The organism is Dyella nitratireducens, assembly GCF_014642835.1.
Taxonomy (GTDB): Bacteria; Pseudomonadota; Gammaproteobacteria; order Xanthomonadales; family Rhodanobacteraceae; genus Dyella_B; species Dyella_B nitratireducens.
The window spans coordinates 112,943-170,613 of record NZ_BMJA01000005.1 but is presented as its reverse complement, the minus strand read 5'-3'; the positions used below and the strand labels follow the sequence as shown (position 1 = coordinate 170,613).

46 protein-coding genes (2 of these 46 running past the window's edge) are annotated in these 57,671 nt (G+C 60.5%); 13 read left to right on the top strand and 33 right to left on the bottom strand.

The annotated features are described in order from the left end of the window. From dinG to folE, 8 genes are all read right to left on the bottom strand, one after another. Positions 1 to 1,610: the 5' portion of an ATP-dependent DNA helicase DinG gene (gene dinG / locus IEX75_RS21095; RefSeq protein ID WP_188797472.1), read on the bottom strand. Its footprint begins 493 nt before the window's first position; only the first 1,610 of its 2,103 coding nucleotides appear in the window; its start codon is at positions 1,608 to 1,610; its stop codon lies off the left edge, out of view. After that, positions 1,600 to 3,249: an NAD(P)/FAD-dependent oxidoreductase gene (locus IEX75_RS21090; RefSeq protein ID WP_188797469.1), complete on the bottom strand. Its 1,650-nt coding sequence runs from the start codon at positions 3,247 to 3,249 to the stop codon at positions 1,600 to 1,602. Before IEX75_RS21090 ends, dinG begins: the two co-directional genes overlap by 11 nt. 212 nt (positions 3,250 to 3,461) lie before the next feature. Then, positions 3,462 to 4,115, bottom strand: coding sequence for a DsbA family oxidoreductase (locus tag IEX75_RS21085; RefSeq protein WP_188797467.1), 654 nt, complete (start codon positions 4,113 to 4,115; stop codon positions 3,462 to 3,464). A gap of 152 nt (positions 4,116 to 4,267) precedes the next feature. Continuing rightward, a complete protein-coding gene (locus tag IEX75_RS21080; protein ID WP_188797465.1) occupies positions 4,268 to 7,162 on the bottom strand; it encodes a TonB-dependent receptor plug domain-containing protein in 2,895 nt (964 codons plus the stop codon). 304 nt (positions 7,163 to 7,466) lie between these two features. Next, positions 7,467 to 7,973, bottom strand: coding sequence for a DUF1993 domain-containing protein (locus IEX75_RS21075; protein WP_188797463.1), 507 nt, complete (start codon positions 7,971 to 7,973; stop codon positions 7,467 to 7,469). Further along, positions 7,970 to 9,319 carry a TCR/Tet family MFS transporter gene (locus IEX75_RS21070; RefSeq protein WP_188797461.1) on the bottom strand — a complete coding sequence of 450 codons (1,350 nt, stop codon included), beginning with the start codon at positions 9,317 to 9,319 and terminating at the stop codon, positions 7,970 to 7,972. The genes IEX75_RS21075 and IEX75_RS21070 overlap by 4 nt, the downstream gene beginning before the upstream one ends. Before the next feature lie 257 nt (positions 9,320 to 9,576). Next, positions 9,577 to 9,903 carry an EF-hand domain-containing protein gene (locus IEX75_RS21065; RefSeq protein WP_188797459.1) on the bottom strand — a complete coding sequence of 109 codons (327 nt, stop codon included), beginning with the start codon at positions 9,901 to 9,903 and terminating at the stop codon, positions 9,577 to 9,579. Then, positions 9,903 to 10,502: a GTP cyclohydrolase I FolE gene (gene folE, locus IEX75_RS21060; RefSeq protein WP_188797457.1), complete on the bottom strand. Its 600-nt coding sequence runs from the start codon at positions 10,500 to 10,502 to the stop codon at positions 9,903 to 9,905. Before folE ends, IEX75_RS21065 begins: the two co-directional genes overlap by 1 nt. Positions 10,503 to 10,867: 365 nt before the next feature. On the opposite strand from folE, the gene IEX75_RS21055 reads away from it, so the two are divergent. After that, positions 10,868 to 11,683 (top strand): shikimate 5-dehydrogenase, encoded by an 816-nt coding sequence (locus tag IEX75_RS21055; RefSeq protein ID WP_188797455.1) that lies wholly within the window; start codon positions 10,868 to 10,870, stop codon positions 11,681 to 11,683. Between the two features lie 158 nt (positions 11,684 to 11,841). On the opposite strand, the gene IEX75_RS21050 is transcribed toward IEX75_RS21055, so the two are convergent. Beyond that, on the bottom strand, positions 11,842 to 13,200 hold the full coding sequence (locus tag IEX75_RS21050) for a DNA recombination protein RmuC (protein ID WP_188797454.1): 1,359 nt from the start codon (positions 13,198 to 13,200) through the stop codon (positions 11,842 to 11,844). Between the two features lie 110 nt (positions 13,201 to 13,310). Between IEX75_RS21050 and IEX75_RS21045 the strand changes: the two genes are divergently transcribed. Then, complete coding sequence (locus tag IEX75_RS21045; RefSeq protein ID WP_188797452.1) at positions 13,311 to 13,946, top strand: Pr6Pr family membrane protein; 636 nt, start codon at positions 13,311 to 13,313, stop codon at positions 13,944 to 13,946. Positions 13,947 to 14,024: 78 nt separating this feature from the next. Here the strand turns inward: IEX75_RS21045 and IEX75_RS21040 are convergent, their stop codons facing one another. The 4 genes from IEX75_RS21040 to IEX75_RS21025 all read right to left on the bottom strand — a co-directional run bounded on the left by IEX75_RS21040 (position 14,025) and on the right by IEX75_RS21025 (position 17,192). Next, complete coding sequence (locus tag IEX75_RS21040; protein WP_188797450.1) at positions 14,025 to 15,197, bottom strand: class I SAM-dependent rRNA methyltransferase; 1,173 nt, start codon at positions 15,195 to 15,197, stop codon at positions 14,025 to 14,027. A gap of 134 nt (positions 15,198 to 15,331) precedes the next feature. Continuing rightward, on the bottom strand, positions 15,332 to 15,763 hold the full coding sequence (locus IEX75_RS21035) for a hypothetical protein (RefSeq protein WP_188797449.1): 432 nt from the start codon (positions 15,761 to 15,763) through the stop codon (positions 15,332 to 15,334). Between the two features lie 23 nt (positions 15,764 to 15,786). Beyond that, positions 15,787 to 16,734: a serine/threonine protein kinase gene (locus IEX75_RS21030; RefSeq protein ID WP_188797780.1), complete on the bottom strand. Its 948-nt coding sequence runs from the start codon at positions 16,732 to 16,734 to the stop codon at positions 15,787 to 15,789. 2 nt (positions 16,735 to 16,736) lie between these two features. Beyond that, positions 16,737 to 17,192, bottom strand: a complete 456-nt coding sequence (locus IEX75_RS21025) for a hotdog fold thioesterase (protein WP_188797447.1) — start codon at positions 17,190 to 17,192, stop codon at positions 16,737 to 16,739. Positions 17,193 to 17,251: 59 nt separating this feature from the next. Between IEX75_RS21025 and IEX75_RS21020 the strand changes: the two genes are divergently transcribed. Next, entirely contained in the window at positions 17,252 to 18,313 is a 1,062-nt protein-coding gene (locus tag IEX75_RS21020; RefSeq protein WP_188797445.1) for a 2Fe-2S iron-sulfur cluster-binding protein, read from the top strand. A 78-nt stretch (positions 18,314 to 18,391) separates the two neighbouring features. Here IEX75_RS21020 and IEX75_RS21015 read toward each other — a convergent pair whose 3' ends face one another. The 3 genes from IEX75_RS21015 to IEX75_RS21005 form a co-directional block, all read right to left on the bottom strand. Beyond that, positions 18,392 to 18,835 (bottom strand): rhodanese-like domain-containing protein, encoded by a 444-nt coding sequence (locus IEX75_RS21015; protein ID WP_188797443.1) that lies wholly within the window; start codon positions 18,833 to 18,835, stop codon positions 18,392 to 18,394. Positions 18,836 to 18,925: 90 nt separating this feature from the next. After that, positions 18,926 to 19,336: a hypothetical protein gene (locus IEX75_RS21010; protein ID WP_188797441.1), complete on the bottom strand. Its 411-nt coding sequence runs from the start codon at positions 19,334 to 19,336 to the stop codon at positions 18,926 to 18,928. Between the two features lie 23 nt (positions 19,337 to 19,359). Next, positions 19,360 to 19,845, bottom strand: a complete 486-nt coding sequence (locus IEX75_RS21005; protein WP_188797439.1) for a YiiD C-terminal domain-containing protein — start codon at positions 19,843 to 19,845, stop codon at positions 19,360 to 19,362. Between the two features lie 74 nt (positions 19,846 to 19,919). On the opposite strand from IEX75_RS21005, the gene IEX75_RS21000 reads away from it, so the two are divergent. Genes IEX75_RS21000 through IEX75_RS20990 form a run of 3 tightly spaced genes read left to right on the top strand, consistent with a single transcriptional unit; the run spans position 19,920 to position 23,197 of the window. Further along, positions 19,920 to 20,819 carry a uroporphyrinogen-III synthase gene (locus IEX75_RS21000; protein WP_188797437.1) on the top strand — a complete coding sequence of 300 codons (900 nt, stop codon included), beginning with the start codon at positions 19,920 to 19,922 and terminating at the stop codon, positions 20,817 to 20,819. 9 nt (positions 20,820 to 20,828) lie between these two features. Further along, complete coding sequence (locus tag IEX75_RS20995; protein WP_188797435.1) at positions 20,829 to 21,941, top strand: uroporphyrinogen-III C-methyltransferase; 1,113 nt, start codon at positions 20,829 to 20,831, stop codon at positions 21,939 to 21,941. Further along, the gene (locus IEX75_RS20990; RefSeq protein ID WP_188797433.1) at positions 21,938 to 23,197 is read left to right on the top strand and encodes a heme biosynthesis HemY N-terminal domain-containing protein; all 1,260 of its coding nucleotides are present in this window, start codon (positions 21,938 to 21,940) and stop codon (positions 23,195 to 23,197) included. The genes IEX75_RS20995 and IEX75_RS20990 overlap by 4 nt, the downstream gene beginning before the upstream one ends. Positions 23,198 to 23,401: 204 nt before the next feature. Here the strand turns inward: IEX75_RS20990 and IEX75_RS20985 are convergent, their stop codons facing one another. From IEX75_RS20985 to kdpF, 8 genes are all read right to left on the bottom strand, one after another. After that, complete coding sequence (locus tag IEX75_RS20985) at positions 23,402 to 24,100, bottom strand: response regulator (protein ID WP_188797431.1); 699 nt, start codon at positions 24,098 to 24,100, stop codon at positions 23,402 to 23,404. Continuing rightward, positions 24,097 to 26,754, bottom strand: a complete 2,658-nt coding sequence (locus IEX75_RS20980) for a sensor histidine kinase (RefSeq protein ID WP_188797429.1) — start codon at positions 26,752 to 26,754, stop codon at positions 24,097 to 24,099. The genes IEX75_RS20985 and IEX75_RS20980 overlap by 4 nt, the downstream gene beginning before the upstream one ends. Before the next feature lie 142 nt (positions 26,755 to 26,896). Then, complete coding sequence (gene kdpC, locus IEX75_RS20975; RefSeq protein WP_188797427.1) at positions 26,897 to 27,475, bottom strand: potassium-transporting ATPase subunit KdpC; 579 nt, start codon at positions 27,473 to 27,475, stop codon at positions 26,897 to 26,899. 10 nt (positions 27,476 to 27,485) lie between these two features. Next, positions 27,486 to 28,961 carry an outer membrane beta-barrel protein gene (locus tag IEX75_RS20970; protein WP_188797425.1) on the bottom strand — a complete coding sequence of 492 codons (1,476 nt, stop codon included), beginning with the start codon at positions 28,959 to 28,961 and terminating at the stop codon, positions 27,486 to 27,488. 67 nt (positions 28,962 to 29,028) lie between these two features. Then, complete coding sequence (locus IEX75_RS20965) at positions 29,029 to 29,226, bottom strand: hypothetical protein (protein WP_188797423.1); 198 nt, start codon at positions 29,224 to 29,226, stop codon at positions 29,029 to 29,031. A 14-nt stretch (positions 29,227 to 29,240) separates the two neighbouring features. Next, on the bottom strand, positions 29,241 to 31,313 hold the full coding sequence (gene kdpB, locus IEX75_RS20960; RefSeq protein WP_188797421.1) for a potassium-transporting ATPase subunit KdpB: 2,073 nt from the start codon (positions 31,311 to 31,313) through the stop codon (positions 29,241 to 29,243). Positions 31,314 to 31,331: 18 nt separating this feature from the next. Then, the gene (gene kdpA, locus IEX75_RS20955; protein WP_188797419.1) at positions 31,332 to 33,134 is read right to left on the bottom strand and encodes a potassium-transporting ATPase subunit KdpA; all 1,803 of its coding nucleotides are present in this window, start codon (positions 33,132 to 33,134) and stop codon (positions 31,332 to 31,334) included. Next, positions 33,131 to 33,223 carry a K(+)-transporting ATPase subunit F gene (gene kdpF / locus IEX75_RS20950; RefSeq protein ID WP_115496368.1) on the bottom strand — a complete coding sequence of 31 codons (93 nt, stop codon included), beginning with the start codon at positions 33,221 to 33,223 and terminating at the stop codon, positions 33,131 to 33,133. The genes kdpA and kdpF overlap by 4 nt, the downstream gene beginning before the upstream one ends. A gap of 462 nt (positions 33,224 to 33,685) precedes the next feature. On the opposite strand from kdpF, the gene IEX75_RS20945 reads away from it, so the two are divergent. Next, positions 33,686 to 33,979, top strand: a complete 294-nt coding sequence (locus IEX75_RS20945; protein ID WP_188797417.1) for an addiction module antidote protein — start codon at positions 33,686 to 33,688, stop codon at positions 33,977 to 33,979. 150 nt (positions 33,980 to 34,129) lie between these two features. Continuing rightward, positions 34,130 to 35,095 (top strand): trypsin-like serine peptidase, encoded by a 966-nt coding sequence (locus IEX75_RS20940; protein WP_188797415.1) that lies wholly within the window; start codon positions 34,130 to 34,132, stop codon positions 35,093 to 35,095. A gap of 113 nt (positions 35,096 to 35,208) precedes the next feature. Here IEX75_RS20940 and IEX75_RS20935 read toward each other — a convergent pair whose 3' ends face one another. From IEX75_RS20935 to IEX75_RS20895, 9 genes are all read right to left on the bottom strand, one after another. Further along, positions 35,209 to 37,086 (bottom strand): DEAD/DEAH box helicase, encoded by a 1,878-nt coding sequence (locus IEX75_RS20935; RefSeq protein WP_188797413.1) that lies wholly within the window; start codon positions 37,084 to 37,086, stop codon positions 35,209 to 35,211. Between the two features lie 119 nt (positions 37,087 to 37,205). Then, a complete protein-coding gene (locus tag IEX75_RS20930; RefSeq protein WP_188797411.1) occupies positions 37,206 to 37,772 on the bottom strand; it encodes an FUSC family protein in 567 nt (188 codons plus the stop codon). A gap of 13 nt (positions 37,773 to 37,785) precedes the next feature. Next, positions 37,786 to 40,041, bottom strand: coding sequence for a 3'-5' exonuclease (locus IEX75_RS20925; RefSeq protein ID WP_188797409.1), 2,256 nt, complete (start codon positions 40,039 to 40,041; stop codon positions 37,786 to 37,788). Positions 40,042 to 40,179: 138 nt separating this feature from the next. Beyond that, positions 40,180 to 40,398, bottom strand: a complete 219-nt coding sequence (locus IEX75_RS20920) for a hypothetical protein (protein WP_188797407.1) — start codon at positions 40,396 to 40,398, stop codon at positions 40,180 to 40,182. 86 nt (positions 40,399 to 40,484) lie between these two features. Beyond that, entirely contained in the window at positions 40,485 to 41,804 is a 1,320-nt protein-coding gene (locus IEX75_RS20915) for a hypothetical protein (protein WP_188797405.1), read from the bottom strand. 126 nt (positions 41,805 to 41,930) lie between these two features. After that, positions 41,931 to 42,725, bottom strand: a complete 795-nt coding sequence (locus tag IEX75_RS20910; protein WP_188797403.1) for a TOBE domain-containing protein — start codon at positions 42,723 to 42,725, stop codon at positions 41,931 to 41,933. 138 nt (positions 42,726 to 42,863) lie between these two features. Beyond that, the gene (locus IEX75_RS20905) at positions 42,864 to 44,366 is read right to left on the bottom strand and encodes a hypothetical protein (RefSeq protein ID WP_229721005.1); all 1,503 of its coding nucleotides are present in this window, start codon (positions 44,364 to 44,366) and stop codon (positions 42,864 to 42,866) included. Between the two features lie 266 nt (positions 44,367 to 44,632). Beyond that, positions 44,633 to 45,658 (bottom strand): terpene synthase family protein, encoded by a 1,026-nt coding sequence (locus IEX75_RS20900; protein WP_188797399.1) that lies wholly within the window; start codon positions 45,656 to 45,658, stop codon positions 44,633 to 44,635. Positions 45,659 to 46,061: 403 nt separating this feature from the next. Further along, positions 46,062 to 47,678 carry an alpha-glucosidase family protein gene (locus tag IEX75_RS20895; protein WP_188797397.1) on the bottom strand — a complete coding sequence of 539 codons (1,617 nt, stop codon included), beginning with the start codon at positions 47,676 to 47,678 and terminating at the stop codon, positions 46,062 to 46,064. A gap of 574 nt (positions 47,679 to 48,252) precedes the next feature. On the opposite strand from IEX75_RS20895, the gene IEX75_RS20890 reads away from it, so the two are divergent. From IEX75_RS20890 to IEX75_RS20870, 5 genes are all read left to right on the top strand, one after another. Next, positions 48,253 to 51,150, top strand: coding sequence for a TonB-dependent receptor (locus tag IEX75_RS20890; RefSeq protein WP_188797395.1), 2,898 nt, complete (start codon positions 48,253 to 48,255; stop codon positions 51,148 to 51,150). Positions 51,151 to 51,312: 162 nt separating this feature from the next. Next, positions 51,313 to 52,878: an alpha-amylase family glycosyl hydrolase gene (locus IEX75_RS20885; RefSeq protein WP_229721004.1), complete on the top strand. Its 1,566-nt coding sequence runs from the start codon at positions 51,313 to 51,315 to the stop codon at positions 52,876 to 52,878. 255 nt (positions 52,879 to 53,133) lie between these two features. Beyond that, positions 53,134 to 55,482 carry a glycoside hydrolase family 31 protein gene (locus IEX75_RS20880; RefSeq protein WP_188797393.1) on the top strand — a complete coding sequence of 783 codons (2,349 nt, stop codon included), beginning with the start codon at positions 53,134 to 53,136 and terminating at the stop codon, positions 55,480 to 55,482. Positions 55,483 to 55,651: 169 nt separating this feature from the next. Continuing rightward, complete coding sequence (locus IEX75_RS20875) at positions 55,652 to 57,211, top strand: GH39 family glycosyl hydrolase (RefSeq protein ID WP_188797391.1); 1,560 nt, start codon at positions 55,652 to 55,654, stop codon at positions 57,209 to 57,211. A 290-nt stretch (positions 57,212 to 57,501) separates the two neighbouring features. After that, positions 57,502 to 57,671 carry the 5' portion of an alpha-L-rhamnosidase-related protein gene (locus IEX75_RS20870; RefSeq protein ID WP_188797389.1) on the top strand. The gene runs 2,011 nt beyond the window's last position, so the window shows 170 of its 2,181 coding nt (coding positions 1–170); it begins with the start codon at positions 57,502 to 57,504; its stop codon lies beyond the right edge, outside the window.

Sequence of the window (57,671 nt, the reverse complement as noted above, 5' to 3'; positions counted from 1 at the left end):
CCGGCATCCCAATCCAGATTGTCGGCAAGCCAGTCGGTGACTTCCTGCGCGTGCTGCTCGCGTGCATCGGGCATCGCGGATATGGCTGGTATCTCCAGCCGTGCTTGCGCGCCAAGATCGAACGGCGAAGGCAGACTCACCGTTACCGCATCGTCCGGCAAACCTACCGCATCGGCAAAACCGCGGAAGTTGCCGCCGACGCTCAACGTGGCGGAGGTCATCACGGCAGCGCTGGCGTTGTCCCAGAGAATGCTGCGTAACAACGCGCCCGCGGAAACGGCGGAAGCATGGCAAACCAGTTGCTGATCGTTCGATAGCGTCACCCAGCGCGCCAGTGGCGGTGCATGTTCCGGATCATCACTGGACCATGCGCGCCAGGTACGCACCTGGCGATCGATACGTTCCATGGCCATGCCCAATTCGCGCGACAACGCTTCTTGTGTCGGGCCGCCTTCGCTCATCTCGGTGACAGTGCGGCGCACGACGGTGAGCCAGCGCTGCACTTCGCTACTGGCGATGTAGAGCAAGGTGGCGTGATGCACCCAGTTGTCCGGCAGCTGTCCCAGTGAACCGCGATAGACCGGTTCGGTTTCCGCCGGATCGGGTAGCCACGATTGGCGGATTTCCTTTTCCAGTGCTTCCAACGCGTCACTCAACTCCTGCAGTTTTTCGTCGCCGGCATCGAGCGTGAGTTTGCCGATCACCTCTTTGTCGGTCAGCGAATAGGCCGCGTGAACCTGCCGGCCGAGCCGGCTGATCTGGCGTACCGCGAAGTTGAGCGCCACTTCAGAGGCACCGCGATCGATGGTCTTGCCGGGCATGTGATGCGCTTCGTCGAACACGTACAGCGTCTCTTCCGGCTTGGGCAGGAACACGCCGCCCCAGCTCTCTTCGCCGCTGGATAGGGTGAGATCCGAAAGCACCAGATCCTGGTTGGCGACGATGATGTCTGCATCTGCCGCGGCGCGGCGCGCGGCGAAGAACGGGCAGAGCATGAAGTACGCGCAGCGGCGGCCGGTGCAGCCGCCGGTACTGGTGGTGATCATGGCGCGCAGCATGTCGCCGGGTGTGTCGGGCGCGGCATCCATGTCGCCGTTCCACTCATTGCGATCGAAGGCGTCGGTGAGCTTGCGCAGTACCTGCTTGTCACGCTCGGCCGGCGGTTTGCTCCACAAAGCAAGATCGGCATCCAAGCCCAAGCCCATCTGCGCACTTTCGGCCAAACTGCTGCTGGCCATGCGTAAATTGCGCGGGCACAGGTAGCGGCCACGTCCCTTGGCGAGCGCCACTTTCATCTCGCGGCCATTGAGTTTCAGGAACAGCGGAATATCGCGTTCCACCAATTGCTCTTGCAAGGCAACCGTGGCAGTGGCAATCAGCAGCTTCTTCTTCAGCGCCTTTGCCGCTTCCGTGCCAGCGATCAGGTAGGCCATGGATTTACCGGTGCCGGTCGGCGCCTCGATAACCGCCGCACCGCCTGCCTGCGCCAATGCCTTGGCCACTTCGGCGATCATGCGCGTTTGCGCCGCGCGCGCGCGAAAGCCTGGCAGGCCATCCTTCACGCGCGCATAGGCATCGCGAATGCTGTCTTTGATTGCATCAGTAAGCATGGATTTCCTGATGCGTGATGCTCAGCGCCACCGCTTCCGCCACGCGGATGCCGTCGACGCCGGCTGAAAGAATGCCGCCTGCATAACCCGCACCTTCACCGGCGGGAAACAGGCCGCGTGTGTTGAGGCTTTGCAGGTCGTCATCGTTGCGGCGAATACGCACCGGTGACGAAGTGCGTGTTTCCACGCCGGTGAAAAGGGCATCCGGCCGCGCGAATCCCTTGATCTTGCGATCGAAGGCCGGCATGGCCTCGCGAATGGCTTCTATCGCGTAATCCGGCAAGGCTGGCGCCAGATCCGTCAGATGCACGCCTGGCTTATACGAAGGCTGCACCTCTCCGAACGCTGTCGACGGCCTTCCCGCAAGAAAATCGCCGACAAGCTGGCCCGGCGCATCATAGGTGCCGCCGCCCAATTCAAACGCGCGACTTTCCAGATGACGCTGCAGCGCGATGCCGGCAAGCGGACTGCCGCTATCGTCATACGGCGTGAAATCGCCGGGCTCGATGCCTACCACAATGGCCGCATTCGCATTGCGCTCGTTGCGCGAGTACTGGCTCATGCCATTGGTCACCACGCGTCCTGGCTCACTGGTGGCGGCCACCACGGTGCCACCAGGGCACATGCAAAAGCTATACACCGAGCGGCCATTGCGGCAGTGATGCACCAGCTTGTAATCCGCCGCGCCAAGCAAGGGATGGCCTGCCTGCGGGCCGAAGCGGGCGCGATCGATGATCGATTGCGGATGCTCCACGCGAAAGCCGATCGAGAACGGCTTGGCCTCCAGATACACGCCGCGCTTGTGCAACATCTCGACGCTATCGCGTGCGCTGTGGCCTAACGCCAGCACCACGTGATCCGTGCGGATCTGTTCGCCGTTTGCCAGCGTAACGCCGCGAACATGGCGTGCACCTTCTGCATCGGTGTCGACCAGCAAATCATCCACGCGTTGCTGAAAGCGGATTTCACCGCCCAGCGCTTCGATGGTATTGCGCATGTTCTCCACCATCGTCACCAGGCGGAAGGTGCCGATATGTGGCTTGCTTACATAGATGATCTCTTCCGGCGCGCCGGCCTTCACGAATTCCGTGAGCACCTTGCGGCCGTAATGCTTGGGATCGGAAATCTGGCTATACAGCTTGCCGTCGGAGAACGTGCCCGCGCCGCCTTCGCCGAACTGCACGTTCGATTCCGGATGCAGATTGCGCTTGCGCCACAGATCCCAGGTGTCCTTGGTGCGCTCGCGCACGGCCTTGCCGCGCTCCAGGATGATCGGCCTAAAGCCCATCTGCGCCAGCAGCAGTCCGGCAAACAGTCCGCATGGCCCCATGCCAATGACTACCGGCCGGTGCTCCAGCCTGGCAGATGCCTTCGCCACGAAGCGGTACTCCGTATCCGGAGTGGGGCGCACGTGCGGATCATCCGCGAAGCGCGCCAACACCTTGGCTTCGTCAGCCACGTCCACGTCCAGCGTATAGATCAACTGGATTGCCCCGCGTTTGCGGGCGTCATAGCCACGGCGGAAAACGCTATAGCCGCGAACGGCCGAGGCGCCGACATGCAGCTTGGCGCGGATGGCCGCAGCCAGGGCTTCCTCGGGGTGATCCAGGGGGAGCTTGATGTCGGTGAGTCGCAGCATGCGGGGCAGGGTGGATGAAACGGCAGGCTATTGTCGCAAAGCTGGCCGTGCCGCGCCGCTCTTTACGCTTCCATGCGGATCGAGAAGGCTCGCATTATCCACGTCACCCCAGCGAAAGCCGGAGCCCAGTGCCTTGATTGTCCTACAAAGTCGCTGGACCCCGGCTTTCGCCGGGGCCACGTGCCTGAGGTCTGTTTACAAGTTCGGGTGGTTCAACCTTCCGCCGCCACCTGCCGCAGCGTCTGCTCAAACACTTCCGGCGGCTGCCCACCCTGGACCAGATACTTGCCGTTGATGATCACGGAAGGCACCGCCCGGATACCTTGTGACTGAAAGAACTGCTCCTGCTGGCGCACCTCATCCGCATAACGGTTCTGCGCCAGCACCTTGCGTGCTTCCGCGGTGTCCAGCCCAACTTCGCCCGCGACCCGCGCAAGCACCTCATGCGAACTGACGTTCTCGCCCTTGGTGAAATACGCCTCCAGCAAGGCCAACTTCAGCGCCGGTTGCTTGCCTTCCAGCTCAGCCCAATGCAGCAGCCGATGCGCATCGAAGGTGTTGTAGATGCGGCTGCGCTTGTCCATGTCGAACACAAAGCCCAGGCTCGCCCCGCGCTGACGGATGCCTTCCTGGTTCTTCGTCATCTGCTCCGGCGTGCTGCCGTACTTGTGCGCCAGATGCTCGGCCACGTTCTCGCCTTCCGGAACCATCTGCGGATTCAGCTCAAACGGCTGGAAATGCAGCTCGGCCACCACTTCGCCATCCAGCCGCTGAAGCGCTTGCTCCAACGATTTGAGGCCAATGGCGCACCAGGGGCAGACGACGTCGGAGACGAAGTCGATTTTTAAGCGAGTTGGGTTGGTCACGGTGGTAATCCCTTGCAAGCTTTGTTGATTTCCCTTTGTTTGGGGGCGTGGTGCAGTCGATTCAATGCGACATCGTGTGGATGGAATGTGGTTAAACGTGCAAAAAAAAGCCCTGCAAGGGAATGCAGGGCTCAAAAACGAGCAATATGCGTTTACTTGCCGAACGTGTAGTTGGCTTCCAAGAAGAACGTGCGCCCGAATACATTGTAGTTGCTCTGGTTGTACGGCGCGGCCGACGTACCTGGATAGCTGTTGTCCGTGGGCGGCATCGTGTTGAACAGGTTGTCAACGACGAAGGACAGTTTCAGGTTGGAGATCGGGCTATAGGAAACGCTGGCGTTGTAGATAACCCACGACGGCAGCGAACCCTCTCCAGGTTTTTGGTACGGGGTAGCAAGGTCCAGGGTTGACAGATAGTTGGGCGACTTGCCATAGCGGGTTGCGTATAGAGTGGCACTCCAATCATCTAGTTTCCACGTCAGCGAGGCATTCAACTTGGTTTTGAAGTCTGTGCTGTAGTACGGCGAACGCAGCAGGTCAATATAGGGGTCACCTGCGTACATCTGCTGCTTATGCAACAGGATATTGGTATAGGCCACGTTCGTATTCAATTCACCGAAGCGACCAATGCCGAACGAATAATTGAAGCCCGCGCTGATTGCGTCGAGCACTTCGTTCGACACGTTGATTTTGGGGGTGACAATCTGGGTGATGTCACCCGCTGCATTACGCGTGACCTGACTGATGGCGGCTGAGCAGCTGGGCGAATTGATATCAAGTTGTCCAAGTCGACAGGCCGCTTCTTGCAGCAGAATTTGATCGGGATCCTGGACATTGACTTCATCCTTGACGTTCCAGTGATAGAAGTCCATTGACACGGCCATTCGCGACACTGGTGAAAACACCAGGCCAGCGCTCCAGTTACTGGCAGAAATCGGTTTCAAGGCACGATTACCCGATTGCACGGCTACCACAGAGGCTCCGTTGTACTTCGCTGGACACGAAATCGGAGCAACAGCTGTGTCGAAACCCAATTTCGCGCAGTTGTAATAATCGGTGGGTGTTATATAGGCGGTGCTTTCACCCTGGAACTCATCTGCCAGCGTGGGGGCCTTGAAAGACGTGCCATAGCGTGCACGCAGTAGCAGCGTGTCGAACGGGCGATACTCGAGACCTGCGTTGTAAGTAGGCTTGCTCACTGTAGACCCGGCGACATTGAATGCATCGTAGCGAGCCGAGGCGCTCAATGTTAGCTGCGGTAGCAGCGGCAGTCTCCATTCGGTTGCGAGGGCGTAACGGGAGCGATGGCCCGCACCTTGCACGGCCGAAGTACCCCATACATCACTGCTCAAAAGGCGAGGATCAGGTGAGTAGTCCCAACCTTCGTTGCCACCTTCCAGAAGGAAGGCAACACCAGCATCCCCGCCAGGCATCTGGAACAGTGATGGATTGGTCAGAGTGACGCGTCCAATGTTTTGCCAAGTTTTGCTTTGCGTGGAGGTATAGCCGGTGAAGCTCTGGAAGTCGGCGTTGGAAATGGGTGTATAGAATGCTGCGTAATTCGGCGTGAAAGTGCTGAAACCAAAGCCATAGGGATCCGGCCCGAGATCGGAGCCAAGCACGCGGTTGGCGAAAAAGGTTTCCATCGGCTCGGTGAAGCGAGCGAAGTTCATTTCGTTCAGTTTGTCCTCCGTGTGCATGGCAAATGCGTCATATTCCCAGTTGGAGGCGCCGAGCGCACCCTTGGCACCGAGCGTAAACGTGTAGTTGCGTTCGTAGGTCTTGTACATGATGTTCTGAAACCCGCCAGCCTCTTCGGGGCTGAAAGCCTTCTGTAAATTCACGAAGTCGTCGAGGTTCGGGTCGTAGATATAGCCGTACTTCGATGAGGTTCCCCACCAAAGAACCGATGACCCTGGGCTGTATTTCTCGCGATCGAAGTTCAGCATGACATCGCTGTACAGTTGAACGTTATCGTTCACATCAAATGTCGCGTGAGCATAGACATTCGCTGTTTTACTTCCGTTCGATAGCGTGGATTGGCCGGGGGAGTAGAACGAGCCACAGTATTCGCCAAATCGTGCTCGATTGCGTGGACCTTCGGTGCCGTTGAATTGACCGGTGGTCAATGCGCAGTGGTTAGGGTCCATCATCAAATAGTTGTTGCTCGTATCACTGTTGTACACGAGGTAGTCACGGCTCGCCGTTGCGGGGGATGTGCCGTTTTCGAAGAAGTGTGACGTCATCGCGCGGTCCCTGGACCATATCGGCTGTGTATCTTCAAACTGCGCGCCGACCATGAGGTTGAACTTATCGAAACTGAAACCATCGGCGAAGCTGATGTGACGATTTGCGCCGCCACCTTGCTGATCCCAGCCGTAGCGCACGTCAACAATCGGAGCGTCGACCTTCTTCTTCATCACAATGTTGACGACGCCCGCAATGGCGTCCGAGCCATATAAGGTGGATTGACCACCGGGAAGGATGTCGATGTGGTCAACAAGGTCGGTCGGGATGGTATTGAGGTTGGTGAAGACGTCAGTGCTGTTGTAGAGCGCCGAGAAGCTCGACATCGGGCGTCCATCGATCAGGTACTTCACGTAGCCAACCGGAAGGCCAAACAAGCTTAGGGTTTTTGCGCCAGGCGTGAAGGTGTTGGTCGTCTGTGAGTTCTGAATGCTGCCGGTGGAGAACGTCATTTGCTGAAGTGCATCAGCGACCGACGAAAAACCCCTGGATTTGAGTTCCTGAGAGGTGATGGTGGTTGTCGGTGTGAATGTTTCAACTTCAGTCTGCGGGATTAAGGAGCCCGTGACGGTAACGGCTTCAAGTTTCTTTGAGCTGGTGGCATTTGAACCTGTTGAATTGTCTTGAGCACATACGCTCGTGCTTGCCAAAGCGGCGGCACACGCCAACGCCAGCAATGAATAATGAAAAGTATTTCCTGCTTTCAAAATGATCTCTCCCTGGAATCGCCGTCCATCGTTTAGCGGTACAACAAGCGGCAGATGACAAAGTGCGAAGGTCGCCGCCGAGCCATGACGCATGGCTTAGCTGCGACGGTCGCGTGTGTACGGTTCAGCTCCTTGAGGCAAGATGTTCTTTGCGAACCGCAGAGATCAAATTAGCTGACAACGACTTTGTAACAATCGGAAAGCGCTTAATTTGATGTGAGATATGACTTCAAAGCGATGGAAGTCGAGCAATGACGCTGATGCGTGCAATGCAGTACGTACGCGTACGAGAGCGGACTTCGATCAAGGCAGGATCAATCAGCGTGTCGAAAGCGGGGCGACAGCTCGGAGGTATCGAGCAGGGCGAAAGCGTCGCCCTGCTCGCAAAAAGAGGGGATTACGCCTTGCCAATAAAATCCTGCTTCCCAATATTCGTCCCGGCCTCACGCAAGATGGCGTACGCCGTGGTGCAGTGGAAGAACAGATTGGGAATCACGTAGTGCAACAAGTAAGCCTCGCCTTCGAAATGCTGCTCACCGTTGCGCGTCTTCAGCGTGATGGCGCGCGTTTCGCTACCGTCGACCTGCTCCGGCTTGAAGCTCTTGATGTAATCAATCGCGCGCTCGATGCGTGAGTACAGCTCATCGAACGAGGTTTCGTTGTCTTCGAATTTCAGCGGATCGACGCCGGCCAGGCGGGCCGTGCCGTTCTTGGCCATGTCGGTGGCGATCTGCACCTGCTTGACCAGTGGCAGCATGTCGGCGATGAGGCGGGTTTGCAGTATCACCGAACCTTCCACGCTTTTTTCCTTGGCGTGCTTTTCGCCGAGTTTGAGCACGTGGTTCAGGTTGGTCAGTGCGCGCACGAACAGCGGTACGGACGCTTGGTACATCGAGAGACTCATGGGGATGACTCCTGCTGATGATGGGGGAGGTGATCGTGAGTAACCACGTCAGCGATGGGCGAAAGTTCGCCATGCAGTGACGGGGGTGTTTGCTGGTCTGCTGGCTGCGCAAGATGAATATGGCGAATGGCGTAGTCGGCAAGAACGGTGGCTGCCGCGAGTAGCAGTGCTGCCAGCAGGAAGGCGATGCCTGGCAGGTGCACGGGCGCGTGGTCGCTGATGAAGAGCCCAAATAGGTTGGCGAACAGGGCCGGCCCGAAGATGCCGGCCAGGCTGGCCAGGCTGCTTAGCGCGCCTTGCAAGCGTCCTTGTTCGTGTGGGTCCACCTGCTGTGTCATCAATGCTTGTGCAGGCGGTCCTGAGAGACCACCCAGGCACAGGAACGGAATGCCCACCAGGAACATCCATCCCACGGAAGAAAAACCGAAGAACAGATAGCCGACCACGCACAGCGGCAGGCCGATCATGATCATGCGCCGCTCTCCGAGTTTCGGCATCAGGCGACGCACCAGCACCGCCTGCACGATCCCGCTGCAGAGCCCAACGAAGGCGAGTGTGTATCCCACCGCCTGAGTGCCCCAGCCATAGCGGTAATCGGCGTAGAGCACATAGGTGGAGTTGAGCGAGAACTGGGCCAGGTTGATCAGGAAGTACACCGAGGCCAGCGCGAAGACTTGCGGATAGCGACGCAGTAACACCAGCGCACCGAACGGATTGGCATGGCTCCAATCGAAGCGTTTGCTGCGACGCTCAGCTGGCAGCGACTCCGGCAGCACGAAGAAGCCGTAGCAGAAGTTGATCAGCGACAACCCTGCCGCCACCCAGAACGGTAGACGGATGCTGATATGGCCAAGCAGTCCGCCCAGCGCAGGTCCCGTGATGAAGCCGATGGCAAACGCGGCACCGAGCGCGCCGTAAGCGGCGGCGCGCTTTTCCCTCGGCACGATGTCGGCGATATAGGCATTGGCGGTGGAGAAGCTCGCTGCACAGATGCCGGATACCAAGCGCCCCACGAACAGCAGCCACACCGTGGGTGCCAGCGCGATGACGATGAAATCCACGCCCAGGCCGAAGCTGGAAATCAGGATCACCGTGCGGCGGCCGAACCGATCCGACAACGTGCCTTGCACCGGCGAGAAGATGAACTGCATCAGCATGAACATGGTGCTGATCGCGCCCACCCACACGGCTGCCTGCGCCATGCTGCCGCCGATCAATTCCACGATCAGGTGCGGCAGCACCGGAATGATGATGCCGAAGGCCAGCATGTCCAGCATCACCGTCACGAAGATGAAGGCGAAGGCTGCTTTTTGGCGGGAGGAGGGAGCGGGGGATGCAGAGTCCATGCGAGGGGCGCGGATAGCCACGGAATGTATGGGGCCAAAGGCGCAACGATAGCTGATGCCGTGTTGCTTGGCATGGGCTGGAGGTGTGGAGGAAATGTCGCGGGCTGCTCACTTTTCTCCCTCTCACCCTTCGAGGAGAGCGTTGGGGTGAGGGAGAATCCCGTGGAACAGCTGTAGGTTGGGGTGCAAACCCCAACATCCGGGTGTCGCGTTCTAGGGCGATGTTGCGGTTTGCACCCCAACCCACGCAGCGGTCGTCACCGTGGCGGCTGCATCAATTCCTGAGGGCTCAGATACCCATCATGGTTGCGATCCAGCTTATTGAACTCACGACGCAGATTGTCCTGCCATGCCTTGAGTGTCACCGGTTTGCCATGTCCGCCGGGTAGTTCGTCCGGTTCCAGCACGCCATCGTGATTGAGATCCCGGCGGTAGAAGCCCTGGCTCATGTAGGCCACGTATTCGGCTTCGCTGATGCGGCCGTCACCATTGGTGTCCATGGCCTGGAACAGGCCGGTCGCCGTATTTTGCGCAAGCACGGCGAAAGGTAGCGCCAACAAGAGGAGCCACGGGCTCAAGCGCATCAGCGGCGGCCGCCCTGGATGCCGATGAAATCCAGGAATTCCGCACGCGTACGTGCATCGTCACGGAACGAGCCCAGCATCTGGCTGGTGACCATCGATACGCCGCGCTTGTGCACGCCGCGAGTGGTCATGCACTCATGGCTGGCGTCGATCACGACAGCCACGCCCGCCGGGTGGAGATTTTCCTGGATGCAGCGCGCGATTTCGGCGGTCATCTTTTCCTGTACTTGGAAGCGGCGCGCGTAAGCATCCACCACGCGGGCCAGCTTGCTGATGCCCACCACACGATTGGTGGGCAGATAGCCCACATGTGCGCGGCCGATGATGGGCGCCATGTGATGTTCGCAATGGCTTTCGAATTCGATATCGCGCAGCACCACCATCTCGTCGTAACCGGCCACTTCTTCGAAGGTGCGGCGCAAGTACTCGCCCGGATCGACCAGATAACCACTGAACCAGTCACGATAGGCTTTGACGACGCGGCGTGGCGTATCGAGCAGGCCTTCGCGTTGCGGGTCCTCGCCAGCCCAGCGCAGCAGGGTGCGCACCGCTTCTTCGGCTTGTTCACGGGTGACGTCGGTAGGCTCGTGCTCGCTCATGCGGCTTCCTTGGTGCGGACTTGAGCCTCCAAGTGTAACGCTCGCGTCAAGGGATGCTCTGATCCATTCTGTGCAGGCGGCATGATGTCCAGAAGGCCCGCAGGATGTGTTGCGCGGCGCCGGGAAGACTGGCCGTCTTGCCAAGCCGCGCGGCGCAGCATGCGGGCCTTCTGGACATCACCCTTCGGGCCGCTTCTGTCTGTCCACAGGGCTTCGGCCCATCGCCTCGACAGACGGCCAGTCTGCCTTCGCCGATGGTCCTGTGCCCTGTGGACAGACAGGAGCGGTGACGCCTACACAGAATGGATCAGAGCATCCCTATGTTAGGGTTCCGGGCCTCCCTGACTCCCCACCAGGACCCACATATGACTCGATCCATCAATCGCGACACCCAGCTTTGCATGTCCCTGTCCGGCCGCCCGGGCAACTTTGGCACGCGCTTTCAGAATTATCTGTATGAAGCGCTGGACTTGAACTATGTCTACAAGGCATTCACCACGCGCGACCTTCCTGCCGCGATCGGTGGCATTCGCGCTTTGGGCATTCGTGGTTGCGCGGTCTCGATGCCGTTCAAGGAGGCATGTATCCCGTTGGTCGACAGCATTGACGACTCGGCCGCGGCGATCGCTTCGATCAATACCATCGTCAATAACGATGGGCATCTGCGTGCCTACAACACGGATTACATCGCTGTGCGCAAGCTGATCGAGCAGCATGGGCTTGCTACCGACATGTTGCTGGCTTTGCGCGGTAGTGGCGGCATGGCGAAGGCGGTGGCTTGTGCGTTTCGTGATGCCGGCTTCAAGCACGGGCATATCGTGGCGCGTAATGAAGCCACGGGGCGGGCACTGGCCCAGACCAGTGGTTTTGGTTGGGTGCCCGATATGCCGGGCGTGCAAGCGGATCTCTTGATCAACGTGACGCCGATTGGCATGGAAGGGCCTGAGAAAGATCAGCTCGCGTTCGAGCGCAAAGACGTTGAGCGCTCAAAAGCCGTGTTCGACGTGGTGGCGTTGCCGCCGGAAACGCCGGTGATCAAGTTGGCTCGTTCAGTGGGCAAGCGGGTAGTGACAGGTGCTGAGGTGATCGTATTGCAGGCGGTTGAGCAATTTGTGCTGTATACGGGCGTGCGGCCGGATGATGCGTTGATTGAGCGAGCAGCAGAGCATGCGCTGGGCTAGTGCAATGCTTGCCACTGCCTCACCGTCATTCCGGCGAAGGCCGGAATCCAGTTCAAATAATGCGTTCGCAGGACTCGATATTTTTTGTATTGAGTGCTTCGCACAACGTATTCAAACTGGATTCCGGCTTTCGCCGGAATGACGGTGGGGAGTGATTCTTAATCCTCTACGACTTCTTCATCACCACTCAAGGACTCGCCCAGCAACTGCTGCGCCTGATCTCCTGGTAACGTTTCCACGTCACGCAACTTGCGCTCAATCGCGCGCGTACGTGTCGCCGTCTTGTCGATGTGCTTGCTGGCTTCGTCCAGCTTCTTGCGCACCATCGACAGCACCTCGCCAAACTTGCCAAACTCGTTCTTCACCGCGCCGAGCAGCTGCCACACTTCGCTGCTACGCTTCTGTATCGCCAGTGTGCGAAAACCCATTTGCAGGCTATTGAGGATGGCAGCAAGCGTGGTCGGGCCGGCCACGATCACGCGCTGCTCGCGTTGCAAATTATCGAACAACCCGGGGCGGCGGATGATTTCCGCGTACAAGCCTTCCGTGGGCAGGAAGAGGATCGCGAAATCGGTCGTAGCGGGTGGCGCAATGTATTTGGTGCGGATGGTTTTGGCTTCGTCGCGCACGCGGCGTTCCAGCGCCGTGGCGGCGCGCTCCACGGCTTCTACGTCTGCCTGCTGTTGTGCGTCGAGCAGGCGCTCGTAATCTTCGCGCGGGAATTTCGCATCGATGGGTAGCCACACTTGATCATCGCGATCGCCACCTGGCAGGCGAATAGCGAATTCCACGCGCTCGTCCGAGCCCGGTGCCGTCGCAACATTGGCGGCGTATTGCTCAGGCGTGAGCATCTGTTCCAGCAGCGCGGCGAGCTGCATTTCGCCCAGGATGCCGCGGGTTTTCACGTTGCTCAGCACGCGCTTGAGATCACCCACACCGCTGGCCAGCGATTGCATTTCTCCTAGGCCGCGCTGCACGGCTTCCAGTCGCTCGGACACCAGCTTGAACGATTGGCCCAACCGCGTTTCCAGCGTGGATTGCAGCTTTTCGTCCACTGTGGCGCGCATTTGCTCCAGCTTGGCGGCGTTGTCCTGCTGGATCGCGGTGAGCTTGGTTTCCAGTGTGGTGCGCACTTCACCGAGGCGTTTTTCGTTATCGGCGGTGAGTGTGCCAAGTTGCTGCTTTTGCTGATCGCCGAGTTGCCTGAGGGTGGCTGCCAATTCTTCGCGACCGCGTCGTGATTCCTCGATCAGCCGCTGCGAGAGCGTCTGCAGACCGGTATCCGTGCGCTCGGTCAACGCATCCAGGCGCTGACCGAACTGCACCAGCGCCTGGGTCAGCTCGCCACGACCGGCACGTTGCTCCTGGGCCAGGGCTTCGCGCAGATGGCGGACGTCGTCTTTCAGGCTGTCCAGGCGCGCCTGCAGGCCGGCATCGCCGCGTCCGCGCAGCAGCACGATCACCTGCAAAACAAGCAGGACAACAAGCAAGGCTAGTGAAATATCGATCAGTGGCATGGGCGATTCCAAGGCTATCGGCGCACAGTTTACGCGCAGCCGTATCAATCGCTGAGATCAGGCCGGCAAGGTAGTATCCACGCAAGTCTGTTCACGCTTAGGGAGCCTGCATGAGCGCATCGACCGTCAGGGCACGGCCGCTGGCTGCGCTAATCGCCGTTGTCGCCTGGTCTGGTGTCGCCCTGCAGCTGTACCTCTCGCTGCGGCTGACCGATGCGATGGGAATGAGCGCCGTGCAGGGATTGGCGATCTACCTCGGCTATTTCACGGTGCTCACCAATATGCTGGTCGGCGTGGCTATGACCTTGTCGCTGGTGGTGCCTTCTTCAGCGTGGGGGCGTTTCTTCGCGCAACCGGTGGCTGTCGGCTGGATAACGGCCAGCATCGCCTTTGTGGGGATGGCCTATTTCGTGTTGCTGCGGCACGTGTGGAATCCGCAAGGCCTGCAACGGCTGGCGGATGTCGTCATGCATTACGTCGTACCGATGCTGGCCGTGATCTATAGCGTCATTGCATTGAAGCATGTGCCATGGCGTTGGACGGCTCCACTTTGGTGGAGCTTGTACCCGGTGGGCTATTTCGTCTATGTGCTGGTGCGGGGCGTGTTCATGGGACGCTACCCGTATCACTTCATTGACGTGTCGCAGTTAGGCTACGCGCTTGTCTTGCGCAATGCCGTGATGTTGTGGGCTGCGTTTTTGGGCTTGTCGTACGTGTTGATGTTGCTGTGGCGTAGGCTTGGATAACTCGTAGGTTGGGGTGCAAACCCCAACATCGTGCTCTTGATTGGCACGGTAATGTTGGGGTTTGCACCCCAACCTACGTCAATCCACGCGGCAGAACACGGCCTTGAGGTACCGGCTTTCCGGTACATCGGTGCGCACCGGGTGATCTGCGCCAGCGCCACGTACTTCCAGAATCTGGATCTCGCGTCCTGCATTGAGCGCTACGCGGCGCAGCATCTCCAGGAAGTCCGCCTCACTGACTAGGCCGGTGCAAGAACAGGTAAGCAACAAGCCGCCCGGCGGAATCACATCCAGCGCCAGCCGATTCATCGCAAAATATTTCTTCAACGCGTCGATCACCTTGGTGCGATCACGCGTGAGCTTGGCAGGATCGAGAATCACTGCATCGTAACGCTCGCCGCGAGCAACCGCCTGGCGCAGCCATTCGAAGATATCGGCCTGTTCGAAATGAATGGGGAGATCGTTCGCCCCCGCATTGGCACGTGCGATCTCGAGAATGCCCGCATCCATATCCACGCCGACCGCTTCGCTCGCACCGCCGGCCATGGCATGCACGGCAAAACCGCCGGCATTGCAGCACAGATCAAGCACGCGCCGGCCACGCGCCAGCTCGGCAAAGCGGCGGCGGTTTTCGCGCTGATCGGCAAAGAATCCGGTCTTGTGTCCGTAGCCAGGCGCTGCGTGAAAGCGCAGCCCGTGCTCATGCACTTCCACTGGCGCTGGTGCTTCGGTCTGCCGGCAATCGAAGGATTCCTGCTTCTGCACGTGGCTTTCGGAGAACCAATACAGCCGTGCGCCAGGGAACTGGCGCAGAAGTTCGGCATGGATGACGTCGCGGAACTTCCACATGCCGGCGGCGAAATATTCCACCACCAGGATGTCGTCGTAGCGGTCCACGATCAGTCCGGACAGCCCGTCGCCTTCGCTGTGCACCACGCGCCAGGCGTCGGTGACGGTGTCGAGCTGCAGCAATTCACGCCGCAACTGAACGGCACGATTGATGCGCGAGGCGATCCAGCCTGCATCAATCGTTTCGTGTGCATCGCTGGTAAGCAGGCGCAGTGCGATACGTGCATGGCCGTTCCAGAAACCGCGCCCCACAAAGCGATCTTTCGCATCCAGCACATCCACCACGCTGCCCGGCGGAATGCGCGATTCGGGCTTATGGACTTGCGCCGACCATACCCAGGGATGGCCGGGTGTGCGGTCGGATTTCAGGTGGATAACGGGTAGCGTGGCTGGGGTATTCATCCGCTAATGATAGCGGGTTATACCCGGTAACCCACGGACGTTGCGTAGGTTGGGGTGAAAACCCCAACATCACTATGCCTGGGTGGTTGGCCATGTTGGGGTTCGCATCCCAACCTACGAAAGCGGCAAGATCTTCAGCGCAACTTGAGAACCATCCAAGACAACAGCGCCAGCAAATTCACCCCGAAATACGATACCGACGGTCCGCCAAAAGCCAATCGCAATCCTTGGCTGCCGAAATGCCAAGCCAACTCCGGATGCAAGTGGATCGTGGTGTATAGATTGATGTAGCCACCACAGTGCAGGCCGTAGCTGAAGATCGGTGTGCCGAGCAGCGGCAGTTGCAGCAGTTGCGCGATGCTGGATAGATGAATGCCGCGCTCGCTGTTTTCCAGCAGCAGCACGCCGGCCACCAACACGAAGGCGTAGAGCGCGAAAGCGATCAACCCGATCGCGGCGGTACGCAAAGGCCCGAACGCTAGCAGACTTGGCAGTAGCAGCACCATGCCGTAGAAACCGCCGGCCACTTCCAGGATACCGATCAGGCGAAACAGGATTTGACGCATGCAACACCCCAAAGAAAAAACAATTATTCGAATTCGTCGGCCTGCTCATGCAGGTCCGTGATGTGCTGTTCCCACCAGCGTGGTTCGGCGGCGAACGGAAACGCCGCTGGGAACGCCGGATCGTGCCAGCGCGCCGCGATCCAGCCAGCATAATGCACTTGCCGCATGGCTCGCAGCGCAGGAATTAAAGCAAGTTCAGCGTGATCGAAGTCACGCATTGAGGTATAGCCTTCCAGCAGCGCATCCATCGCGCGTTCGTCGTGAGCCAGCATCCATAGATCCTGCACGGCGGGTCCCATGCGCGCATCGTCGAGATCCACGAAATGCGGGCCCTCATCGGTCCACAACACGTTGCCGGGATGGCAGTCGCCATGCAGACGCAGCGTGCGTACTGGGCCAACCGCTTCGAAGCGCATGGCAACCAAGCGATCGATGCGTTCGACGGCCTGGCGATAACGATCGTGCATGCCTGGCGGAAGCAGCGCGCAAGCCAGCACTGCTTGCATCGGTTGCGCGATTGACGTGTCACGATCGATGCGGCCACGGTGCGTGAAACTGTCGTGTGCCCCTACGGTGTGCATGCGCGCAATCAGGCGTCCAAGCCACTCCAGTTGATCGGCCGATTCCAGTGACGGTGCGCGGCCTCCATGTCGCGGCGACAAGGCGTAGCGATAGCCATCGTGATGCAGCAATGTGCGTCCCGCGAATGGCCGTGGTGCGACGACGGGCAATTCGGCATCGGCCAGTTCCTGCGCAAATGTGTGTTCTTCAAGGATGGCTGCATCGCTCCAACGTCCGGGGCGATAGAACTTGGCGATCACCGGCCGCGCCTCTTCCAGCCCGACTTGCCATACGCGGTTTTCATAGCTGTTCAATGCCAGCAGGCGACCGTCCGGCCATAAACCACAGGCGGTGATGGCATCGAGCACCAGGTCGGGGGTGAGGCGCGCGTAAGGTGTTTCGTTGGGCATGCTCAGCGCGAGCCAACCGCCGCTGCCGGCACCACCGCCATCGTCAAGCGCGAGATGCACACCAGCTTGCCGGCCTCATCCTCGATGCGAATCTCCCATACCTGCGTCGACCGCCCGAGATGCAGCGGACGTGCCGTGCCCGTCACGTTGCCGGTGGTGACACCGCGCATATGGTTGGCATTGATGTCCAGCCCGACAGCGCGCTCTTTGTCTGCATCGAGCGTGAGCATCGCGGCGGTGCTGCCGAGCGTCTCGGCCAGGGCGACCGAGGCACCGCCATGCAGCAGTCCATACGGCTGGTGCGTGCGCTGGTCCACCGGCATCGTGCCCTGCAACCAATCATCGCCGACGGCGGTCAGGCGGATGCCGAGCGCTTCCATCAAGGTGTTGCGGCTCCAGCCGTTCAGGCGTTCGAGGCTGGTGTCCCGTTTCCAGATAGGGGTGTCCCAGATGGCCATAAGTGCGTTGATATTCGTTGGGAAGCCCGCATTGTCCGCCGACCACCCCAGCGGCGACAATGCGCCTCGTGTTTACCGTCACTCTCACCAATGGGCGCCGTTTTGGCGTGCAGCCAGGCGAAACTGTGCTGGAGGCTGCGCAGCGCGCCGGCATCGCCTTGCCGTATTCCTGCCGCGCGGGTGTATGCGGCAGTTGCAAGGCCACGTTGATCGAGGGTCGCTGCCACTATCCGCGCAATCCGCCGGCCGCGCTGGACGCGCGCGATCGCGTGCAGCATGCGGTGTTGTTATGCCAGGCCGTTCCGCTCACTGATCTCGTGGTGAAAGCGCGCGAGGTAACTTCGGTGGAAGACATCGCGCGCCGCCAATTGGATGTGCAGGTGAATCGCAAATGGCAGCTCGCGCCGGATGTGATCGGTCTGCATTTGCTGCCTGCGCCGGGCGAGCCGCGTCTGAACTGGTTGCCAGGACAGTATCTGGATGTGCTGCTGGATGAAGGACGCCGCCGTCCGTTTTCCATTGCGAACGGGCCGCAAGCGAATGGCGTGATCGAACTGCACGTGCGTCACGTCGCTGGCGGTGGCTTTACGTCATGGGTCAGTGACGTGCTGAAAGAGGGCGATGCGCTGCGTATCGAAGGGCCGTTGGGCACATTTGTGCCGCGCGAGGATTCGGAGCGGCCGATGATCTTCATGGCTGGCGGCACCGGTTTCGCGCCGGTGAAGGCCATTCTCGAGCACTTTCTTGCCCTGGATACGCGGCGTTCGATGGATTTGTACTGGGGCGCTCGTAGCGCGGCGGACCTCTACCTGCGTGCGCATGCCGAGCAGTGGGCGGCGATGGCGCACGATCTGCGCTTTCACGCGGTGCTGTCCGATCCGGAACAAGCCGATATGGCCGGTTTGCGTGCGGGCCTGGTACACGATGCCGTACTGGAAAATCACCCGGACCTGTCTGGCCACGACGTTTACATGAGCGGGCCGCCTGCGATGATCGATGCTGGGCGCCGGCTGTTCGTGGATGCGGGCTTGCCGGAAGATCGCCTCTATTTCGACTCGTTCGAGTACGCGCCGGATGTGTTGGCACAGATACTCGCCGGCAGAGCGGGAATCACCGCGTAGGTTGGGGTGCAAACCCCAACATGGCGCGATGATTGGCATGGCAATGTCGGGGTTTGCACCCCAACCTTCGATTCACGCCTAGTTCTTGCCTTTCGCCACCGGCAACTGCGCCTGCTGCCAGGCCAGCACGCCGCCGCCAAGCGTGTAGACGCGGGTGAAGCCCGCCTTGATCAGCCGCTGCGCAGCGCCATCCGACGTACGGCCGTCCTTGTCCATCACCACAACGGGCAATTCGCGCGCCTTGACCAGATCCTTGTGCTCCGGATCGAACTGGCTCATCGCCACGTGCTTGGCGCCTGGCACGTGCATCTTTTCGAAATCCGCGATGGCGGACAGATCGATCAGCAGTGGATTGTCGCGATTGATCAACTGGGTAAGGCCCGCCGGCGTCAGTTCCTTGTACTTGCGCAGCAGCACCATGACCTGGGTGACGAGCAGCGCGATCACCAGCGCCACGAACAACAGGGACAGCTCCCAATGGTTGCTCACGAACTGGGGCAGTTTGTGCAGGATGTCGTTCATGGGGCTACCGGGCATCAAGGTCTGAAGGTAAACGGCGGATTATAGGCTAGTTGGTGCGATTACCGTTCCCAGACCTGGTTCACCGTAATGCTACTGATTGAGATTCGGTATCCCCGTCTCCAGCCACCACTTGTCCTTGTCGGGGTCGTAGCGCCATATCTGATGGTCGACGATGGTGCGTACCGCCTGGGTATGCACGTTGGTCAAGCCGATGCGGACGGTCTGGCGGACTTCATTTTCGCCCGAAGGTACCGGGCCGTTGCCATCGTCGTAGTCGTTTACCTGCACCTGGCTGAAACGTTCACGATCAAGATCGGTAATCGGATGAGCTTCGCGCACCTTCGGGTCGACGAACAGCTCGGCCGTTTCAAAGCCATCCCAGCGCACCGCATTGGCGTACGCGATCATGGTATGGGCAAGCGTATCGCTGCGCCGGTCGGTGGCGCAGCCGGACAGCAGCAACATGCTCGACAACAGAATCGGGCCGACGATACGACGCATAGAGCTTCCCCTCCAAAGGTCCCTTATTCTGCCGCAGCCGCCCGACGCTTCGCCACGAACTGTGCCTCAAGCGTGGCCGCCGGTTTGCCGCCCTCACCGGGCACTTGGCACGTTACTGCGATGCGTGCGCGATGGCGGGACGCAAGCGTGGCGAAGAAGGTTTCCCAACTCGCCTCTCCGGCGCTTTGCGCCTTTGCCTGGAAATCGCCCCAGACCGGTTCGAGGTAGCGCACGGTGGATTCGCCCACGTACACGTCGCAGTCTTCGCCACGCTGGCGCAGGGCCAGTTCCACCACGCCCCAGCCAGCCAATGTCATCAGGCTGGTGAGGCTGCCACCGAAGGCGCAGCCTTTATCGTTCACGTTTGGTGCCAGGGGGCAGTTCAATACCAGCTTTTCGCCGTCGTAGCTGCCGAGCTGCAGGCCCATGGTGTCGGTAAGGGGGATGCTGTCGCGGATAAAGGTCACCAGGGCCTGCGCGGCAGCGGTGTGGGGATGGGCTTGGTTCATCGGGGGACTGCGTGGGGTGGGGCGCAACAGTGTAGACGCTACACTCGGCGGCATACCGGGATAAGAATCAGGCAATGACTCGCACCAGCCGTACAGGTCATGGCAAGAGCCGCCCCGCAGCCCAGCCCTTTCCCCGTGGGAAAAGGGCAAAGCAGGAATGCTCGACCAAGAGGGAGGAGGGCGTTGGATCCCGCCAGCTTGCGGGCTGCACGATCATCATCACCCGCCCTGCCGGCACGGGTGCGGCACTCGCCAAAAAAGTCCGTGCGCTGGGCGGTATTCCTTTGTTATTGCCCGGCCTTTCCCTGCGTGGCGCTTCCGATTCGCTGTACGCGCGAACGCAATGGCGGGAATCCCAGCACGATGATGTGCTGATCTTCAGCAGCCCCGCAGCCGTGCGCTACGCGTTGGCTCTCGCACCCTTCAACAGGACCCATGGCACGGTGATCGCCGTAGGCCAGGCCACGGCGCGCGCCCTGCAACGACACGGCATCACTGCGCAGGTGCCGGCCTCGCGCCAGGACAGCGAAGGCGTGCTGGTGCTGCCGCCGCTGCAACAGCCGCGTGGCAAGCGTGTCGCCCTGGTCGGTGCGCCCGGTGGACGCGGCCTGATGCAGCAGCAACTGGCGGAACACGGTGCGGTGCTGCGCGAGGTGCATGTCTACCGGCGCGCGGCGTCGCGGTTGACCAGGCGCCATCAAGAGGCGGTGCAGCAACTATCTGTTTCAGCCTGTGTGTTGCTATCCAGCGCCGAAGCGCTGCAAAACCTCAAGGAGCAATTGCCGGCAGACGCTTGGGCGAAGTTGTCCAACGCCACCGCCATCGTGAGCAGCGAGCGGATCGGGGAGGTGGCCAAAGCTGCCGGATTTTTGCGTATTTATCGGGCAGCATCGGCCAATCAGGCAGATCTGCTGGCTGGAGTTTGTGAAATCTGTTCACACCCGTCCCACGAAGCGGACGCCCCAGACTGCTAGCATGCGCGCATGAGCCAGGACGATCTCACCACCGACGCACGTAGCACGCCCGGCATGGGCACTCCTTCCGACCCCGCCGGCAGCCGCCGGCCCGCGCCACCGGCACGCCCTGGCGGTGGTGCCGTCGCACTGGCCCTGCTGCTGGCCTTGATCGCCATCGTGGGTGTCGGCTACATCGCCTGGCGGCAGTGGCAGTTGCTGCACATCAATGCCCAGGCGCTGCACACCACGGCCACGCTGGAAGAGCGGGTCAATACGCTGGAGCGCCAGCTGTCTGGCACCACCAGCCAAGGCAATCTGCTGCTGCAGCGTCTGAACGATGCCGACCAGGTCAACCGCTCCCTGCGCGAAGAACTGCTCTCGCACGACCAGCGCATGCGCGATCTGGAAGAGGCCGTCGGCAAGCTCTCCGAAAAGACCCTCTCCGGCCAGGACGCCATGCGCCTGGACGAAACCGAATCCCTGCTGCGCATGGGTGCCGCGCGCTACAACCTGTTCCACGATGCGCAAGGCGCAGCGCAGGCCTTCGCACTGGCCAGCCAGACGCTTGCTGCCGTGACTGACGATGCCTTCAAGGGCGTTTTGCAAAGCATCGATGCCGAACACGAAGCCCTGGCAAAGAATCAGTCTTCCGATTCGACGCAACAGCTCGATAGCGTGATGCAGCTGCGCAACGATGTACCCAATCTGCCGCTGAAGCCACTGGATGAACCCAGCGCGCAAGCGAACGAGGGTGCCTGGTCGCGCATCTGGCGTGCCCTGCGCGGCGTGGTGCAGATCCACCGCGATAACGGTGCGCCGGTCGATATCGCCGATGCGCGCATCGCTCGCGAATTGATCTCCCTTGATCTCGCACAGGCGCAGGCTGCCGTGCTGGCCTGGGACAACAATGCCGCGACGGCTTCCTTGCAGCGTGCGGATGCCGGTTTGACGGCACAATTCGATCAGCAATCGCCCGCCGTGCAGCAGGCGCATCAGCGCATCGCCACCTTGCTGGCGCAGCTCCAGCCGGCTGCGCCGGTGAAACTGGGTGCTGCGCTGAGCGAACTGCGCAATCTTCGCGCGGTGCATGCCCTCAAACCGACTGCCGATAGCACACCTGCTAACGGAGCCAAGCCATGAAGTTATGGCGCTGGATCCTGGCGCTGGTGATCGTCGCCGCGCTGGCTGCGTTCTGCTGGCATTGGGTAGCGGCAGATCCGGGTTACGTATTGGTGCGCTTCCATGGTTACACCATGCAGACCAGCCTGCTGGCAGCGGTCGTCATTCTGGTGTTGGCCTGGATGGTGATCGCCGGTCTGTGGCGTGCGGTGCGCTGGCCGTTTGGTGCGTACTCGCGCCGCCATCAACGCACCAGTCGGCAGCGCCTGGCGGAGGGACTCGTTGCCTTGATGGAAGGCCGCTATGGCGACGCCGAGCGCGATCTGCATCGCGCTTCCCGCCTGGATACCTTGCGTGGCCCAGCGTTGTTGGCCGCCGCGGAAGCTGCATCGCGTCGCGGCGAACATGCACGCGCGCTGGAAGCATTGGATCAAGCGTCGCAAGTTGCGCCACGTGCTGCGCGTGTCGTGCGCGCCCGCGTGTTGCGCCGCGACGGCAAGCCTGCCGAAGCGCTTGCCTTGCTTACGCCCGAGGCCGACAGCGGCAATTTGAGTCCTGGCGGCTGGCGCGAACTGGTGCTCGCCGCCGTGGCGGCCGGTGACACACGCCGCGCGCGCCATGCACTGGAACCGTTGCAGAAAAGCGGCGTGATGAGCGTTCGTGCGTACAACTCACTGGAAGCCGTGGTGCTGGTGGCAAGCATTCAAGCCGCCAGCGATGGTGCCGTACTGAACACACTATGGTCGCAGCTGCCCAAAGCGCAGCGCCGTGCCCCGGCCGTGGTCGATGCCTATGCACGCAAGGCAGCAGGTTATGGGCTCTCGTTGCCGGCGATGGATGAAGTGGAATCCGCGCTGCGCCGCGAGTGGTCGCCGCAATTGGTGGAAACCTACGGCGTGCTGGCCGGCGATGATCTCGATGCACGCTTGCGTCGCGCCGAAGGTTGGCTCGATGCGCATCCCAACGATTCAAGCTTGCTGCTTTCCCTGGGGCGCATGTCGGTGCGTCTACAGCTGTGGAGCAAGGCTCGCCAGTACCTGGAGCGGTCGCTGGCGCTCGCGCCGAGTGCGAGTGCATGGGAAGGCCTGGGCGATACCTATACAGGTATGGGTGATGCGGGGCTGGCGCAGCGCTGTTATCGCAATGCGATCGCGATAGTGCGTGGTGATGCCATCGCGCCGCTGCCCGAAGGTGCTGTAGTCGGCGGGAGACTGGATACGCGGCCGATCGCGATTGAAGAGCGCGATGTGCATGGGGTGCCGCGGTTGAAGGAGTGAGCGAAGGCGCTTTTCCTTTAAATGTTTCGCAGTACCTCACCGTCATTCCGGCGAAGGCCGGAATCCAGTCTAAATAGGCGTCCGAAGGACACAACATCTTTTATGTTGGGTGCTTCGCACGACGTATTTGAACTGGATTCCGGCCTTCGCCGGAATGACGATGAGGCAAGATTAGCCTTGGCGGAGGATGGCAAGCGAGAACGCTTATCCATTCCCCGCCAAAAACCGATACCCCACCCCGGGCTCCGTCTTCAGCCACCGCGGCGTCGCCGGATCATCCCCCAGCTTCTGCCGCAACTTGCCCAACACGATGCGCAAGTAATGCGTATCCTGCACATGCGTACCGCCCCATATCTCCCGCAACAACTGCTGCTGGCTCACCACGCGCCCGGCATGACGGACCAGCATCGCAAGCACCGCATATTCCTTGCGCGTCAACGCGAGTGGCTCGCCATCCAGTGTGACTTCGCGCAAACCAAGATCGATGTGCAAGCGATCATCTTCGTAGCGCGGCAGTGCCTCGGCCGAAGTCACGCGATTGCGCATTAGCGCGCGCAAGCGTGCCATCAGTTCCTGGATGCCGAAGGGCTTGGTCATGTAATCGTTGGCGCCGGCATCCAATGCCTTCACCTTCTCCTTTTCGGAATCGCGTACCGAAAGCATCAGCACCGGGACTTGCGTCCACTGGCGCAATTCGGCCAGCACGTCGTGGCCTTCGCGATCAGGAAGGCCGATGTCCAGGATCACCATATCCGGATTGCGTGTCGCCGCCAGCGCCAGGCCTTCGGCCGCATTGGCGGCGAGCAGTACGTCGTAGCCCTCGGCACGCAAGCCAATGTCGAGGAACTTGCGGATCTGCGTCTCATCATCAACGACCAGTACGCATGGATTGGCAGCGCTCATGACGTGGGCGGTGTGGGCAAGGGAAGACTGATGCGAATGGTGGTACCAACGCCGTTGCCCGGCAAGGCTTCCACGCTGCCGCCGTGCGCACCGATCATGCCGCGGCAGATCGCCAGGCCAAGTCCCGTGCCTTGTGGGGCACGATCGCCACGCGCGACGGAATAGAACATGTCGAAGATGCGCGCGCGTTCTTCTTCGGGAATGCCGGGGCCACGATCGACCACGTCGATGAGCAGGCGGTCGCCTGCCACCCGTACGACGACCTGCACCGGTTCGCCGGGTGGGGAAAAACGTGCGGCGTTTTCCAGGATGTTGAACAGCGCCTGTTCGATCAGTGCCGGATGCACAAATAGCAGCACGGTTTCATTCGGCAGCATGGTATCGACGCGCAGTTCGGGGAACAGCTTGCGCATGCGCGTGATGGCCGAGGCGACGATTTCGGCGGAGTCGGTCCAGTCGCGATTGAGCTTGAGCGTACCGTGGCCAAGGCGCGTCATGTCCAGCAGGTTCTGGATATAGCGATCCAGCCGCTGGCCTTCGCCGAGAATCGCATCCAGCAGTTCCTGGCGTTCGCCGGTGGGCAACTGTTCCCAATAATTGGATAGCGTGCCGGCTGAGCCAATCATCGAGGCCAGCGGTGAGCGCAGGTCGTGTGACACGGAAGAGAGCAGGGCGTTGCGCAAGCGTTCGGTTTCGCCTTGCACACGCGCACCTTCCAGTTCGGATGCAAGCCGCGCGCGCTCCAGCGCCTGGCCGATATCCTGCACCATCGCCAGCGCCAGGCTGCGCCGCTCGATATCGGGCGAACCATGGTTCTCGAAGCGCAGCGCCGCGACACCAAGGCGATGGTCTTCGGTGCCTAGCGGCAGCACCCAGCAGCGTGCCGCGTTGAGGGTGTCGGTAAAGCGACCGGCCGGTTCGGCATGCTGTTCGCTCCACTCCGCTGCGGCAAGATCCTGCGTGGTCAGGGTGAGCGTGCGCGAACTGTTGGCAGCGATCTGCAGGCGGTGCTCCACATCACGCGCGAGAATGGCGACTTCGCAACGCAAAGCATGCGCCAGGGCGGCAACACCGACCTCGCGAATGCCATCGGCATCCGTGCTCGTCGACAGCCGTTGTCCGAGCGTAAGCAGCGCATGCGAGTAGTCGTGCGCGGCGCGCAATGATTCCACCTGGCTGGCCAATCGCGTGGCCAGGCGGCTGCAGATCAACGCCGCGGCAAAAAAAAGCGTGACGGCAAGCACGTCGTCGGAACTGGCGATCGCCAGCGTGTAGCGTGGCGGCGCAAAGAAGAAGTTGTAGCCGAGAAAGCACAGCGTCGCGGTATACACCGCCACGATCATGCGTGTGCGCACCGCCACCGCCATCACGCCGGTAAGGAAAATCAGCGCGAGATTAGCCACTGACAGATAGCGATCCGCGATGAACGCCAGTCCAAGGGCGATAACGGTGACGACCGTGGCAAAAATGTATTCGTCGCGGCGCCCATACATGGGCATTAGACGCAGACGTTTGCGCGCCCGCACGCGCTCGACGGGTGTGGCGATGATGGTGAGTTCCAGATGCGCACCGCGTCGCAACAACTGCTGCGTCAGCGAACGTCCGAGCATGCGCGCAAAAAGCCGTTCGCGCGTGCGCCCCAGGATGATCTGGCCGACGCCTTCGCGATCGGCATGCACCAGCAGTTCATCGGCAATCGCGTGTCCGCGCAACACGGAAACATCGCCGCCTAGCCGGCGTGCCAGGCGCATCGCCGTGTCGATGCGTTCGCGCCGCGCTTCATCCAGCGTGGCGCCGGTATCGACGAAGACGACCGTCCATGGTGCGCCACGGCGTTCGGCGATGCGGCGTGCCACGCGTACCAGGTATTCGCTTTGTGCGTGGCCATCGATGGCCGCCATCACGCGGCGGCGCACCGGCATCTTGCCGCCGCGCGCCAGCATGTGTTCGCGCAGATCGCTGTCGACGTGGCCGGCGACCGTATCCACCGCCAGTTCGCGCAAGGCCGCAAGATTGGTCGGCGAGAAGAAGGCATCGAGCGCGGCCGCCGCCGTTTCCGGCACATAGACCTTGCCTTGCCGCAAACGATCGATCAGCTCGCGCGGCGGCAGGTCGACCAGCACGATGTCGCGCGCCCGGTCGAGAAAGGCATCCGGCACCGTTTCGCGCACGGTGATGCTGGTGATGCGGCGCACCTGATCGTTGAGGCTTTCCAGATGTTGCACGTTGAGCGCGGTGTACACCTCGATGCCCGCGTCGAGCAGCTCGGCAATATCCTGCCAGCGACGTTCGTGGCGGCTGCCGGGCACGTTGCGATGAGCAAGTTCGTCGACGAGCAGGATGTCGGGTTTTCGCGCGATGGCTGCATCCACGTCGAACTCGGTGAACTCTCGGCCTTGGTAGTGCAGCGTGAGACGCGGCAACACTTCCAAGCCTTCCAGCAGCGCTGCGGTTTCGGTGCGGCCGTGGGTTTCCACCAGGCCGACGACGACATCCACGCCTTGCCGTTTCAGTTCGCGCGCGGCGGAGAGCATGGCGTAGGTTTTGCCAACGCCGGGCGCGGCGCCGAGAAAGATTTTCAATCGGCGGTTGCTTTCTTCCTGCACGACATCGAGCAGGGCATCGGCGCGGGCGTCGCGGGAGGTGTCGGTCATGAAGGCATCTTATTACGCTCAACCCGAAGCGTTGTACGTGGCCGTAAACGTGAGTCGTAGGTTGGGGTGCAAACCCCAACATTGCCATGCTTCAAAGGATCGCGATGTTGGGGTTTGCACCCCAACCTACAGGGGATATTCACTAATCGTGCTGCATCCCATCCAGCGCCAAATTCAACGTCAGCACATTCACCCGCGGCTCGCCCAGCAAGCCAAGCTGCCGACCTCGCGTGAACTTCGCCACCAGCGCCTGTACCTGCTCAACACCCAGATGGCGCACACGCGCCACGCGTGCCACCTGATACTGCGCCGCCGCCGGACTGATCTCCGGATCAAGCCCGCTACCCGATGCCGTCACCAAATCCGCCGGCACCGGTGCGGTATTGCCCGGATCGGCCTTGCGCAAGGCATCGATGCGCTGCTGCACCTGATCGTGCAAGGAAGGATTGGCCGGGCCCAAGTTGGAGCCGTTCGATGCGGTGCCGTTATACGGCTGCGGCGTCGTGGCCGAAGGACGACCCCAGAAATACTTGGGGTCGTCGAAGTTTTGGCCGATCAGTTCGGAGCCGATCGGCTTGCCGTCCTTTTCGATCAGGCTGCCGTTGGCCTGATGCGGAAACAGCACCTGCGCCACGCCGGTGGCAACCAGCGGGTAGGCGATACCGGTGATGACGGTCATCACCAGCAACATCGATACGGCATTGCGAATCAACCGGCCCATGGCGGTTACCTCAGTAGTGAATGATGGCGTCGAGCAAGGCGGTGAGCTGGTGGTCCTTCTTGCCGCCGTTATAGGCGTTCAAGTCGTACGAACGCTCGTAGCGAATTTCCGGCTGGATCTCCAGATCCTGTGTCACGTAGTGCGTCAGGCCCAGCGTGTGGCTGCTGTAGCGCGTGGCGAAGCCGGTACGGTTGCCCTTTTCGTCGTTATAGAACTCGTTGCGGAACGACAGCATGTTGCTGGGATCCAGCTCGAAGTTCAGGTAGTTCACGGCGCCGAACGCGCCACCTGTGCCTGGCAGTGCCGATGGGGCCTCGCGAGTCCAACCTGGGCCCAGGCCCGGAATATTGCGGCCGTACATCCGGTACGCCTCAGTCAGCATGTTGACGCGCTTGTTGAAGCGGTGGCCCCATGTGGCCACGTACATCTGCACGTTGTTGTAGTTGTAGTCTGACTTGTTCCAGTTGTTGACGCAGGGGTAGAGCATGTCGTTGTTGTCAGCCGATACCCAGCGCACGCAGGTCTGCAGCGACGGACGCGCGGCACCATTCCACGGTGCCGTGTCGTTGCTGGCATTTACGCCGATCTGGAACGTCCACTGCTGGCTGAGCCGTGTGGTGGTCATGATGCCGGTCTGCGTATACGGATCGACCGTGTACAGAATCGAGTGCGTCATCAGGAAGTTCTGCGGCGAGAACTGCGCCTCGATATCCGGCAGCGATAGCCAACGACCAGCGCGAACGATCATGCCCTCCGCCACCCACGGGATATACAGGTCGACGTAGAACAGCATCGGGTCGTCGCCGTAGATCTTGCCGTTGAGCGGCTGGTTTGGCGCCGGGTTGTTCAGCAGCTGGTTGCTGAATACGCCCTTGGTCACGGTGTAGTGATAGTCGTAACCGTAAAGATTGGAGATATCAAAACCCCAGTCGATATGATCGGTCTGAACCGTGTCTTCGACACGCGTGATGTTGGTGACGAACTGATCCAGCTCCACCCGGTTCGGTCGCGTGTTGTACGACAGCGGATAGTTGGTGAAGCTGGAAGTACTGTAGTTCGCGGCCGGCGTCACCCAACCGAAGATCTCGATGCGATTGCGCTGCATCCACTGGCCGAGCTTGGTGCAGCCCAGCGCCTTCTCCAGCGGATAGGTGCTATTGGTATCCGGTACGCCGATCGGCGCAGGTACGCCGCCCATCTGCCATTCGGAGTTTGGGAACGGCGGTGAATCGAATGGCGCATCCATCGCGCGGCGCTTGGGCGCGGCAGCGTTCGGATCGGCCGGCTGCGCGTCTTCACGATAAGCAGCTGCAAAGCGCGACAGGAAGCCGCGGCTGCAATCGCCGCTTTCGGTCGCAACGGGCGATGCCGGCAGGCTGGTGCTTGCAGGCATGTTGCTGACATCGGTGGACTGCGCCATCGCCGGTGTAAACACCGGTGCGGCAGTCAGCAGAATCGCTGCGGCTAGAGCCTTCTTGTAATACATACCTTCCTCTCGAACAGTCGTTGCTGGGCGGCATCGCCCAGTCAGCGACACCGATTTTTTTTGGATGTCAGATGCCGGCGTAGCCGCCGAGTACATATTCGTCTTCCGCCGTCATGGGTGTGTCCGGCGCCCGTGTGACGCTCCCTTTGGCACGCACCGGCAGTTCAATCACCACATCGCAGTCCGCTTCCTCAGAGCAAACGTGAACCTGCATGTTGGGGTGAGTTGCATCCGGGAGTGAAAGGGAGAGCTTTACGGTTTGCATAAGTGCATGCCTCCTCAGGCAAGACCAAACAGGACGAGCAGCATGTCGATGAGCTTGATGCCGATGAACGGCACCACGATGCCGCCAAGGCCATAAATCAAGAGATTCCGCCGCAACAAATGTCCCGCTCCCAGCGGGCGGTACTTTACGCCTTTCAGCGCCAGCGGAATCAGGAAGATGATGATCAGCGCGTTGAAGATCACCGCCGACAAAATCGCGCTCTGCGGCGTAGAGAGCTTCATCACGTTCAGCGTATTGAGCGCGGGATACGTGGTGGCGAACGCCGCCGGAATGATCGCGAAGTACTTGGCCACGTCGTTGGCGATCGAGAACGTGGTGAGCGAGCCGCGCGTGATCAGCATCTGCTTGCCGATCTCCACCACTTCGATCAGCTTGGTGGGATTGGAATCCAGATCCACCATGTTGCCGGCTTCCTTCGCCGCCTGCGTACCGGTGTTCATGGCCACCGCCACGTCGGCCTGTGCCAATGCGGGTGCGTCGTTGGTACCGTCGCCGCACATGGCTACCAGGCGGCTTTCGGCCTGCATGGTGCGGATCAGCTTGAGCTTGGCTTCGGGGGTTGCTTCGGCGAGGAAGTCATCCACGCCGGCTTCGGCTGCAATCGCTGCCGCGGTGAGCGGGTTGTCGCCGGTCACCATCACCGTTTTGATGCCCATGCGGCGCAGTTCGGCAAAACGCTCCTTGATACCGCCTTTCACGATGTCCTTCAGTTCGATCACGCCCAGTGCGCGGTCGCCTTCGGTCACGATCAGCGGCGTGGCGCCGCGGCGTGCGATGTCTTCGGCCATGCGCTTCACGGCCGGCGGCAGATGGCTGCCGAGGCCGTCGAGGTAACGCTCCACCGCATCCAGCGCACCCTTGCGGATGCGGCGCTCGCCCATGTCTACGCCGCTCATGCGCGTTTGCGCGGTGAAGGGCACGAATTCGGCCTGCAGCGATTCGAGTTCACGTTCACGCAGGTTGAAGCGTTCCTTCGCCAGCACGACCACGCTGCGGCCTTCCGGTGTTTCATCAGCGAGCGAAGCAAGCTGTGCAACGTCAGCCAGCGTGCGCTCCTCGATGCCCGGTGCAGCGTGGAACGCGAAGGCCTGGCGATTGCCGAGCGTGATGGTGCCGGTCTTGTCGAGCAACAGCACGTCCACGTCACCCGCAGCTTCTACGGCGCGGCCTGAGGTGGCGATGACGTTGGCGCGAATCATGCGATCCATGCCGGCGATGCCGATGGCCGACAGCAGCGCACCGATGGTGGTGGGAATCAGACATACCAGCAGCGCGATCAGCACCGTCAGCGTGATCGGGTTGCCCTTGCCGGCCACCTGCACGCTGTAGATGGAGTAGGGCAGCAGCGTCGCACAGGCCAGCAGGAAGATCAGCGTGAACTTGGCGAGCAGGATGGTCAGCGCGATCTCGTTCGGTGTCTTGCGGCGCGAGGCGCCTTCCACCATGGCGATCATGCGATCGAGAAAGCTCTCGCCCGGATTCTGCGTGATCTTGATCACCAGCCAGTCCGACAGCACGCGTGTGCCACCGGTGACGGCGCTGCGATCGCCGCCGCCTTCGCGGATGACGGGCGCGGATTCACCGGTGATGGCGCTTTCGTCGACGCTCGCTGCGCCGATCAGCACCTCGCCGTCGCCAGGAATCTGCTCGTTCGCTTCCACCAGCACAAAGTGGCCGGCGCGCAATTCGTTCGACGGCGTGAACACGATGGCGGCATCGCGCTTCGGCTCGGCAAGCTTCTTGGCGATCACGTCCTTGCGTGTGCTGCGCAGTGCAGCCGCTTGCGCCTTGCCGCGGCCTTCGGCCAGCGCTTCGGCGAAGTTGGCGAACAGCAGCGTGAACCACAGCCACACCGTTACCCAAAAGATGAAGGCGGTGGGTGCTTCGCCGTGGCCGGTCAGCGCCTGGATCCATAGCAGCGTAGTGAGCACGCTGCACACGAACACCACGAACATCACCGGGTTGCGGAACTGCAGCCGGGGCGACAGTTTGCGGAACGCGTCCGCAACGGCCTTCCAGATCAATGCACGATCGAACGTGCTTATGGCGTGAGTATGCGAAGTCATGGAATCGATATCCGTCGATCAGTGGGCCGACATCAGGTATTCAGCAATCGGGCCGAGCGCCAGCGCAGGCAGGAAAGTGAGCGCACCCACCACGACCACAACACTGGCGAGCAACGTTACAAACAGCGGCGTGTGTGTCGGCAGCGTGCCGGCAGAAGCAGGTACGTGCTTCTTGGCAGCCACCGAACCGGCCAGTGCGAGCATGGCAATCGCCAGTGTGAAACGCGCCCAGAACATGCACACGCTCAGCATGACGTTCCAGAAGGGGATGTTTGCGGAAAGGCCGCCGAATGCACTGCCGTTATTGTTGGTGGCGGAGGTCACCGTGTAGAGGATTTCGCTGAAGCTATGCGCGCCGGGATTACCCACGGTAGCGACGGCGGCCGGCGTCATCACCGCGATAGCCGTGCAGATCACGACCAGTGCGCAGGGGATCAGCACGGCGAGGCTCGCCATCTTCATTTCGTAGGCTTCGATCTTCTTGCCGAGGTATTCCGGAGTGCGGCCTACCATCAGGCCTGCGATGAACACGGCGACCACCGCGAAGGCGAGCATGCCGTACAAGCCACAACCCACGCCGCCGAAGATCACCTCGCCCAGCTGCATCAACCACATCGGCACCAGGCCGCCGAGCGGGGTGAGTGAATCGTGCATGTTGTTCACGGCACCGCACGAGGCAGCGGTGGTGATGGCGGTGAACAGGCTGCTGGCAGCGATACCGAAGCGTGTTTCCTTGCCTTCCATATTGCCGCCCGACTGCAAGCCGGATGCATGCTGGTCGATCGACAACGTATGCAGGATCGGATTGCCGGCCTGCTCCGCTGCGGTCACACCAATCGCCAGCGGTATGAAGATCACCAGCATGGTGGCCAGAATCGCCCAGCCTTGGCGCTTGTCACCTACCATTTCGCCGAAGGTAAGACACAGGCCACCGGGGATCAGGAAGATCGCCAGCATCTCCAGGAAATTAGAGAACGGCGTCGGGTTCTCATACGGGTGCGCGGAGTTGGCGCCAAAGAAGCCACCGCCATTGGTACCCAGCATCTTGATCGCAATCTGCGACGCGGCAGGGCCCATCGGTAGCGTTTCCGTGGTGAGCTGCGCGGGTTTGGTCACAGGATTGCCGGATGCATCCTTGACCGGGTTGCCAGCTGCATCGGTCACCGGATTGGCATACGTGGTGGTCTGCACCACGGGCACGTCGACATACGGCTTCAGATTCTGGATCACGCCTTGCGACACCAGCAGCATCGCCAGCAGGAACGAGACCGGCATCAACACATAGAGCGTGGTGCGCGTCAGATCCACCCAGAAATTGCCAATACCCTTTGCGGTCTTGCGCACGAAGCCACGAATGACCGCGATCAATACCGCGATGCCGGTGGCGGCAGACATGAAGTTCTGCACCGCCAGTGCCGCCATCTGCGTCAGATAGCTCATGGTCGACTCGCCCGAATACGCCTGCCAATTGGTATTGGTGGCGAAGCTGATGGCGGTATTGATCGACAGGTCTGGACTCAGCGTCGGGAAATGCTGCGGATTCAGTGGCAGATAGCCCTGCAGGCGCTGAAACGCATACACCAGCACCATGCCACACACGTTGAACAACAACATGGCGATGGCATAGTGCTTCCAGCCCATATCTTCATGGGCATCGATACCGCAAATGCGATAGATCAGGCGCTCGAAACCCGCGCCGATACGCGTGAGCCGGTTGGGTTCGTCGGCAAACACGTGCGCCATGTAGCTGCCCATCGGCTTGATGAGCAATAGCAGCACGACAAGAAAGATGCCGATCTGCAGGAAATCGTTGGCAGTCATTCGAACCACTCCGGTTTCAGCAAGGCCACGCACAGATAAACCGTCAAAGCCACCGCGATGACGGCGGCCAGTCCGTAGAAGAAGTTCATGGGATTCGCTCCGTTATGAAATCGCCGCCGCGAATGCGGTCAACGCGGCCCCAGGCGGTCGCAGAGCAGCAGAAAGCCGAGCGTGGCCGCAGCCAACACAAAGCCGAAGAGTAAGTAGACAAAGTCCATGGGTATCGCTCTATGCCTTTCAGCTGCGCACTTTAGGCATCGGCGTATAAGAAGCGGGTAGCGAAAACGGCGCGTTGCATAAAGAACGCGTAAAATTTTTTATCCCGAGGGAACTTGGGATGAGTCTGTGCGGCGTATGGCCTTGTTTTCGCTTGGGTCGATGCGTGTGGCGCGTAAGTTGGGGTGCAAACCCCAACATCGCCATGTCGATCAGGAGAATGATGTTGGGGTTTGCACCCCAACCTACAAACTGCTATGCGGTGGCGATAAAGCTTCACAGCAAGCGGATATCGACTTGGCGCTCACGTTGGCAAAGAACCTATGAGGTGTCCCATGGCTAAAACCAAAACCGCCCCATATGACGTGGCTGACTACCTGACGACGCCGGAAGATTGCGCCGCCTACCTCGATGCCTGTATCGAGGAGAGTGACGGTGATGCTGCTTTCATCGCCAAAGCGCTTGGCGATGTCGCGAGAGCCAAGGGAATGACCAACGTAGCGCGAGATACCGGTCTCTCGCGTGAAAGCCTGTACAAGGCCTTGTCGGGTGATCGTAGCCCCGACTTCGCCACCATCCTGAAAGTGATGCAAGCCTTAGGCATCAAGCTTCACGCGGCAGCAGCCTGAAGCAAGCCGTAGGCGGAGATGGCGTAGCGTAATCCCATGATCGGGAGCTCGAAACCACATCAAGTGTGTAGACGAAGGGGTAACGATCGGCATGCTACGAAGCGCGGGCGTAAAGGGGGATTTTCACGAAACGAAGGAGGCGTCTCGTTAATGCAAAAGCCATTTCTTGCTTTGCTCTTCGCAACAGCTTCAACGGTGATGCTTCATGTAAACGCAGGAGCCATTCCCGCTAATTCGCGCAACCAATCCGTCGTTCCTCTGGAAGTCGTTCCCAGTCCGCCGGCACCGAGCCGTGATGAGGTCATCCGTTTCTGGACGCCCGCGCGGATGGAAGCGGCTTGGCCACCAGGCCCTGGTTTTGATCATCGGTTCCCGATCGAACCTCCACTGGATGCACGTGCCGATCAGTCCGGCTATACCCTTGTGCAAGCCCCCTATGCGAATCGTCCGCTATCGCGCATTACGGGGATCTTGTTTTTCCACGCAAGTAGCGATCCCAATGAAGGACTGCACCACTGCTCGGCTTCAGTGATTCATTCACGCAGCGGGAATCTCATTCTCACCGCGGCGCATTGCATCTACCAGGCGCACGTATGGCATGACATGTTGATGTTTGTTCCCGCGTTTAATGGGATGCAACCCGTTCCCTTTGAAAAGTGGCCGATCCGCGTTGCCTTTATGCCCGGGCAAGGCGCGCCGGGTTCTCCCGAAACAGATATCGCCGTAGGCCGCGTGTACTCGCTGCCTTCTGGCAAGACGCTGGAGGCAGAAGTGGCGGGAAGCTTGCAACCTCACGTGAGCACCACGGAAGTGTTTCCGTTGGTCAGGGACATGGGTTATCCCTCCTATGCGATTCCGGGCGATGGCCCCTACTTATATGCACAGCAGCGTGAGTGCGATAGTCATACGCGCCAAAACGAAGAATTCAGGAGTCTGGTGCTGCTGAATTGCGCCCCTCAGCAAGGCAACAGTGGTGGTCCTATTGTCAGGGTGTATAGCAGCCCCATCGAAGTGGTGGCCGTCTTTGCGAAAATCACTCCTGATAGTGGGCAGCCACGATTGTTGCCGGATACCTTTATTCCTATCTATCGAGCTGCTGATTCGCTCTCGCCATAGTTGGATCGGAACATGGGTGCAAAGTGGGACGAGATGGCAATCCCAACTCCAGCAGGACACAAAAAAGCTGGGATAGGTATCCCAGCCTTGGACAAGATTCGTTGAACACTTGTCTATGCGAGACGCGAAGCGTGCCCGAGTTGTGTCTGGATATCGTTGATCGAGGCGCGGATGCGCGCAGTGAACACCGATTCCTCATGATGAAGCAAGATCAGTTGCTCGGTGGCGCGAGTCATCGCGACATAGAGCAGACGCGCTTCCTGTGCCTCGTCCTGGCCATGTTTGGGCAATGCGCCAAGGCCTGGAATGATCACCACCGGAAATTCCAGGCCCTTGCTGGAGTGCATGCTCACCAGCTTTACGCTGTCTTCACCCGAAAACAGCGAGCTCTTGCCGCCACCGTCCGCATGACGGCTGGCGATGCCGGCATGCTGCAAAGCCTGGTGGATCTTTTCACCTTCCCAATGATTGCGGAACAGCACCGCGACGTCCGAAAGAGTGCGTCCTTGCTGTTGCTCGAGGCGGATGCGTTCCACGATGGCGTGCAGCTCGGCGCTCGCGTTTTCGGTGCGGATCAGGATAGGAATCGCGCCACGACGACCGGCACTTTCGGGCGCGATCAACGGTACGTCGTCGTCGTCGGCAATACGTTCGTCGAACAGCGCTTGCGCAAACCGGCGAGCGACGGAAAGAATTTCCAGCGTGTTGCGGTAATTGATGCGCAGGATGGTGGTGCGCCCCTGTGCCTGCACGCCCACGCTCTTCCAGGTGAACGCCGGCCGGTTGGCTTTGCCGTAGATGTTCTGGGCGTCGTCGTAAAGCACCAGTAATGACTGCGTAGACGGGTCGACCATCTGCACGATCAGACGATACCATTCCGGTTCGAAGTCGTGGCCTTCATCGATCAGCACGGCGCCATATTGAAAGCGCGGGATCTGGTCGCGTTCCACCCCGTGCATCACGCGCTCCACCATGGCTTCGAAAAAGCCATCGCCTTCGGGCGGCAGCGGCACGTGATAGGCCTTCAACATGGCCCGGCACCAGCTGTGAAAGTTGTAGACCTGCACCTTGTCCGCCAGGCCGCGCTCACCCATCAACTGGCCCAGCCGTGCCGCCAGCGTCTTGTTGTAGCAAAGAATGAGAATAGGTTTGGCCAGCGTGCGCGCCAGATGCATGGCGCGATAGCCGAGGATCATCGTTTTGCCGGAGCCGGCCACGCCGTGGATGATGCGGTGTTCGTCGCCGAGGGAGCGCGCCAGTTGCTCCTGTTGCATGTCCATGACGCGGATCAGGTCGGGGATATCGATCGCCGTCGTGCTTGCGCCGTCCTGACCGAAAGCCAGCCCGAATTGCCCTTCGCCCCACTCCACGCGCAGTTCCGGAAACATGTGCCAGCGGATACGGTCGATCTGCGGCAGCGTCAGCGCGCATGGGAAAACCTGGGGAAACATCGCCCAGAGTCGTTCCTGGAAGGCTTCGGCTTCCACGCTTTCATACATGTCATCGCGACAGATCACCAGGTGTCCGGGGATGACCTGTTCCAGCTCGCCATCGGTGAACTGCTTGCGGCTGATGTTGGCTAGCACCACGCCATACGCCCACGGCATGATCAGCTTGCCGGCGTGACGGTGTTGGGTGGGATGGATCAGGGCGGGATCGCGCTCCAGTTCTTCGTTGATGCGCACGGCATAGGCGTGCGCCTGCATCAGCGGATTGGTTTCCTTCACGACGCCGCGCTGAGTGATCAGCGTGAACTGGGTCTTGTCGGCGATGATTCTTTCCGGCGCCCAGTCCTTGACCTCCAGCACCAGCAAGCCGCGGCGGGGATGGAAGATCACGAAATCGGGGCGGCATTGATGCCGGCCGATCGGCACGTCGTACCACAGCAGATAGTCGTCTTCGAGCTTCTGCTCCAGCCGCTCGGAAAGGCGTTTTTCGCCGGACCGCATGCGGCCAAGGCAGCTGTTGCGGGTAGGGATGAGCTTGGCCATCCGTGCCTTCCGGTCTGATTCGGCGTTGCTGCCGATCATAGAGCAGCTACGTAGGTTGGGGTGCAAACCCCAACACCGCCATGCCCGATGCATACGGATGTTGGGGTTTGCACCCCAACCTACGATTTCTCGCCTGGCAAGAGCTTTTCCAGCTTGTGAGCCATGCCGGTCACCAGCAAGGCACTGGCAATACCGATGGTGACTTCGCCCAGGCGGGTGAGCGCAATGGTCCAGAAGGGGCCGTTGTGCGGCACCAGCATCACGATGGTGACGGTGGTGGCACTGAGCTTGCCGGCGCTGCCGATGTTGAAGAGCCAGCACAGTACGATCGATATGGCCATGGTGATGGCGTAGACGATGTAATTGTCCTGCGCCAGATACGAACCGATGATGGCGATGGTGGCGCCGATCGCCGCACCGAGCACCTGGTCGATCGATGATTTGCGCGTGTCGATGTAGCTCTGCTGTGTGACCGCGATGGCGGTGAGCGCACCCCAGAACGCCTGTTGCGTGTGCAGCAGCAAACCCAGTCCGTAGCCGAGGCTGGCCGCGGCGATGGACTGTACGGCCAGGGACAGGCCGTTGATCAGGCGGTGGCTCCAGGGCAGGCGTTGATAAACATCCTGCAACTGCTGGTGGATGTCGCCGAGCTCGCGGCGCAGTTCGCGAATGGGACGTCCGTTCATGGCGACAGCATCCCTAGAGCGGCGTGAGCTTGGCGTAAGCCGCCACCAGCCATTTGCTGCCGGCGCTTTCGAAATTGATTTGCAGGCGTGTGTGGGCGCCGCTGCCTTCGGCGCTGATCACTACGCCTTCGCCGAAGCTGGGATGGCTGACGCGCTGGCCCAGCTTGACCGGCAGATCTTCTTGCAGGGATGGTGCCGGTTCGGCGAAGCGGCCGGCATAGAGCGGTCGGCTTACTTGCACGCGTGGGCGTACTTCATCGAGCAAGGAGGGTGGTATTTCGGCGAGGAAGCGCGATGGGCGCGAAAGCATTTCCGTGCCGTGCATGCGGCGCGATTCGGCATGCGTGATAACCAGGCGCTGGCGCGCGCGCGTGATGCCGACGTAGGCGAGACGGCGTTCTTCTTCCAGTCGTCCTTCGTCCTCGACGGAGCGCTGGCTGGGAAACAGGCCTTCTTCCACGCCGACCAGGAAAACCAGTGGAAACTCCAGGCCCTTGGCCGAATGCAGGGTCATCAGCTGCACGCAGTTGTCCCAGGATTCGCCCTGGCCTTCGCCGGCTTCCAGTGCGGCGTGCGAAAGGAAGGCGGAGAGTTCGCTGAGGCCTGCTTCGATGTCGTCCGGCGTGAGTTCGAAACGGCTGGCGACGTTGACCAATTCATCCAGGTTTTCCACGCGCGATTCGGCGTTGCCGCGGCTGTCTTTTTCGTAGAAGTCGCGCAGCCCGGATTGGGTGATGGCGTGGTCGATTTGTTCGGCGAGAGAAAGTGCCTCGCTGCTTGAAGCCCGCTCCCTTCCGGGCAGAGTTTCAGGCAAGAGCTGCCCCTCGCCCCAGCCCTGGGGAGCGGGGGAAAAGGCGCGCGCCATGTCATCGATCATCGCGAGAAATCCTTTCACCGCGTTCTTCGCACGCCCGGCCAATTCGTTGCTGGTGGCTAGTTCGTTCAACGCGGCCTCCCACATCGACGAACCTTCGCCGCGCGCACGCCGGCGCAACACGTCCAGCGTACGATCGCCGATACCGCGCGGCGGCGTATTCACCGCGCGCTCGAATGCCGCATCGTCATGACGGTTGGCCGTGAGGCGAAGATAGGACAGTGCATCCTTGATTTCCGCGCGTTCGAAGAAGCGCAAGCCACCATAGACGCGATAGGGAACATCGTGCTGGATCAGCTGCTCTTCGAAATTGCGCGATTGCGCGTTGGAGCGGTAGAGGATCGCGCAATCCTTTGCGTCGCCGTGTTCGGCGATGTACTCGCGAATGCGCTCGATCACGAAGCGCGCTTCGTCCTGTTCGTTGTACGCAGCATAGACGGCGATGCGTTCACCTTCCTCGCCGGCCGTCCACAATTGTTTGCCGAGACGGTTGCCGTTGCGTTCGATGACGCTGTTGGCGGCTTTCAGGATGGTAGACGTGGAGCGGTAGTTCTGTTCCAGCTTGATTGTGCGTGCGCCGGGAAAATCGCGCAGGAATTGCTGCACGTTTTCCACCTTCGCCCCGCGCCAGCCGTAGATGGCCTGGTCGTCGTCGCCGACCACGAACACCTGGCCGGTACGACCGGCAAGTACGCGAATCCACGCGTATTGCAGTGCATTGGTGTCCTGGAATTCGTCGATCAGCAGATAGCGCCAGCGTTGCTGGTAATGCTCCAGCACAGCGGGTTGTTTCAGCCAAAGCTCATGGGCGCGCAGCAGCAGCTCGGCAAAGTCCACCAGGCCGGCGCGGCGGCAGCCATCTTCATAGGCTTGGTAGATCTGCACCAGCGTGCGCGTGACTGGATGCTGGTGATGCTCGATGTTCTCCGGGCGCTTGCCTTCATCTTTCCAACTGTTGATCTGCCAGGCGGCCTGGCGTGGCGGAAAGCGTGCTTCGTCCAGCCCGAGGCCGGCTATGACGCGCTTCACCATGCGCTGCTGATCGTCGGCGTCGAGAATCTGAAAACTTTCCGGCAGTTCGGCTTCGCGCCAATGACGGCGCAGCAGGCGGTGCGCGATGCCATGGAAGGTGCCCACCGTGAGGCCTTGGGTACCGCCTGGAATCAGATTGTCCAGGCGCGCACGCATTTCGCCTGCGGCCTTGTTGGTGAAGGTAACGGCGAGAATCGCCCACGGCGGCACGCGATCGACCTGGTTGAGCCAGCCGATGCGGTTAGTCAGCACGCGCGTTTTGCCGGAACCAGCGCCGGCGAGGACCAGGTAGTGGCCGGATGGTGCGCAGACGGCTTCGCGCTGTGCGTCGTTGAGCGAGTCGATCAGGTGGGAGACATCCATCCGCGGGATTGTAGCGGGTGGCGCAATCTGACACAGGGATGGTCTGCGTAGGTTGGGGTGCAAACCCCAACATCGCCATGTTGATCAGGATGGCAAAGTTGGGGTTTGCACCCCAACCTACGAGGGAACGGAGTGCGCTCAGCGCTTCGAGAACAATCCACCCAAGGTCAGCAACGCCCCAACCACGATCCCACTAATACCCAGCCACGGCGGAATCGCCTTGTCATGTGTGGCCGTGAACTTGGCCGAGCCGATCTGCAATAGCGTGTCGGTTTGCGTATAACTGCCGTGGCCGAACACAACCCACAGGCCGCCGACCAGCAACACGAGTCCCAGGATGATCAGAATGGCGCGCATGATTCGCTCCGTGAAAAAGATGAAGCGATCATAGGGGCTTGTCTCCTACAAAAGGAAGGCAGCATCCCTGCCGCCTTCATACACGCTTAAAACTTGTAGTCGATCATCACGCGGTTGTAGACGAAGGTCTTGTTGGTCGGATTGAGGTTGTCGATGCCGCCGTTGGACAGCTCCCAGCGGTCGCGCAGCGTCAAGCCTCTCAGATAGCCGTCCAAATGGTAGATCACGTCGAAATACAGGTCGTGGCTGTTGCCGCGGTAATAGGTGAAGTATTTCGCGTAGGCGGTGGTCAGTTCGAGTTTCTTGTTGAACAGGTCGTAGGTGAACTTGCCTTTCCACGCGCGGCCGGGGCCGGCTTCGACCAGGCCACGGATCATGGAGGTGGTGAACAGCGGATCGGTGCCGTAGTTGGTGGTGTACGGCGAAATCAGCGCGCCGCCGCCGACCGCACCTTCTTCGTGCGCCACCTTGTTGTAGAGGATGTCGAAGCGTCCGTTGGGAATCACCACGCCGAGATCGCCGCCGATGACGCGGCTTTTCACATGGTCGCCGGCGACACCAAACAGCTTGGTGCCGGTTTCGGTAAAGCGATTGTCCGATCCGTCATTCTGCGCCATGTACTGCGTGCCGATGACCGGATTGAAGCCCGTGCCGGTGTCGAACACGTAGCTGCCTACCCCGTAAAAGGTGCGCGCGAAATTCATGAAGTTGTAGTAGCGCAGCTGGGCGTTGAGCCCACCGTTGACGTACGTGGTGCCGCCTTCCCAGGTGCCGGGTGCGGATTGCGCATGCAAGGGCAGCGAGCCGTTGTTGCCGTACATCGAATCACCGTCGTATTTGGACGGGTAATAGAGGTTGTCCGCATACATGCCGCTGGAGGTACGGCTTTTCCAGCTGTATTCACGCACGGCGAAGAGGTTCCAGCCGGTCAACGGCGTGACCTGTACCTTCAATGCGTTGTAAGACGAAGGAACGATGCGCGAATCGTTGTTGCCCATCCAAGGATCGTCGGCAAGGTATTGATAGCCGCCGCGAAACAGAAAGATGCCGTGCTGGTATTGGAGAAATGCCTGGCTGAAGGTGCCGATCGAGTTGTTCGGGCCGGCGAGTGTGGTATCGATCTTCGCCAGTTCGTTCGAATGCGTGCCGAACGAGTTGGTGGTGGCGAATGAAGCGCCTACGCTGAAGCCGGTGAGGAACGTGCCGGTCTGCGCATTGATCAGCGCAGCGACGGAGAAGGCCTCGGCGTTCGGTGTGGTCTTGCTGGCGTAGAGGCGGCTGAAGTTGTAGAGACGCAAATCGCCGTCCACATGGCCGTCGCTGAAGATGTCGCCGTCTGCATGCGCGGCGCCGCTCGCCGCAAGCAATCCCACCATGGCGGCGACGAGCGCCTTTCGCTTCAACATGCCAAATTCCCCGTCCGAAGTGAGCGATTGCCGAGCCCTCTGTCCCCCGTCTCGGCGTTATGTAGACGAGTATATGACGGTTTTCGGCGAAGCCCTATTTACGGTTTGGCATGTCAGCACTGCTGCTTAGCGGGTAGTCCCGAGCATCACGCTGGAGGCTTTCACGACAGCCACCACCGGCACCCCTTCCTTCAGACCCAACTGCGACACGCTTTCCGTCGTGACGACGGCCGCCATCACGCTGCCGCCCGTCAGGCGCACACGTACATCCGCGTTCACCGGACCTTCGACGATTTGCACGATCGTGCCGGGGAATTGATTGCGTGCCGAGAGCCGCATGCCCTCGTCGGGTAGGGCGAGCAGCACCGAGGAAGCCTTGATCAGTGCGATAGCCTCGCTGCCGATTTTCAGGCCCAGGTTTTCCGTGCTCTCGCAGGTAAGCGTGGCGACGACGTGTTCGCCGCCAGGCAATTTCAATTCCACGGTGTCGTTGACGACACCCTTGTGGATCGCCACGACGTGGCCCGACAGCTGATTGCGTGCACTGGTACGGAACATAAGGCTCCTGATCAGCTTGATGTCGTCGGCGGAAGCTTCGGCCAGCGTCTCGAATTGTTCAAGGAAGCGGCGATGCACTTCTTCCAGCGCTGCAAACGTTTCGATCAGCCGCTGTCCGCGTTCGGTCAGGCGCGTGCCGCCACCGCCCTTGCCGCCGGCCGCGCGGGTGACCAGGGGCTCATCCGCCAGGTTGTTCATGGCATCGATCGCATCCCATGCGCCTTTGTAGCTCATGCCCACGGCACGTGCTGCGGCGGTGATGGAACCGGTCTCCTTGATCTTGGCCAGCAGCGCGACGCGATCGGCGCCGCCCAGCGTCTGGTCGCCTGCCTGGAGGGACAGAATGCCTTTGAGCTTGAACATCCCCGCGCTCGTTTATCGATGTGGCTGGCGGAGTCTAGCTAAAGGACGATGCGTTTGTAGGTTGGGGTTTGCACCCCAACCCACGAAGTCCAACAGTGAAGTGTTGCCGGGATCGTGCGGTCCCGGCAGTGGGAGCGATTACTGCGCGAACTCGTAGTAATCCACGCCCAGATCCTGGAACGCCGCTTCGTAAGTGTCACCGGTGCGGGCGATGACGAACTGGTTGACGGGCGGGCAGTCCAGCGCCACATCCTGTCCATCGTGCATGGCTTCGTACTGTTCGCGGGTGAGATCGGTGGACTCGGCCAGGGCGGTGCGGAAGCCGATCTTCGCCGCCGCTTCGCGCCAACCCGGCACCACGCGCAGCGGAATCGCCTCGGACGCATCGCCGCTGCCATAGCCGATGGCATACAGCTTGGCATCCGTCCATTCGACGTTGTTTTCCAGTGCCTGCTCGAAGCCGGCGGCAATCCACGCCGGCAGTGCGGCGGTGTAGAGATTACCCAGCTCCATCGCCCAATCCGTGCCCAGGTTCACGCGCGTCGCCAGCAATTGCTGGAATGCCGGGCTCTTGCGCGCCACGCCCGACAGCTTGGTGGTGAGCGGATGCGCATCTTGCGGGGCTTCAGCGTGGGCGCCCTGGCTCAGGAATTCGCCGAACAGATCCGGTGTGTTGCGGCACTCGGCGATCACGCCTTCCGGCGACACGCCGGCCTGTTCGCACAATGCCTGGAAATCGGCGTTGGGCTGCGGCGCACGCGCGAGTGCGCGGGCATAGATAAAGGCCAAAGCCTGCAGCGGCATCATGTGGTACGGGCGATGGAAGAACAGCCCGCCCGCGCCGTCGAGGAATGCCAGATCCGACACGCCCAGCCGCTGGATCATCGCATCCGTCGCCTGGCCTACTTCGTCGAGGTAGGCAAAGGTGGAGTACTTGCCGCTGAAAATCGGGAAGTCGTGCAGGCGGCGGTGGCGCTGGCCGTATTCCTGATGGAAGTAGCGCAGCAACGGCTTGCGGAAATCCGGGCCACGGAAATCCGAGGCGCTGCCGGCGTGTGCCAGATCCACCTCGAACAGCTTCGGCTGCGCTTCCACCAGCATCGCTACGGCGCCAGCGCCCTGTGTCTGCTCACCGCTGGAGCCACGCTCATACGCGGCGATGTCGCTGCACACCACGATGGCCTGGCGGCCGTTGGCATCAAACGCTACGTAGCGCAGCGCACTCTTGAGCGCATACACGCCACCCAGGCAAGCGTGCTTGAATTCGGGCACTTCCATCTGGCGCGACAGGCGCGGCAGCCCCAGGCGTTCCAGTTCGCGATCGACCATGCCGCGCACGATCACCGCGCCGGCGGAGTTGTCCTTGCTGCTTTCGGTGCCCAGTGCGAGCTGGCCGACGTTGCGCGGATCGATGTTGTATTGCTGGATCAGCCGCAACACGGCGGTGGCCGCCATGGTGTATGCGTCTTCATACGGTGCCGGTTGGCGGAAGCTGCGGCCTACCACGGCCTGAACCTTGTCCCAGGAATTACCCGTCCATTCGCACCAATCGCGCAGGGACACGCGCGGGCGGGGGACGTACAGGCTCATGCCGCTCACGCCAGGATTGCGTCGTGCTGCCGTATCGTTCGGTGTATTCAAAAGGTGGTTCCTCGATGTTGTCGGAGCAACGCCGGCTGCCATGGCCTCGCCATGCACGCTTGGGGCGCGCAGGTTGCGGGGGCATGGAGGGCGCGTGGCAGGGCGGGTTTCCTTGTAACGATTGAAACCGCCCAGGCGGGGGCATACGCGCGCCCGGCCGAACTACGAGATTTTAACCACGTTAGCTTTCGGCAAGTCGACTTTTGGTTACATACGCATCAGTCGAGGCTTTTTTGCACCGCATCGTGAACAATGCGGCGTGCGGATTACCAAGCCGTGATGGCCGCGTCCGGTTCAGCAAATGGCCGTGTGCCATGCTGCGCGGCCAGCCAGTCGCGGTAGCCGCTCATCCAGTGCTTCAGTCCGCTGATGTAGTGGGACAGGGCAGGCCCGGCGTTTTCCTTTACCACGGTGGCCGTGCGCAGGAAAGCTTCCAGTTCCGTGCGAATACGCTCGCTCACGCGGTCCACGCTGTGTTGCAGTGAGTAGCCCTGGCTGGTGTAAAGCGCTACGGCGTTCCGGCGAGGCGCCGATTGGCGGATGTCCATGCCCAGGTGCTGCACGTCGCTGCTCCAGCAGACAATGCGGTTGGTATGCCGCCGCAGCTGCTGCACATTCGGCCGATCGTGCTCATCCGTGGATAGGGGCAGGTCATTGGCGAAATCAATCAAGTAAAAGCACGGATACAAGCCGCCGGCATGACGCAGGATGGCCTCGTGCCGATGCGGTTGAGGTGCTTGCGCATGCGTGTGCTCCAGCATGCGCAAGCCTGCCATGCCCACCCACAAATGCATGGCGTGAGCGAAGCGATCGAATTGCGCGTCAGCCATGTTTGAGCGCAAATCACGGCACAGATCCGCCCAGGCGGTTTCACCGTAGACCGGCTCCTCGCCGGTACGGCTGGAGTCGAGCACGTCGATCACCGCGGTGAGATTGGAAATGGTGTAGGTCGACACCTTTTCGGTATGGCCGACGAACCAGTCGTCGATCAGGAAATACCAGGCATAGAAATTGGCAATCGTCTGCAGCCGTTCCATCGACGCATACGGATGGCAGCGCGCGGCCAGCCAGCCGAATTTCGCACGTGCCAGGCGTGCACGGTAATGCTCGTTGGGAACCAGGCCATGCTGCGTCAGCCATTGCTGCATGTGGGCTTCCACAAAGGGTGCATGTGGCGAGCAAGCGCTGGCCCAGGGGTAATACAGGTTCGGCATGTTCAATCCCGTCGGAGCGCGGCTGGCGCGAACTTCAAAGGGGGCGCGGACAGGCTTGAGATATTCGCTGTAATTCATGGCGGCTCTCTCGGTAAGAAACGAGCGCAACGGAATCACCGATAACGTGTTGCAAAGAAAACCCGTGTCGATCAGTACGCCATCGCACCGCTGCCGGTGTTTTGCATGTCATGCCGAAAGCAGCCGGCCTGGGCAGCGATATCACGGTAAAGCTTTCATGAGGCGCCTGGTCGGAGGCGCCGCCGAGTTACCAAAGGGGATGCACAACAGACCCGCCCACCGGCCCCCTGTCTCCGGTGGTTACGCGTGTGAAAGCCTAGGCTTAGAAACGTGATGGACCTGTGAATTTAGACGGTCAAGTAGCTTGATTTTTCGAGGAAATAAGTAGGAAGGCCAGTCGGGTGCCGGCGCGCCGACTCGGTTTTTCACTGCGACAGCGGTTCCGGAATGGATCGGCGAGTCCTTAGGCGATCCGCGCGAACAACACGCCGTGTCCGGGCAATTCGAGCTGCCCGTTGCGCAACACACCTTGCGGCAAGCCATGCCCTTCCAGTGGCGTGACCCCGTCGTATCCCTGCAACCTGACCGTCTGCGATTGCTTGCCGAGATTGAAAACCGCCAGCACTTGCTCGCTGCCATCACTGCGCAGGAAGGCCAGCACTGGCTCCGGCACATCCAGAAAACGGATATCGCCACGCCGCAGCGCAGGCTGTGCGGCACGCCAGCGCATGAAGCGGCGGAAGCCGTGCAGCACCGAATCCGGATCGGCTTCCTGATGCGACACGGCCAGCGTGTTATGGGCCTCATCGATCGGCAGCCACGGTGCCACCGAGCTGAAACCCGCGAACGGACCTTCATTCCAAGGCATCGGCGTGCGGCAGCCGTCGCGTCCCTTGAAGTTCGGCCAGAAGGTGATGCCGTACGGATCACGCAGCGATTCGAACGGTACCTCCGCTTCGGTCAGGCCAAGCTCTTCGCCCTGGTACACGCACACCGAACCGCGCAGCGAACACAGCATGGCAGTGAGCAGGTTCGCCAGGCGTGGCGACGCATTGCCATTGCCCCAGCGTGTGAGCACGCGTTCGACGTCATGATTGGAAATGGCCCAGCAGGGCCAGCCTTCGCTTACCTGCGCCTCCAATTGCGCCACCGTTTGGTGAATGTATGCGGCGCTGTAATCGCTGCTCAGCAATTCAAAGCTGTAGCCCATGTGCAAGCGATGGCCGCGCGTGTATTCAGCCATCGTCGCCAGCGAATCTTCCGAAGAAATTTCGCCAAGCGTTACGGCGTTGGGATAGCGATCGAGCAGGTGGCGCAAGTCACGCAGGAAATCGAGATTTTCCGGCTGCGTGTTGTTGTACAGGTGGTACTGGAACGCGTACGGATTGTCCGGGCTGAAGCCGCGGCCCACGCGCTTTTCTTTCGGCTTGGGCGGGTTGTCGCGCAGTTGCTTGTCGTGGAAGCAGAAATTGATCGCATCCAGGCGCAAGCCATCCACGCCTTTATCCAGCCAGAAGCGCACGTTGTCGAGCACCGCGGCGCGCACCTCCGGATGGTGGAAATTGAGATCCGGTTGCGAGGCAAGAAAGTTGTGCAGGTAATACTGACCGCGCCGCGGTTCCCACTGCCAGGCGGAGCCGCCGAAGATCGATAGCCAGTTGTTCGGCGGACTGCCATCAGGCTTGGCATCTGCCCACACGTACCAGTCGGCTTTTCCGTTACCGTTGTTTTCGCGGCTTTCCTTGAACCATGCATGCTGATCGGAGGTGTGGCTGAGCACCTGGTCGATCATCACTTTCAAGCCGAGGCCATGTGCCTTGGCGAGCAGGCGGTCGAAATCCTCGAGCGTACCGAACAGCGGATCGACGTCGCGGTAATCGGCAATGTCGTAGCCGAAATCGGCCATCGGCGAGCGGAAGAACGGCGCGATCCAGATCGCATCCACACCCAGGCTCGCCACGTAATCCAGCCGCTGGATGATGCCCGGCAGGTCGCCCACGCCATCACCGTTGGTATCCAGAAAACTGCGTGGATAGATCTGATAGATGACGGCGCCGCGCCACCAGGATGCATCGGTCATGTGAAACGCTTTCCTTAGTGAATCCGAAACTCGCCAGTTCTGTTTCGTTCCCTTGCCGTCATTCCCGCGAAAGCAAAACTAATGGATTCCCGCGTTCGTGGGAATGACGGCAACGCAAGGATTCCCCATGCACCAGGCGGACATTCCCGGGTAGGAAGCAGAGCTTGTTGGCGTGGTGCAGCTTAGTCGCGCAGTTCTGCGTGCTTGCAGGATTTGCATACGTATTCATTCGTGCTGCGGTTGCGATATGAATCGCATGACAAGCATTTGCAGTGGTGCGCAATGCTCCCGGCATGTTGCGTAAAAATCGCGTAATGCAGGCATTTTCAGCCGTTCAGGCGTCATGGCGAACGCGTGCAAGACACTCATGTTGCGCTGCGATGAGTGCTGCCCGCAGGTAGGTATGAATACGTATGCATGATGTGCTCTGCTTGGAAAAACGCGCCCTACCATGATTCCACGCAGCAGGTCTCAAGCCCGCGTGCAAGTTGCCGTTCCAGCAAACAGCATTGATACGGCGGCGAGCGATCAAGAAGAGACGCCTACAAAAAATGGTTTTGGGGAGGAGGGGAACGTGATACTCAAGCGTAATTTGCTGGTGATGGCTCTGGCTTCGGCAGGTCTCACCGTAGCTTTCGGCGTGCAGGCCGCGACGGGTGACAATGGTGCGCAGGCTGCGCCGGGCACGTCGCAGCAGAGCAGCACGGCGAGCACCAACAACGGTAGCGGCGGCACCAGCCAGACGACGACCAATTCGAAGAGCCAGCAGGCGCTGGCCAAGAGTTTGTCGACGGTGACGGTGACCGGTTTCAGCAGCAGCGTCGAGAAGTCGATCGATTACCAGCGCTACGCCGATACGATCCAGAACGTCGTGACCGCGGCTGACATCGGCGGTCTGCCCGACCAGTCGATCGCAGACGCGTTGACGCGCTTGCCCGGCGTTTCAGCCGAGCGCATCGCAGGCCAGGCGTCGCAGATCAACTGCCGCGGCTTGTCCGGCAACTTCATCGAAACCACGCTGGATGGCCGCGAGCAGCCCTCCACCAGCGGCAGCAACTACATCCAGTTCGATCAGTATCCTTCTGAGCTGATCAACATGGCGACCGTGTACAAGTCCTCGCAGGCGTCGTTGATCGAAGGCGGTGTGGGCTGCACGATCGCGATGCAGACGGCCAATCCGCTGGAGAACCCCAAGGACCAGTCGCTGAACGTCGATGCACGCGGCAGCTATGACGGCCAGGCGCATGACATCGTCGGCGACCATGCGATGGGCTATCGTGCCAGCGTTGCCTACCAGGGCAAGTTCCTCGATAACACCCTGGGCATCGGCATCGGTGTTGCACAGCTCTACCAGCCGCACGTTTCCGAGCAGTTCGTGGGTGAGGCGTTCGGCGGTTTGCAATCGCTCAACCCCAATAATCCCAATAGCGCCCAGGCGTACGTGCCGGAAGGCATCCAACTGCAGCAGGACGGCGGTACCGAGCGCCGCACGGGTTATCTGTCGACCGTCGTGTGGAAGCCGACGGATCATTTGCAGATCACCGGTGACATGTATTACTCGAAGTTCGACAACGACTACTACGGCTATGGTTTCCGGTCGCAGAACTTCTACGGCAACAACGCCATCATCACCAACCCGATCATCGGCGCCGGCAATACGCTGCTCGGCGGTACGGTCAGCACCAATCCGAACCAGAGCAACGTGCAGTTCGCCAACGAGACGACGGCCGACAACTACAGCACCAACACCGGTGTGTTTTCCGGTGGCCTGAACCTGAAATGGAACAGTGGCCCGTGGCACGTCGAATCGGATCTATCCCTTTCGCATGCCGAGAGCAACGAGATCAACGTGGATACCACGGCTGACGCATACACCGGTCTGGGTACCGCTGATCCCAAGCTGATGAATCAGTCCGTGACGTACGCGCTCAACGGCCTCAATGTCGGTTCGGCAACGGTTTCAAATCCCGGTGTTTACACGAACCCCAACGATATGGCGCTGTCGCGTTATGGCGTCTATCCGTACATCTACCACGATCGCTACAGGGCCTTCCGTACGGCCGTGCAGTACGACCTGGAAAGCAATCCGATCTTCACGGATATTCAGGCTGGCATCTACCTCAACAACCACACGTTCGAAGCCAACCGTACCGTGTGGGTCTATGGTTCGGAGTGGAATTCCTATCCGGTAGCCGGAGAGCCGCCGCTGCCGCTCAGCAGCGCCGATACGCAGCAAGTGTGCTGGAAGGGCAAGTTCAGCGGCCTGCCATGTTTCCTCAAGCTCAATACGTCGGCGATTCTTGCCCAGTACGGCATCCATCCCAACCCCCAGCTCGATTTGGATAACAACAGCTGGTCGGGCATCCAGAGCGGCACGGTGCACGAGAAAGTGCGCGACGTGTTCTTGATGGGCGACATCGATACCACGCTGTGGAACCATGAGTTGACCGGCAATATTGGTTTGCGTGTGTCGCATACCTCGCAAGGCAGCTCTGGCATCCAAGAGGTGGAGCCCGGTCAGGGCGTGCCGATGACGGACGGTTTCGGTTACGTCGCCAACGACTTCATCCCGATCAATGTCGGCATGTCCTACACCAAGTGGCTGCCGTCGATGAACCTGATCTATCACTGGACCGATAACGACCAGACGCGCTTCTCGATCGCCAAGGTGTTGTCGCGCCCGCCGATCGATTCGATGCTGGCCGGCGCAGGCTCTTACATCACGAACGGCCAGTACAACGTCTGGGGCGGCACCAGCCCGCTGCTGCGCCCGCTGACCGCGATGCAGTACGACCTGGATTACGAACACTACTTCGATAATTCCAGCGGCCTGTTCACGGCCGGCGTGTTCGTCAAGCACATCGATACGTTTGTGCAGACGAACGTGACGTACAACAACTTCAATTTTGCGTCGGTCGGCATCACGGTGCCGAACAATCCTGCGACCGGCCAGCCCTACTTGAATGGTTCGTACACGACCGCCTACAACGCGCAGGGCAGCATGATTCGCGGTCTGGAGCTGTCGTTCCAGAAGACGCACTTCCTGCCGGGTATCTGGTCGGGCCTCGGCTTTGGCGCCAACTACGCCTTCACGCAGAGCCCGTTCGGCGCAGTCTCGACGCTGGGTGGTCCGGCGCAGGTGCAGGCGTTGCCGGGCTTGTCACGCAACGTGGCCAGTGCACAGGTCTTCTTCGACAACGGTCTGTTCTCGGCCAACCTCACCGGTAACTACCGCTCGAAGTTCGTGTCCGACTCGCAGATCGCGGTCACCAACCAGATCGTGTACTTCGCGCCGGAAATGGTGTGGGACCTGCAGACGGCGTACAACGTCACCAAGAACGTCTCCCTGCTGTTCCAGGTGCTGAACCTTACCAACCAGCCGACCCGTACCTATTTCGGCAATTCCTCGGAAACCGGCACGATCCAGTACTTCGGACGTACGCTTTACGCGGGCTTCAATATCAAAATCTAAGTACGCTAGTGTTTGGCCTGGCGTCTATGAGCGACGCCAGGCGCTCCCTCCCCGGTCCTGTGGACGATTGCAGGGCCGGGTCTTTTACAGGCGCGATCCCCTTCGACCTCGTTGCGCGGCCGTGCCGTGACAGCGACACTCCATCCCCGGGAGGCGACCTCTATGTCCAAGTTCAGAGCCGTTTTACGTTCTTTTGCGATGTGCGCCGCGTTGGCGCTCTTGTCGATCCCGTCTTTTGCGCAAGACAACGCCGCGGTGACCAAACCGGTTGCGCAGGCATCCGGCGTTTACTACGAGATTTTCGTCCGCGCTTTCGACGACACCAACGGCGACGGCATCGGCGATCTCAACGGCGTGACGGCCAAGCTCGATTACATCAAATCGCTCGGCGTCAGCGGCATCTGGCTGATGCCGATCAATCCGTCGCCTAGTTACCACGGCTACGACATCACCGATTACGAAGGCATCAATCCGCAGTACGGCACGCTCAAGGATTTCAAAAAGCTGCTGGATGAGGCGCACAAGCGCGGCATCAAGGTGGTGATGGACATGGTGATCAACCACACCAGTGACCAGCATCCCTGGTTCAAGGCGGCGTTGAACCCGAAGGACCCGCATCACGATTGGTATCTATGGGCCAAGCCCGGCACGGATTTGACGGCGATCAGCGCCGTGGGCGGGCCAGCGTGGCATCGCGCATCGAATGGTGCGTATTACGAAGGCACTTTCACCGGTGCCATGCCTGATCTCAATTACGACAATCTGGCCGTCCGCAAAGAAATGGTCGACGTGGGTCGTTTCTGGCTGCGGCTAGGTGTGGATGGTTTTCGCCTGGATGCTGCACAGCACATCTACGATGATCTGCGCACCGACATGAGCGATCCGATTGCGTTGCAGAAGAACGTGCGCTGGTGGGCCGAGTATCGTCACGCGCTGGAGAAAACCAATCCGCGTGTGTGGCTGGTCGGCGAAGTGGCGCGCCAGAATCCGGATGACCTGACGCCGTACATGGGGCCGCTCAATACGGTGTTTAATTTTCCGCTTGCGACGCAGCTGATCGAGAGCGTGGAACAAGAGCGCAATCTCGGCATCGGCCGTGGATTGGCATTCACCTATGCGGCGTATCGCCAGCACGCCAACGGTGAGTTCGATGATGCCCCGTTCCTCTCCAATCACGACCAGGAACGGGTGATGAGCCAGCTGGATGACAACCTGGCGCACATGCGTCTTGCTGCCGCGTTGCTGCTGACGCTGCCGGGCCATCCTTTCATCTATTACGGCGAAGAGCTCGGCATGCAGGGCACCAAGCCCGACGAGGACATTCGTGAACCGATGCGCTGGTATCGCAACGGCAAAGGACCAGGCACGGCGAGCTGGAAGGACTGGAGCACCACCGATGATGCGTCGATTTCGGTGGAAGCTCAGGACAGCGATCCGGCTTCGCTGTTGAATTTGTATCGCAGGCTCATTGGTTGGCGTCAGCAGGTGAGTGCACTGCGCGATGGGGTACTGCAAAACGTGCCGGTGGTCGATCCGCACATGTTGGCCTATACGCTGCAGGACACGCAATCGCGCGTGCTGGTGGTACACAACCTGTCGCGTAAAGCGCGCGTTTTCGAGCTGGCGGGCGATGCGCACGCTAGCAGTGTGCTGCTGCAAACGGGTGGCGCGGTGCTGGCAAATGGGAAGTTGACGCTGCCGGCGTTTGCGACAGTCGTTCTCCTGTGAGCGTGTACCTCTGGCGTGGCCGACGTTTGCATTAATCCTGTGTCAGAGCGAGTCGTCATTCCGGCGAAGGCCGGAATCCATGCTTCGTACTTGCCATGGATTCCGGCCTTCGCCGGAATGACGTCGAGGAAAGACTGGCTTTGTCGCGAGGAACGACGCTTCGGAGGCTCAAGCATTTGTCCCCTATCCTGACGAAGTACGGTTATAGTCGGGCGGCTCGCAATGCCAGGTTCTTTGCAATAGAAAGGATGGTGGATGACAACCCTGCGTAATTTGGCCCTCTGTGGCCTGCTGATCTCCACGTCTTACTCGGCGCTTGCCGATCAAACCCCGCAGACCTTCGAGCTCGATCATGCCGATGCACGCGGCATCGAGCTGAGCCATGGCAGTGATCGCATCACCATACGCTTCGTTGCTCCGAACGTGGTGCAGATCCATGGCATGCCGCACGGTGTGAGTGCGCGTCCCGGCATCGTGATGGACCCGCATGCTTCGCGCGACACGCTTTCCGATCTGCGTGTGCACACGACGGCCGATAGTGCTTCCGTCGCGAGCAGCGAGTTGACCGCTAGCTGGGATAAACCAACCGGACGCCTCAGCATCGCCGATGCGCAAGGTCATGTTCTGCTGCAGACGGACCCTTCCACGCTGATGGACCGTCATATCGATCTGCAGCATGAGGCCGACGATCCGCTTTACGGTATCGGTGGCTACGATGCTTTCGAACCGGCCAAGAAGGGATTACTGCGCCAGGGCGTGCAGATCGCCAAGGCTGGTGAGCAAGGCTATCCGGGTGGCCCGTTCCTATGGAGCACGCGTGGTTATGGCGTGCTGGTCGATACGGTCGGCGCCAAATTCGATCTCAGCGACGGACACATCGACGTTACCGGCATCAACCGCGAGGACATCAGTTATGACGTGATCGCCGGCACGCCGCCGAAAATCTTCGCGGCCCTTGCCATCCTCAGCGGCGCGCCGCCGATGTTCCCGAAGTGGGCGATGGGTTTCACCAACAGCCAGTGGGGTATCGATGAGCAGGAGTTCCTGGCCATCGTGCATGGCTACCGCAGCCGGCATATTCCCATCGACAACTTCACCTTCGACTTCGACTGGAAGGCATGGGGCGATGACAGCTACGGCGAATTCCGCTGGAACGAGAAAAAATTCCCCGACGGCCCCACCGGCAAGCTGAAAGCCATGATGGATGAACTCGGCATGCACATGACCGGCATCATGAAGCCGCGCATCCATGTCGACACCGTCGAAGGGCGCTATGCCGAAGCACATGGTTTCTGGGCGACCAGCCGCCCGCAGAACATGGATTACTTCTCACTCAAGCCGGTGCGCGAGCTGGATTTCGATCAGGCGGCCGTGCGCGCGTGGTTCTTCAATGACACGCTGAAGCACTCGTTCGATACCGGCATTGTCGGCTGGTGGAACGACGAGGCCGACGACACCGACAGCAACACGCAATTCCTCAACATGCAGCGTGCGCTGTACGACGGGCAGCGCGCCTATACGCCGACCCGCGTGTGGTCGATCAACCGCGATTTCTACCTCGGCGCACAGCGTTATGCGTACGGGTTGTGGTCCGGCGATATCGACACGGGCTTCGACAGCATGGCAGCGCAGCGCCAGCGCATGCTCAGTGCCATCGACGTGGGCGAAATGAAGTGGGGCATGGACAGCGGTGGCTTCAAAGGCCATCCGGACGATGAAAACTACGCACGCTGGATCGAGTTTGCGGCGTTCGTGCCGATCTTCCGCGTGCACGGCACGCTGGGCGAAAAGCGTCAGCCATGGGCGTACGGGCCCACCGCCGAAAAAGCCGCGACCGATGCCATGCGCTTGCGCTATACGCTGATTCCCTACATCTACAGCTATGAGCATGGCGACACGACCGAGGGCGTGGGCATCGTGCGGCCGCTGACCTTCGATTATCCCGACGACGCGCAAGTGCGTGACGACGTGGATGCCTGGATGTTCGGCGATGGCCTGCTGGTGTCGCCGGTGGTGGAAAAAGGCCAGACGGAAAAGGACATCTATCTACCTGCGGGTGAGTGGACCGATTACTTCACCGGCAAGGTGTACCAGGGAGGGCAGACCCTCCACTACATGGTGGATAGCAAGACGTGGGGCGATATCCCGCTGTTTATTCGCGAAGGCGCGATCATTCCCACCCAGCCGGCTATGGATTATGTGGGTGAGCAGCCCGTGACGGAGCTGACGGTGGACGTGTTCCCCGCCGAGCACGCCACGCATTTCGACTACTACGATGATGACGGCAGCACGTATGCCTACGAACACGGCGTGTACTATGCCCAGCGGCTCAGCGCACAGCGCAATACTGATGGCGTCGAGTTCAGCATCGACCCGCCGCATGGCAGCTACAAGCCCGAACTGACGTATTACCTGGTGAAAGTGCATGGCGTGGCGGCTGCCACGGCAGGATCGCTCAAGTCGTATGCGAATGTGGACGCGCTGCAGGCGGCGAAGGGTGAGGGCTGGGCGATTGATCACGATCGCTATGGTGATGTGACGCTGCTGCGGCTTGCTGCCGAGAAGGCGAAGCATGTGGTGTTGCGGGCAGCAGACTCGCATTGAACCCGTAGGTTGGGGTGCAAACCCCAGCGTCTTTATGCGTGGAACCTGACGAGGTTGGGGTTTGCACCCCAACCTACGGCGCGGCATTGAACGCTGGCCCAGATATGTAAGACACTTGCGCCTGTGAAAGTAAACGTTTACATGCCGGCAAAAATCTCAAGGACTCGCCATGCCCGCTACCGCACTGTTCCACCGCACTGCATCAAAGCTCGGCCTCGCCATGCTGCTGGCTTTCGGCGCTACCTACGCTGCAACGCCACCGGCGCCCGACACGGTCGCCATCAAGGTCGACGCCAGCGCGAAGGGCACGGCCTTCCCGCATTTCTGGGAGCAGATGTTCGGCTCGGGCCGCGCGGTGCTGGCGCTGCGTGACGATTACCGCAAGGACATCGACGCCGTGCATCAGGCCACCGGCTTCGGCTACGTGCGCTTCCATGGCATCTTCGATCGCGATGTGGGCCTGGTATCGCGTGATAAGGACGGCCATATCCACTACAACTTCTCCTACGTCGACCAGATCTACGACGGACTGCTGGAGCGTGGCATCAAGCCGTTCGTCGAGCTGAGCTTCATGCCGCCGGAGCTGAGCTCGGATCCTTCGCAGCAGCATGATTTTTGGTATCACCCGAACGTGATGCCGCCAAAGGATTACGCCGAGTGGGATGCGATGATTCGCGCCTTTGCCGAGCATCTGATCGGACGCTACGGCATTGATGAGGTGTCGAGCTGGTATTTCGAAGTGTGGAATGAGCCAAACCTCACTTTCTGGGGTGGCAAACCGGAGCAGTCCACTTATTTCACGCTGTACGACAACACGGCGCGCACGTTGAAAGCGGTGAATCCGCGTATCCGCGTGGGCGGGCCCAGCACGGCACAGGCGGCATGGGTGCCGGATTTCCTCATGCATGTGCGCACTGCGAAGGTGCCAGCGGATTTCGTAAGCACGCATGTGTATGGCGATGACACGGCGCAAAACGTGTTCAAGACCGAAGAAAACATTCCGCGCGCCGACATGGTGTGCCGTGCCGTCGACAAGGTGCATCGCGAGATCGCAGCTTCGCCGTATCCGAAGCTGCCGCTGATTTTCAGCGAATACAACGCTTCCTACGCCAACCTGCCGAATGTCACCGACACGATCTACATGGGTCCGTGGATGGCGAACACGATCCGCGAATGCGCGGGCAAGGTCGACATCATGAGTTACTGGAGCTTTTCCGATGTATTCGAAGAGCAGGGTGTGGTGCGCAATCCCTTCTATGGCGGCTTCGGCCTGATTGCGGCAGATCGTATCCAGAAGCCGGCGTTCAACGCGTTTGCGATGCTGCATCGCCTGGGTGATACACGCCTGCCGGTATCTTCGAATAGCGCGCTGGCTACTCGCCGTGACGACGGCACGGTGGTGCTGGCGCTATGGAATTACGCGCCGCCGGTGGGTGACACCGACGCGTACAGCAAGGGCGAGCCCCAGGGATCGATCAAGCACTTCGACGTCGATGTGTCGCACCTGGGCACAGGTGCGAAGGCCACCGTGTGGCGTCTGGATGAAAACCATGGCAATGCGGTGGCCTTGTTCGATCAGATGGGGCGTCCGGATTTCCCGAGTCGCGAGCAGATTGCGCAGTTGCGCGATGCGGGCAAACTGGCTGGGCCGTCGTCGATAGTGTTGGAGAACGGTCGCTTACGGATTGATATTCCGCCGCAAGGGTTGGTGGTCGTTGAGGTGCATTGATGCGTAGGCTGGGGTGCAAACCCCAGCGTCATGCTGCATGGAGACGTCGATGTTGGGGTTTGCACCCCAACCTACGGGTTATGCGTCGGCCTTCCACGCGCAGGAGAGGGCGAGTAAGAGAGCGCACATGAATACGTATGCAAAACACGGCACTTCGCCAGCAGCTTGCCTACCATGCACGACCACTTGCGCGAAATAGTCGTTTTTATGCTGCGGTCGCAGCATGTACATCGCTTCGCGCCATGCCATAACCAGAACATTGCTGTGAATCACCCATCCGCGGAGTGTGCATGCTGAGCGTTGTGTTGATGGCGGCCCTGGCCGCAGGCGCCCAAGGGGACGTGTGGCGCGATGAGATTGCGTGGCGTGGACAGCAAGCGCACATGAGCGTGGCGAAAGACGGGCATTTCACCTTGGCCGGCCCGTTCGGTACGCGCGACATCGGCGCGCAGCGCATGCG

Coding starts and splice junctions, on each gene's coding strand:
- IEX75_RS20900 (WP_188797399.1), bottom strand. CDS start 45,658: ATGAATTACAGCGAATATCTCAAGCCTGTCCGCGCCCCCTTTGAAGTT.
- IEX75_RS21010 (WP_188797441.1), bottom strand. CDS start 19,336: ATGCGTCGTATCGTCGGCCCGATTCTGTTGTCGAGCATGTTGCTGCTG.
- IEX75_RS20895 (WP_188797397.1), bottom strand. CDS start 47,678: ATGACCGATGCATCCTGGTGGCGCGGCGCCGTCATCTATCAGATCTAT.
- kdpA (WP_188797419.1), bottom strand. CDS start 33,134: ATGACTGCCAACGATTTCCTGCAGATCGGCATCTTTCTTGTCGTGCTG.
- IEX75_RS21070 (WP_188797461.1), bottom strand. CDS start 9,319: ATGGACTCTGCATCCCCCGCTCCCTCCTCCCGCCAAAAAGCAGCCTTC.
- kdpC (WP_188797427.1), bottom strand. CDS start 27,475: ATGGGCCGGTTGATTCGCAATGCCGTATCGATGTTGCTGGTGATGACC.
- IEX75_RS21030 (WP_188797780.1), bottom strand. CDS start 16,734: ATGCCCAACGAAACACCTTACGCGCGCCTCACCCCCGACCTGGTGCTC.
- IEX75_RS20930 (WP_188797411.1), bottom strand. CDS start 37,772: ATGAACGGACGTCCCATTCGCGAACTGCGCCGCGAGCTCGGCGACATC.
- IEX75_RS20915 (WP_188797405.1), bottom strand. CDS start 41,804: ATGTTGAAGCGAAAGGCGCTCGTCGCCGCCATGGTGGGATTGCTTGCG.
- IEX75_RS21025 (WP_188797447.1), bottom strand. CDS start 17,192: ATGGCCATCTGGGACACCCCTATCTGGAAACGGGACACCAGCCTCGAA.
- IEX75_RS21035 (WP_188797449.1), bottom strand. CDS start 15,763: ATGCGTCAAATCCTGTTTCGCCTGATCGGTATCCTGGAAGTGGCCGGC.
- IEX75_RS20885 (WP_229721004.1), top strand. CDS start 51,313: ATGTCCAAGTTCAGAGCCGTTTTACGTTCTTTTGCGATGTGCGCCGCG.
- IEX75_RS21005 (WP_188797439.1), bottom strand. CDS start 19,845: ATGAACCAAGCCCATCCCCACACCGCTGCCGCGCAGGCCCTGGTGACC.
- IEX75_RS21090 (WP_188797469.1), bottom strand. CDS start 3,249: ATGCTGCGACTCACCGACATCAAGCTCCCCCTGGATCACCCCGAGGAA.
- IEX75_RS21020 (WP_188797445.1), top strand. CDS start 17,252: ATGCGCCTCGTGTTTACCGTCACTCTCACCAATGGGCGCCGTTTTGGC.
- kdpB (WP_188797421.1), bottom strand. CDS start 31,313: ATGACTTCGCATACTCACGCCATAAGCACGTTCGATCGTGCATTGATC.
- IEX75_RS21040 (WP_188797450.1), bottom strand. CDS start 15,197: ATGAATACCCCAGCCACGCTACCCGTTATCCACCTGAAATCCGACCGC.
- IEX75_RS21000 (WP_188797437.1), top strand. CDS start 19,920: ATGACTCGCACCAGCCGTACAGGTCATGGCAAGAGCCGCCCCGCAGCC.
- IEX75_RS20995 (WP_188797435.1), top strand. CDS start 20,829: ATGAGCCAGGACGATCTCACCACCGACGCACGTAGCACGCCCGGCATG.
- IEX75_RS20945 (WP_188797417.1), top strand. CDS start 33,686: ATGGCTAAAACCAAAACCGCCCCATATGACGTGGCTGACTACCTGACG.
- IEX75_RS20965 (WP_188797423.1), bottom strand. CDS start 29,226: ATGCAAACCGTAAAGCTCTCCCTTTCACTCCCGGATGCAACTCACCCC.
- IEX75_RS20880 (WP_188797393.1), top strand. CDS start 53,134: ATGACAACCCTGCGTAATTTGGCCCTCTGTGGCCTGCTGATCTCCACG.
- IEX75_RS20985 (WP_188797431.1), bottom strand. CDS start 24,100: ATGAGCGCTGCCAATCCATGCGTACTGGTCGTTGATGATGAGACGCAG.
- kdpF (WP_115496368.1), bottom strand. CDS start 33,223: ATGAACTTCTTCTACGGACTGGCCGCCGTCATCGCGGTGGCTTTGACG.
- IEX75_RS20935 (WP_188797413.1), bottom strand. CDS start 37,086: ATGGCCAAGCTCATCCCTACCCGCAACAGCTGCCTTGGCCGCATGCGG.
- IEX75_RS21065 (WP_188797459.1), bottom strand. CDS start 9,903: ATGCGCTTGAGCCCGTGGCTCCTCTTGTTGGCGCTACCTTTCGCCGTG.
- IEX75_RS20980 (WP_188797429.1), bottom strand. CDS start 26,754: ATGACCGACACCTCCCGCGACGCCCGCGCCGATGCCCTGCTCGATGTC.
- IEX75_RS20925 (WP_188797409.1), bottom strand. CDS start 40,041: ATGGATGTCTCCCACCTGATCGACTCGCTCAACGACGCACAGCGCGAA.
- IEX75_RS21050 (WP_188797454.1), bottom strand. CDS start 13,200: ATGCCACTGATCGATATTTCACTAGCCTTGCTTGTTGTCCTGCTTGTT.
- IEX75_RS21075 (WP_188797463.1), bottom strand. CDS start 7,973: ATGAGTCTCTCGATGTACCAAGCGTCCGTACCGCTGTTCGTGCGCGCA.
- IEX75_RS21015 (WP_188797443.1), bottom strand. CDS start 18,835: ATGAACGACATCCTGCACAAACTGCCCCAGTTCGTGAGCAACCATTGG.
- IEX75_RS20875 (WP_188797391.1), top strand. CDS start 55,652: ATGCCCGCTACCGCACTGTTCCACCGCACTGCATCAAAGCTCGGCCTC.
- IEX75_RS21055 (WP_188797455.1), top strand. CDS start 10,868: ATGACTCGATCCATCAATCGCGACACCCAGCTTTGCATGTCCCTGTCC.
- IEX75_RS20990 (WP_188797433.1), top strand. CDS start 21,938: ATGAAGTTATGGCGCTGGATCCTGGCGCTGGTGATCGTCGCCGCGCTG.
- IEX75_RS21045 (WP_188797452.1), top strand. CDS start 13,311: ATGAGCGCATCGACCGTCAGGGCACGGCCGCTGGCTGCGCTAATCGCC.
- IEX75_RS20970 (WP_188797425.1), bottom strand. CDS start 28,961: ATGTATTACAAGAAGGCTCTAGCCGCAGCGATTCTGCTGACTGCCGCA.
- IEX75_RS20940 (WP_188797415.1), top strand. CDS start 34,130: ATGCAAAAGCCATTTCTTGCTTTGCTCTTCGCAACAGCTTCAACGGTG.
- IEX75_RS20910 (WP_188797403.1), bottom strand. CDS start 42,725: ATGTTCAAGCTCAAAGGCATTCTGTCCCTCCAGGCAGGCGACCAGACG.
- IEX75_RS21080 (WP_188797465.1), bottom strand. CDS start 7,162: ATGCGTCATGGCTCGGCGGCGACCTTCGCACTTTGTCATCTGCCGCTT.
- folE (WP_188797457.1), bottom strand. CDS start 10,502: ATGAGCGAGCACGAGCCTACCGACGTCACCCGTGAACAAGCCGAAGAA.
- IEX75_RS20920 (WP_188797407.1), bottom strand. CDS start 40,398: ATGCGCGCCATTCTGATCATCCTGGGACTCGTGTTGCTGGTCGGCGGC.